Origin of the sequence: Bdellovibrio bacteriovorus, assembly GCF_001592755.1 — a bacterium.
GTDB lineage: Bacteria > Bdellovibrionota > Bdellovibrionia > Bdellovibrionales > Bdellovibrionaceae > Bdellovibrio > Bdellovibrio bacteriovorus_E.
In genome coordinates this window covers 115,344-169,566 of the sequence record NZ_LUKF01000003.1, presented here as the reverse complement: position 1 = coordinate 169,566, position 54,223 = coordinate 115,344, and the positions used below count along the sequence as shown (strand labels likewise).

The 54,223-nt window shown below is 45.7% G+C and carries 67 protein-coding genes and 1 tRNA gene (2 of these 68 only partly in view); 28 read left to right on the top strand and 40 right to left on the bottom strand.

Annotation, left to right across the window (positions count from 1 at the left end):
* The 7 genes from AZI85_RS04720 to AZI85_RS04695 all read right to left on the bottom strand — a co-directional run.
* Window positions 1–2,439 carry the 5' portion of a DUF3857 domain-containing protein gene (locus AZI85_RS04720; protein ID WP_063242998.1) on the bottom strand. Its footprint begins 567 nt before the window's first position, so 2,439 of the gene's 3,006 nt are visible here — the first part of the coding sequence; the start codon lies at window positions 2,437–2,439; its stop codon lies beyond the left edge, outside the window.
* A gap of 457 nt (window positions 2,440–2,896) precedes the next feature.
* The gene (locus tag AZI85_RS17835) at window positions 2,897–3,502 is read right to left on the bottom strand and encodes a hypothetical protein (RefSeq protein WP_253720843.1); all 606 of its coding nucleotides are present in this window, start codon (window positions 3,500–3,502) and stop codon (window positions 2,897–2,899) included.
* 16 nt (window positions 3,503–3,518) lie between these two features.
* A complete protein-coding gene (locus tag AZI85_RS17830; protein ID WP_253720842.1) occupies window positions 3,519–3,854 on the bottom strand; it encodes a hypothetical protein in 336 nt (111 codons plus the stop codon).
* Entirely contained in the window at window positions 3,851–5,134 is a 1,284-nt protein-coding gene (locus tag AZI85_RS04710; RefSeq protein WP_063242997.1) for a ferritin-like domain-containing protein, read from the bottom strand. The genes AZI85_RS17830 and AZI85_RS04710 overlap by 4 nt, the downstream gene beginning before the upstream one ends.
* A gap of 91 nt (window positions 5,135–5,225) precedes the next feature.
* Window positions 5,226–5,849, bottom strand: a complete 624-nt coding sequence (locus AZI85_RS04705) for a DUF1989 domain-containing protein (RefSeq protein WP_253720841.1) — start codon at window positions 5,847–5,849, stop codon at window positions 5,226–5,228.
* A complete protein-coding gene (gene gntA, locus AZI85_RS04700) occupies window positions 5,842–6,531 on the bottom strand; it encodes a guanitoxin biosynthesis heme-dependent pre-guanitoxin N-hydroxylase GntA (protein ID WP_063242996.1) in 690 nt (229 codons plus the stop codon). The genes AZI85_RS04705 and gntA overlap by 8 nt, the downstream gene beginning before the upstream one ends.
* A gap of 168 nt (window positions 6,532–6,699) precedes the next feature.
* Window positions 6,700–6,912 (bottom strand): hypothetical protein, encoded by a 213-nt coding sequence (locus AZI85_RS04695; protein ID WP_063242995.1) that lies wholly within the window; start codon window positions 6,910–6,912, stop codon window positions 6,700–6,702.
* 368 nt (window positions 6,913–7,280) lie between these two features.
* On the opposite strand from AZI85_RS04695, the gene dnaK reads away from it, so the two are divergent.
* Entirely contained in the window at window positions 7,281–9,194 is a 1,914-nt protein-coding gene (gene dnaK / locus AZI85_RS04690; protein WP_063242994.1) for a molecular chaperone DnaK, read from the top strand.
* Between the two features lie 85 nt (window positions 9,195–9,279).
* Here dnaK and AZI85_RS04685 read toward each other — a convergent pair whose 3' ends face one another.
* Complete coding sequence (locus tag AZI85_RS04685; protein WP_063242993.1) at window positions 9,280–10,143, bottom strand: MBL fold metallo-hydrolase; 864 nt, start codon at window positions 10,141–10,143, stop codon at window positions 9,280–9,282.
* 91 nt (window positions 10,144–10,234) lie between these two features.
* On the opposite strand from AZI85_RS04685, the gene AZI85_RS04680 reads away from it, so the two are divergent.
* From AZI85_RS04680 to AZI85_RS04655, 6 genes are all read left to right on the top strand, one after another.
* The gene (locus AZI85_RS04680; protein WP_063242992.1) at window positions 10,235–10,651 is read left to right on the top strand and encodes a YeeE/YedE family protein; all 417 of its coding nucleotides are present in this window, start codon (window positions 10,235–10,237) and stop codon (window positions 10,649–10,651) included.
* Entirely contained in the window at window positions 10,652–11,089 is a 438-nt protein-coding gene (locus AZI85_RS04675) for a YeeE/YedE family protein (RefSeq protein WP_063242991.1), read from the top strand.
* A 134-nt stretch (window positions 11,090–11,223) separates the two neighbouring features.
* Window positions 11,224–13,161, top strand: a complete 1,938-nt coding sequence (acs, locus tag AZI85_RS04670; protein ID WP_063242990.1) for an acetate--CoA ligase — start codon at window positions 11,224–11,226, stop codon at window positions 13,159–13,161.
* A 33-nt stretch (window positions 13,162–13,194) separates the two neighbouring features.
* Window positions 13,195–13,716 (top strand): DUF6580 family putative transport protein, encoded by a 522-nt coding sequence (locus tag AZI85_RS04665; protein WP_063242989.1) that lies wholly within the window; start codon window positions 13,195–13,197, stop codon window positions 13,714–13,716.
* Between the two features lie 141 nt (window positions 13,717–13,857).
* A complete protein-coding gene (locus tag AZI85_RS04660; protein ID WP_155723927.1) occupies window positions 13,858–14,340 on the top strand; it encodes a hypothetical protein in 483 nt (160 codons plus the stop codon).
* 48 nt (window positions 14,341–14,388) lie between these two features.
* Complete coding sequence (locus AZI85_RS04655; RefSeq protein ID WP_063242987.1) at window positions 14,389–15,477, top strand: tRNA-dihydrouridine synthase family protein; 1,089 nt, start codon at window positions 14,389–14,391, stop codon at window positions 15,475–15,477.
* 10 nt (window positions 15,478–15,487) lie between these two features.
* Here AZI85_RS04655 and AZI85_RS04650 read toward each other — a convergent pair whose 3' ends face one another.
* Window positions 15,488–15,745: a glutaredoxin domain-containing protein gene (locus AZI85_RS04650; protein ID WP_253720840.1), complete on the bottom strand. Its 258-nt coding sequence runs from the start codon at window positions 15,743–15,745 to the stop codon at window positions 15,488–15,490.
* A 48-nt stretch (window positions 15,746–15,793) separates the two neighbouring features.
* Here AZI85_RS04650 and AZI85_RS04645 point away from each other — a divergent pair, with 48 nt between their 5' ends.
* Window positions 15,794–16,450: a class I SAM-dependent methyltransferase gene (locus tag AZI85_RS04645; protein WP_063242985.1), complete on the top strand. Its 657-nt coding sequence runs from the start codon at window positions 15,794–15,796 to the stop codon at window positions 16,448–16,450.
* Between the two features lie 65 nt (window positions 16,451–16,515).
* Here the strand turns inward: AZI85_RS04645 and AZI85_RS04640 are convergent, their stop codons facing one another.
* The 3 genes from AZI85_RS04640 to AZI85_RS04630 are packed head-to-tail and all read right to left on the bottom strand — an operon-like array spanning window position 16,516 to window position 18,344.
* On the bottom strand, window positions 16,516–17,472 hold the full coding sequence (locus AZI85_RS04640; RefSeq protein WP_063242984.1) for a tRNA dihydrouridine synthase: 957 nt from the start codon (window positions 17,470–17,472) through the stop codon (window positions 16,516–16,518).
* Between the two features lie 3 nt (window positions 17,473–17,475).
* A complete protein-coding gene (locus tag AZI85_RS04635) occupies window positions 17,476–17,934 on the bottom strand; it encodes an EVE domain-containing protein (RefSeq protein ID WP_063242983.1) in 459 nt (152 codons plus the stop codon).
* Entirely contained in the window at window positions 17,931–18,344 is a 414-nt protein-coding gene (locus AZI85_RS04630) for a YchJ family protein (protein ID WP_253720839.1), read from the bottom strand. The genes AZI85_RS04635 and AZI85_RS04630 overlap by 4 nt, the downstream gene beginning before the upstream one ends.
* Before the next feature lie 93 nt (window positions 18,345–18,437).
* Here AZI85_RS04630 and AZI85_RS04625 point away from each other — a divergent pair, with 93 nt between their 5' ends.
* From AZI85_RS04625 to AZI85_RS04600, 6 genes are all read left to right on the top strand, one after another.
* Window positions 18,438–19,202, top strand: coding sequence for an SDR family NAD(P)-dependent oxidoreductase (locus tag AZI85_RS04625; RefSeq protein WP_063242981.1), 765 nt, complete (start codon window positions 18,438–18,440; stop codon window positions 19,200–19,202).
* Window positions 19,203–19,238: 36 nt separating this feature from the next.
* Entirely contained in the window at window positions 19,239–20,615 is a 1,377-nt protein-coding gene (gene fumC, locus AZI85_RS04620; protein WP_063243076.1) for a class II fumarate hydratase, read from the top strand.
* Window positions 20,616–20,676: 61 nt separating this feature from the next.
* Entirely contained in the window at window positions 20,677–21,609 is a 933-nt protein-coding gene (locus tag AZI85_RS04615; protein ID WP_063243075.1) for a hypothetical protein, read from the top strand.
* A gap of 12 nt (window positions 21,610–21,621) precedes the next feature.
* Window positions 21,622–22,062 (top strand): hypothetical protein, encoded by a 441-nt coding sequence (locus tag AZI85_RS04610; protein WP_063209279.1) that lies wholly within the window; start codon window positions 21,622–21,624, stop codon window positions 22,060–22,062.
* 50 nt (window positions 22,063–22,112) lie between these two features.
* Window positions 22,113–24,137, top strand: a complete 2,025-nt coding sequence (locus tag AZI85_RS04605) for an ATP-dependent helicase (RefSeq protein ID WP_063242980.1) — start codon at window positions 22,113–22,115, stop codon at window positions 24,135–24,137.
* A gap of 84 nt (window positions 24,138–24,221) precedes the next feature.
* The gene (locus AZI85_RS04600; RefSeq protein ID WP_063242979.1) at window positions 24,222–25,103 is read left to right on the top strand and encodes a hypothetical protein; all 882 of its coding nucleotides are present in this window, start codon (window positions 24,222–24,224) and stop codon (window positions 25,101–25,103) included.
* 10 nt (window positions 25,104–25,113) lie between these two features.
* On the opposite strand, the gene AZI85_RS04595 is transcribed toward AZI85_RS04600, so the two are convergent.
* The gene (locus tag AZI85_RS04595; protein ID WP_063242978.1) at window positions 25,114–25,785 is read right to left on the bottom strand and encodes an RluA family pseudouridine synthase; all 672 of its coding nucleotides are present in this window, start codon (window positions 25,783–25,785) and stop codon (window positions 25,114–25,116) included.
* Window positions 25,782–26,195 carry a hypothetical protein gene (locus AZI85_RS04590; RefSeq protein ID WP_063242977.1) on the bottom strand — a complete coding sequence of 138 codons (414 nt, stop codon included), beginning with the start codon at window positions 26,193–26,195 and terminating at the stop codon, window positions 25,782–25,784. Before AZI85_RS04590 ends, AZI85_RS04595 begins: the two co-directional genes overlap by 4 nt.
* 116 nt (window positions 26,196–26,311) lie before the next feature.
* On the opposite strand from AZI85_RS04590, the gene AZI85_RS04585 reads away from it, so the two are divergent.
* The 4 genes from AZI85_RS04585 (at window position 26,312) to AZI85_RS04570 (ending at window position 28,548) form a co-directional block, all read left to right on the top strand.
* A complete protein-coding gene (locus AZI85_RS04585; RefSeq protein WP_063242976.1) occupies window positions 26,312–26,578 on the top strand; it encodes a hypothetical protein in 267 nt (88 codons plus the stop codon).
* 73 nt (window positions 26,579–26,651) lie between these two features.
* Window positions 26,652–27,581 carry a ParA family protein gene (locus AZI85_RS04580; RefSeq protein WP_063242975.1) on the top strand — a complete coding sequence of 310 codons (930 nt, stop codon included), beginning with the start codon at window positions 26,652–26,654 and terminating at the stop codon, window positions 27,579–27,581.
* A 10-nt stretch (window positions 27,582–27,591) separates the two neighbouring features.
* Entirely contained in the window at window positions 27,592–28,209 is a 618-nt protein-coding gene (locus tag AZI85_RS04575) for a hypothetical protein (protein ID WP_063242974.1), read from the top strand.
* A 9-nt stretch (window positions 28,210–28,218) separates the two neighbouring features.
* Complete coding sequence (locus AZI85_RS04570) at window positions 28,219–28,548, top strand: BolA family protein (RefSeq protein ID WP_063242973.1); 330 nt, start codon at window positions 28,219–28,221, stop codon at window positions 28,546–28,548.
* 1 nt (window position 28,549) lies between these two features.
* On the opposite strand, the gene AZI85_RS04565 is transcribed toward AZI85_RS04570, so the two are convergent.
* Complete coding sequence (locus AZI85_RS04565; protein ID WP_063242972.1) at window positions 28,550–28,810, bottom strand: hypothetical protein; 261 nt, start codon at window positions 28,808–28,810, stop codon at window positions 28,550–28,552.
* A 134-nt stretch (window positions 28,811–28,944) separates the two neighbouring features.
* On the opposite strand from AZI85_RS04565, the gene ettA reads away from it, so the two are divergent.
* Complete coding sequence (gene ettA, locus AZI85_RS04560; protein WP_063242971.1) at window positions 28,945–30,615, top strand: energy-dependent translational throttle protein EttA; 1,671 nt, start codon at window positions 28,945–28,947, stop codon at window positions 30,613–30,615.
* A gap of 59 nt (window positions 30,616–30,674) precedes the next feature.
* Here ettA and AZI85_RS04555 read toward each other — a convergent pair whose 3' ends face one another.
* Together AZI85_RS04555 and AZI85_RS04550 are read right to left on the bottom strand one after the other, a co-directional pair.
* Window positions 30,675–31,940, bottom strand: a complete 1,266-nt coding sequence (locus tag AZI85_RS04555) for a sensor histidine kinase (protein WP_063242970.1) — start codon at window positions 31,938–31,940, stop codon at window positions 30,675–30,677.
* A gap of 93 nt (window positions 31,941–32,033) precedes the next feature.
* Window positions 32,034–32,441, bottom strand: coding sequence for a J domain-containing protein (locus AZI85_RS04550; protein WP_063242969.1), 408 nt, complete (start codon window positions 32,439–32,441; stop codon window positions 32,034–32,036).
* Between the two features lie 270 nt (window positions 32,442–32,711).
* Between AZI85_RS04550 and AZI85_RS04540 the strand changes: the two genes are divergently transcribed.
* From AZI85_RS04540 to ahcY, 3 genes are all read left to right on the top strand, one after another.
* Entirely contained in the window at window positions 32,712–33,098 is a 387-nt protein-coding gene (locus AZI85_RS04540; RefSeq protein ID WP_063209303.1) for an SWIB/MDM2 domain-containing protein, read from the top strand.
* Between the two features lie 93 nt (window positions 33,099–33,191).
* Complete coding sequence (gene map / locus AZI85_RS04535; protein ID WP_253720838.1) at window positions 33,192–33,974, top strand: type I methionyl aminopeptidase; 783 nt, start codon at window positions 33,192–33,194, stop codon at window positions 33,972–33,974.
* A 141-nt stretch (window positions 33,975–34,115) separates the two neighbouring features.
* Entirely contained in the window at window positions 34,116–35,519 is a 1,404-nt protein-coding gene (ahcY, locus tag AZI85_RS04530) for an adenosylhomocysteinase (RefSeq protein WP_063209307.1), read from the top strand.
* A gap of 671 nt (window positions 35,520–36,190) precedes the next feature.
* On the opposite strand, the gene AZI85_RS04520 is transcribed toward ahcY, so the two are convergent.
* From AZI85_RS04520 to AZI85_RS04505, 4 genes are all read right to left on the bottom strand, one after another.
* Window positions 36,191–37,324 carry a DNA alkylation repair protein gene (locus AZI85_RS04520; RefSeq protein ID WP_063242965.1) on the bottom strand — a complete coding sequence of 378 codons (1,134 nt, stop codon included), beginning with the start codon at window positions 37,322–37,324 and terminating at the stop codon, window positions 36,191–36,193.
* Window positions 37,325–37,428: 104 nt separating this feature from the next.
* Window positions 37,429–37,956 carry an oligoribonuclease gene (gene orn, locus AZI85_RS04515; protein WP_063209313.1) on the bottom strand — a complete coding sequence of 176 codons (528 nt, stop codon included), beginning with the start codon at window positions 37,954–37,956 and terminating at the stop codon, window positions 37,429–37,431.
* Between the two features lie 78 nt (window positions 37,957–38,034).
* Window positions 38,035–38,439, bottom strand: a complete 405-nt coding sequence (locus AZI85_RS04510; protein ID WP_063242964.1) for a response regulator — start codon at window positions 38,437–38,439, stop codon at window positions 38,035–38,037.
* A gap of 111 nt (window positions 38,440–38,550) precedes the next feature.
* Window positions 38,551–38,826, bottom strand: a complete 276-nt coding sequence (locus AZI85_RS04505) for a heavy-metal-associated domain-containing protein (RefSeq protein WP_063242963.1) — start codon at window positions 38,824–38,826, stop codon at window positions 38,551–38,553.
* A 229-nt stretch (window positions 38,827–39,055) separates the two neighbouring features.
* Between AZI85_RS04505 and AZI85_RS04500 the strand changes: the two genes are divergently transcribed.
* Both AZI85_RS04500 and AZI85_RS04495 read left to right on the top strand, forming a co-directional pair.
* Window positions 39,056–39,132 (top strand) — tRNA-Asp (locus tag AZI85_RS04500).
* Window positions 39,133–39,328: 196 nt separating this feature from the next.
* Entirely contained in the window at window positions 39,329–41,038 is a 1,710-nt protein-coding gene (locus tag AZI85_RS04495; protein WP_063242962.1) for an AAA domain-containing protein, read from the top strand.
* 43 nt (window positions 41,039–41,081) lie between these two features.
* Here AZI85_RS04495 and AZI85_RS04490 read toward each other — a convergent pair whose 3' ends face one another.
* The gene (locus tag AZI85_RS04490; protein WP_063242961.1) at window positions 41,082–42,440 is read right to left on the bottom strand and encodes a BspA family leucine-rich repeat surface protein; all 1,359 of its coding nucleotides are present in this window, start codon (window positions 42,438–42,440) and stop codon (window positions 41,082–41,084) included.
* A gap of 273 nt (window positions 42,441–42,713) precedes the next feature.
* Between AZI85_RS04490 and AZI85_RS04480 the strand changes: the two genes are divergently transcribed.
* Both AZI85_RS04480 and AZI85_RS04475 read left to right on the top strand, forming a co-directional pair.
* Window positions 42,714–42,926, top strand: coding sequence for a hypothetical protein (locus AZI85_RS04480; protein ID WP_063242959.1), 213 nt, complete (start codon window positions 42,714–42,716; stop codon window positions 42,924–42,926).
* Window positions 42,927–42,933: 7 nt separating this feature from the next.
* Window positions 42,934–43,500 carry a tyrosine-type recombinase/integrase gene (locus AZI85_RS04475; RefSeq protein WP_063242958.1) on the top strand — a complete coding sequence of 189 codons (567 nt, stop codon included), beginning with the start codon at window positions 42,934–42,936 and terminating at the stop codon, window positions 43,498–43,500.
* Window positions 43,501–43,526: 26 nt separating this feature from the next.
* On the opposite strand, the gene AZI85_RS04470 is transcribed toward AZI85_RS04475, so the two are convergent.
* From AZI85_RS04470 to AZI85_RS17615, 17 genes are all read right to left on the bottom strand, one after another.
* On the bottom strand, window positions 43,527–43,958 hold the full coding sequence (locus tag AZI85_RS04470; protein ID WP_063242957.1) for a hypothetical protein: 432 nt from the start codon (window positions 43,956–43,958) through the stop codon (window positions 43,527–43,529).
* Window positions 43,955–44,173 (bottom strand): hypothetical protein, encoded by a 219-nt coding sequence (locus AZI85_RS04465; RefSeq protein WP_063242956.1) that lies wholly within the window; start codon window positions 44,171–44,173, stop codon window positions 43,955–43,957. The genes AZI85_RS04470 and AZI85_RS04465 overlap by 4 nt, the downstream gene beginning before the upstream one ends.
* Window positions 44,173–44,310: a hypothetical protein gene (locus tag AZI85_RS17625; protein WP_155723925.1), complete on the bottom strand. Its 138-nt coding sequence runs from the start codon at window positions 44,308–44,310 to the stop codon at window positions 44,173–44,175. Before AZI85_RS17625 ends, AZI85_RS04465 begins: the two co-directional genes overlap by 1 nt.
* Before the next feature lies 1 nt (window position 44,311).
* Window positions 44,312–44,881, bottom strand: coding sequence for a lytic transglycosylase domain-containing protein (locus AZI85_RS04460; RefSeq protein WP_063242955.1), 570 nt, complete (start codon window positions 44,879–44,881; stop codon window positions 44,312–44,314).
* A complete protein-coding gene (locus AZI85_RS04455; protein WP_155723924.1) occupies window positions 44,881–45,261 on the bottom strand; it encodes a hypothetical protein in 381 nt (126 codons plus the stop codon). Before AZI85_RS04455 ends, AZI85_RS04460 begins: the two co-directional genes overlap by 1 nt.
* A gap of 94 nt (window positions 45,262–45,355) precedes the next feature.
* A complete protein-coding gene (locus AZI85_RS04450) occupies window positions 45,356–45,832 on the bottom strand; it encodes a hypothetical protein (RefSeq protein WP_063242953.1) in 477 nt (158 codons plus the stop codon).
* 1 nt (window position 45,833) lies between these two features.
* Window positions 45,834–46,526 (bottom strand): hypothetical protein, encoded by a 693-nt coding sequence (locus AZI85_RS04445; protein ID WP_063242952.1) that lies wholly within the window; start codon window positions 46,524–46,526, stop codon window positions 45,834–45,836.
* A gap of 3 nt (window positions 46,527–46,529) precedes the next feature.
* Window positions 46,530–46,832, bottom strand: a complete 303-nt coding sequence (locus AZI85_RS04440; RefSeq protein ID WP_063242951.1) for a hypothetical protein — start codon at window positions 46,830–46,832, stop codon at window positions 46,530–46,532.
* 10 nt (window positions 46,833–46,842) lie between these two features.
* Complete coding sequence (locus AZI85_RS04435; RefSeq protein ID WP_063242950.1) at window positions 46,843–47,718, bottom strand: hypothetical protein; 876 nt, start codon at window positions 47,716–47,718, stop codon at window positions 46,843–46,845.
* A complete protein-coding gene (locus AZI85_RS04430; RefSeq protein ID WP_063242949.1) occupies window positions 47,711–48,049 on the bottom strand; it encodes a GNAT family N-acetyltransferase in 339 nt (112 codons plus the stop codon). Before AZI85_RS04430 ends, AZI85_RS04435 begins: the two co-directional genes overlap by 8 nt.
* A 63-nt stretch (window positions 48,050–48,112) precedes the next feature.
* The gene (locus tag AZI85_RS04425) at window positions 48,113–49,243 is read right to left on the bottom strand and encodes a hypothetical protein (protein ID WP_063242948.1); all 1,131 of its coding nucleotides are present in this window, start codon (window positions 49,241–49,243) and stop codon (window positions 48,113–48,115) included.
* A gap of 180 nt (window positions 49,244–49,423) precedes the next feature.
* Entirely contained in the window at window positions 49,424–50,074 is a 651-nt protein-coding gene (locus AZI85_RS04420) for an AAA family ATPase (protein WP_063242947.1), read from the bottom strand.
* Window position 50,075: 1 nt separating this feature from the next.
* Window positions 50,076–50,684 carry a hypothetical protein gene (locus tag AZI85_RS04415; protein ID WP_063242946.1) on the bottom strand — a complete coding sequence of 203 codons (609 nt, stop codon included), beginning with the start codon at window positions 50,682–50,684 and terminating at the stop codon, window positions 50,076–50,078.
* A complete protein-coding gene (locus AZI85_RS17620; RefSeq protein WP_155723923.1) occupies window positions 50,684–50,821 on the bottom strand; it encodes a hypothetical protein in 138 nt (45 codons plus the stop codon). Before AZI85_RS17620 ends, AZI85_RS04415 begins: the two co-directional genes overlap by 1 nt.
* Before the next feature lie 112 nt (window positions 50,822–50,933).
* Window positions 50,934–51,536 carry a hypothetical protein gene (locus tag AZI85_RS04410; RefSeq protein WP_155723922.1) on the bottom strand — a complete coding sequence of 201 codons (603 nt, stop codon included), beginning with the start codon at window positions 51,534–51,536 and terminating at the stop codon, window positions 50,934–50,936.
* 66 nt (window positions 51,537–51,602) lie between these two features.
* Window positions 51,603–51,920, bottom strand: a complete 318-nt coding sequence (locus AZI85_RS04405; protein ID WP_063242944.1) for a hypothetical protein — start codon at window positions 51,918–51,920, stop codon at window positions 51,603–51,605.
* Complete coding sequence (locus tag AZI85_RS17615; protein WP_155723921.1) at window positions 51,907–52,080, bottom strand: hypothetical protein; 174 nt, start codon at window positions 52,078–52,080, stop codon at window positions 51,907–51,909. The genes AZI85_RS04405 and AZI85_RS17615 overlap by 14 nt, the downstream gene beginning before the upstream one ends.
* A gap of 891 nt (window positions 52,081–52,971) precedes the next feature.
* On the opposite strand from AZI85_RS17615, the gene AZI85_RS04395 reads away from it, so the two are divergent.
* Together AZI85_RS04395 and AZI85_RS04390 are read left to right on the top strand one after the other, a co-directional pair.
* On the top strand, window positions 52,972–53,400 hold the full coding sequence (locus AZI85_RS04395) for a nuclear transport factor 2 family protein (RefSeq protein ID WP_063242942.1): 429 nt from the start codon (window positions 52,972–52,974) through the stop codon (window positions 53,398–53,400).
* A gap of 86 nt (window positions 53,401–53,486) precedes the next feature.
* Window positions 53,487–53,891, top strand: a complete 405-nt coding sequence (locus tag AZI85_RS04390; protein WP_063242941.1) for an STAS/SEC14 domain-containing protein — start codon at window positions 53,487–53,489, stop codon at window positions 53,889–53,891.
* A gap of 30 nt (window positions 53,892–53,921) precedes the next feature.
* On the opposite strand, the gene AZI85_RS04385 is transcribed toward AZI85_RS04390, so the two are convergent.
* On the bottom strand, window positions 53,922–54,223 hold the 3' portion of the coding sequence (locus AZI85_RS04385) for a hypothetical protein (protein ID WP_063242940.1). The gene runs 67 nt beyond the window's last position; only the last 302 of its 369 coding nucleotides appear in the window; the start codon falls outside the window, past its right edge; its stop codon occupies window positions 53,922–53,924.

Here is a 54,223-nt window from a genome sequence, read left to right as displayed (position 1 = left end):
ATCGATCTCGCCTTTGTTGATTAAAATACCCGCGATATCTACTGATGAAGATGCTTTCTGACGAGGATTCTCTGCCAGTTGAAATGCCTTAAGATAGGATCCTAGCGCAACCTCATTCCTTTTCATTTCTTCCGCGATGGCACCTCCTAGCGTGTAAAATTCGTAGTTTTTAGGTGCGAGTGGATAAAGTTTTTGAAAATGAATCGTCATGTCTACAGGGTTTTTCTGAAAATAGGCGCTCCACACGCGTTGAGTTAATACAGTCGTGTCATTGGGGTAATCTGCTAGGAGCACCTTTAAAATCGAGTCGGACGCTTGATAATATTCTTTGCTGTCGATGAGATTGCTTTTATAGCCCACTCTGCGTATGGCGCGAAGCTTTTGAATTAAAGCGTCTTTATCCTTCGGATTCTGCGACAATAAGTTTTCCGTAATGTGATAGGCGTGTCGAGCGCTTGTTATTGAAGTTGGGCCGGATACTTCCATCAGCTCTTTGGCTTTCTTGGCGCTATAATCTTTTAAGCGAGTACTTAAGCTTTGACCGGGTTGAAGCTTGACCACTTCAACGGTCTGAGTAGCTGCGCAATCATAAAAAATATCTGAAAGGTGGGTGCTGAACTTGTCACTATTAATATCTTCTGCTTTCAACTCCGCATCGAAGAATTTACTTTGATCTCGAACTTCAAAACCAGTTTGCGTTTTAATAAAGGCTCTTTCGACTGTGAACCATGGAGTTAAAATAGTACATCCTTCTTGAAATCCGACGAAGTCATACCCATCCACTTTCAGGACGGTATTATCTTCGCTGGCTCCCTCGGTGTACATATCAGTTATCCTTTTGGTTCTGTTAAATACCGTGAGTCCGTTGAGTGTGAATGATAGAGGAGCACTGAAGTATAGTTTGCTATCCTTCGCTTCTAGAACACGGTCACCACTGGCTTTTTCGACACCTTTCAATTCTGTTGAAATTCTTGAATTGAAGTTCACTCCCGTATAATTGCCTTGGGCATCTTTTGGATCCGTTCTATTAAACGCCATTAGTATCTTTTTACTCACCTCTTTATTTTGAGAGTGTGCTATTTCAAGCACGGCTTTAGCAAATACACCAGTGAATCTAAAACTTGATGTCGTATCAGCTGTGTTGTCTTCCCGGATGTTATAGTTTTTCACCACTCGTATCGAATTCTGGCCCATTGATGGATATGGGATTCTTTCAAGGCCCGTTGCATTTGTGGAGACTTCAAGGGCATACGAACCAGTAATATCGCTAAACGGCGTAGAGGCATTACTTACAATATTGGTTGGGTCCACCCAGTATATAGATTGTCCATTTTTCACTTTAACAATTGCGTGATTGAATGCGTCTTGAAGTACCAAATTGAGATCTAACGGATCAATCGTATACATTCCTAATTGCGCACTTGGGGATTTTCGGTGAGTCAGGGCGACTTCAGCGCTAATTCCTAAATTGCGCAAGATTGCTACCGTCGCGATTGAAAAATCCTTACAATCTCCAGTTTTTAGCTTTTCGACCTCATTCAAGGGACGTGGTACAAACATTTTTTCAAAGGTTGTCCAGTCTCCCGAGTAAGTCATTATAGAAGCTAACTCGGAGGTAACAATGTTTATTTTCTCTTCGACCGAGTTCGCACTTTTAGCAAGGTCGGCAATTTTCTGGTAAGATGCGGGAAGCTTTTTAACTTCGAGTATTTTCTCATACTTTCCAGCGAATGATTTTAGGTAGTCCCGCCAGTTGTTTATTGAACTGATTTGTATACGGGTTGCGTTTTCTTTTCGGATTATGGGGCCGAATTCAATAGGAAGTTTGTAGAGGGAGCTTTTTTGTTTCACTCGAAGCACAAACTTTTCGTTTTCTTTAATGTTTTGGATTTCAAGATTCTTCCATGGATCGCTCATAGCGAAGAATATTGGAATAGCAGATTTCACAGTGAGGTGACCTCCGGCTTCTGGAACGCTCATTCCATAATTGTATTCTACAGAAAAATGACCTGGAATAAGCTGTTTTGTTTTTTTCTCCACAAACCGGTAGGTAATCGTGGATCCTACTTTTAAATTTGTAAACGGGATTACGACGTCTTTGTATGCGGCCAGCCCGCCTTCCGGAGATTTGGCAGCCTCGATACGAACAGTCTTTAGGTCAACCATTGTCTCAACACCATCGGTTATACTTGAAGCTCTGATAACTGTGATTTTAGTGGATTCAGGTAAGAATGGAATTTTTTTTAAGACTAGTGTGTTGCGGCCTTGTTCGTTAAGAACGCGCATCGAAGCTTCACTGGTAATAGTGTAAAGACCTTTTTTATCAACGTCGATGGTATCAACCATCGAAAGTATTTCATACGGAGCTACTGATAGCGGAGCCCAGTCGGCGAGTGCCATGGACTGAATAAATAAAGATAAGACTATATATTTAATCATGTTTATCACATCGGTGGTATTGCGAAACTCTTAATGATATCAAGATTATTTGACTATCCAGTCTCAAGTGGAGACACGAACGTTGTGCGATCTATGTATTTAAAAATAGGGGAGGAGCTCTAGACCCTGGCGCATAAATGTATGGAATTTCTAGTTTTAGGAAGTATGGAGATGGAAAAAAGATCAATATTCCACTGCCACGATGGCAGTGGAATATAAATCGGATTCAGAATTGTCCGCACTTCCATCGTGGAAGTAAAACAACGAGGTTGAAAAACCTGCTCTATTGAGAGATCAACGACTTAAAACTGTTTATGAACCGTTATTTTGGAACCGTAATCTAACCTTCAGTGAGAATTATAGAGTTTTTATTTTGCGGAACAGATTTCGAAAGACTTCAGATGAAAGACTTTAGATTTCGATCTCAATTGCTCCGAAATTAGCCTGAAGAAATAATTCACATTAGCAGCTCTTCTCGATTCCTGAAAGAAACCGCGTTACCGCCAATGATACTTTCCGCTTCAATACACTCAGCGACCACCGGAATATCCCGCATCAACCCACTCAAACTCCGACACGGCCCAATATTCACAAACCTCGTAACACCGTCATTCCTACAAATCGCCTGCACGGCTTGGTTCCAGTGAATCGGTTTGCAAATACTCAAAAGGAACTCTTCACGAATCGCGACCGGATCAGAAATCGGAGTGGCGCTGAAGCTTGAATACATCGGAATCGAAGGGCGACGAACCGTCACAGACTTAAAATCTTCTTGCACGCATTCTACATAAGGCAAAATATAGCGCGAATGGGCGGGGTATTCTAAGATCTTCATTGTATTCCATGACCTCTCATTCGCGCGCGCTTCCACTTTTTCCAACTCTTGAAATCGGCCGCCGATGTTCAGGAATCGAGGAGTCAGGCAAGACACATCGACCGCAATATCCGAAAACCACTGATAGTCTTCGTCAGTAAAAACCTGGCCCTTCGGAGCAAGAACGCCAATATTCCGTCCGATCTTGTCAATGCCGTCAATTTTCTGGGTGAACTTGATATGATTCACCACTGCATCTTCAAAACTATAGGCCTTCGCGAACACCGCGCGAGCAAAGATCCCCTAAAGAGCATCCCATTACAAAATCAGGAGGTCCTTGAATTTCAGCCAACTCTTCAGCGACGGCTGTTTGAATACTGCAAATCGCGACGGCAGCGACACTGATATTTTGAACGGAATAAATATCTTCAACACGGCCTTCTAGGAAATCAGAAAAAGACATTCGATAACCAAAGTTGTCTGCAATGATCTCTTCCGCGCGACGTAAATACCACTGCACTCGAGGTCGGTGAAGATACCGAACCCGATCCGTACGTCGTAAAAGAGCATTCAAGCCAGGAAAGATAAACGCCTGCTTCATACAAGTTCCGCCGCGGATTCCTTCCAAGTACGGGTGCAAAACAAACCGCCTAGCACTTGCGAAGCTGCGCGCTCAAAACAAATTTCTTCCGTCTGTCGAATCCATTTCAAAATTTCTGGCTTAATATAGCCGCGGTCTCTTAAACGCAAATGCACCATTTGCGTGTGCTCGGCTTCATCTTTTAAAATCTCATCCAAAATAAATGCGACATCAATAGAATGTGTCGTTTCGCTTAAGTGCGCGTAGTGTTTAAAGACGCGCATCTCAAGTCCCAAAGCTCCGTACAAGTAAATCTCTTCCGGATCGGAAAACTTCTTCATCACGTGACTGAAGTAAGTAACAAGATATCTTTCCGTCGCCTTTCTCATACGCACTTCAAGAACTTTGTACTTTGGCTGTTGTAAGTATTTGCGGCGGCGAAGAAGCACCGTCTGGCGCAACAACTGCGCATGTCTTTTCTCGTCTTGCACATGCTCAACCATCTCTACGGGTAACGGAAGATGGCGTCGCCTAAAAATCTCTTGCATATGATTGGCCGCTAATTCTTCGCTGTCTCCTAAAGCGTAGATCCAAAGCGAAGTGGCGGCAGCGTCCGCACTCAACGCATGTCCTAGCTTTTCACTGGCCGATAAGGTGTCTCGTCGCTCTGTGTGATTTTCATATGCAGAAATAACGTCAGACATACGCAGAACCATTTTATGGCACATCTCTTTTTCAATTGTATGGAGCTGGGTCAGACAAAGCTTCTCTGTTTCTGGCAAAGTCTCCATCATCTTCTTGCCAAGCTGAATATGACTCTTTTCATCGGCAAGCACCGAAGTCAAAACGGAGCGAACGGATTCGGAATATGTCGCTTTGATAAAACAAGAATAAATCTGAAAAGGAAACTGCTCGATCGTCAAAGCTCCGTGCACATAAGCGTTAAAACGCGATTTAGCTTGAATCAAAATCGGATTGCCGAAATATCCGACTGTAAAGCTTTCAGCAATACCTTGAAGATCTCGTCGCAGTTCGAGCTCTCGCGCATCCTTCGCTTCAGCAAAAGGACGTACCGCCCACAAGGCATCACGATGTCTTAGTTCGTCTTCCGCATGCACGCGAATTTCCGAAAGAAACTGCGGGGGAGTTGAAGCCGACACATTTCCCAGGATCTGCTTTGCCGCTAAATCCTCCATGTGACCAAGCGCTGTTAAGAGCGCCGATTCCAAGCGAGGATCTTTGCAGACCTGAGACATTAATTTATTAATTGAATTGTAAAGTTGTTCAATAGATGTTCGCATGACGAGGCATACTTATACGCCCATACAGTTTGAACAATTCTAAAGAGTAAATCCTGTTAAAATACGTTCAAGAAATTACGGACGACAGAAACTAAATTTCTGACTTCGTTCCACCGCTTTCCTTGCGATACCAGATCGGTTTGCATGTTCCATGATTCGTACCTTCATGCGAACACGCGGTCAGTCCTACAACCAAATCCATTTCAGCGCGGAATAACACGAAGTCGCCGGTTTTTGCGAACGGCGTTTCAATTTTTACTCCACCTTTTTCATCCACAGTAACATTCATAAAAATATTGAACGTCGTTGAAATCTGATCTTCGTGAATTCCAAATTCTGCAAGATTCCTTGCCAAGTTTTCATGACAGCTCGGATGATAGTCCTCGTTGCCCGCGATCATTTGAAACATGCGCAGACTACAAGGAGTCATCAAAAAATCATGGCGACCACAGCTGTCTTCCAAGATAGTCAGCATCACATTGCTGCGATTCGAATAAAGATGATGTCCTGAAGTCAGATAAATCGTATCCGCCCAATCAATAGAGCGACCGGCCGAAAGACTTTCCCAAAGATTGCGAGCATTAAAACAAAAAAGATCCGACACCTGGTAATCGTGCGGAGTCATGACACGCAAAAGTTCCCCTTTACGTAAAAGAAAAGCCGCTCCCGTTTGCGCCGGCATCACACAGTAAGTTTGTTCTAAAGTATCAGACACGCGACAACGCCTTTTTCGCTAATCCCACTAGTCCTTTCGTGAAAGGACACTTCCAATCAGAAGAGTTCGCACGACCGGAGAACTGAATTGCTTCCCACACGTCATTATGAAGTTCTGCCATCGGATTGACCGAGCCTTGAAAGCGTTCATCGCGCTGACGGTTTAGCTTAATCATGGGCTGATACAGACCTTGCTCTTGGAGTTCATGAAACTGACTGTATAAGTTAAAGACCAAGGCGGGATAGGGCAGGCGGCGGGACAAGCGACTGCTTAGGGGATGCAATCCCACAACAAAATAAGCGCTGCCATCCAAGCTAAAACAGAAGTTCTTGTCTTCCGGATTATCACTGAATGTCGGATCCCAACTGCCGGCGATATCGGGATGATTCCACATCGCCGAAAGCTCATTCCAAAGCTTGGTTTCAAATTCTTCTTCGCTGTTGACTGAATCCTGCGGAAAAATCGCGAAGTAAGTGAGGTTCTGAATTTTTTGAGATCGCTGTTTTTCTTTAAATGCGATCAAGTTCGCCGCCAAGGTTCGAGCGCTCTCACCGCTGCCAAAGCTTGAGTACGTGTCGAAGATCAGTTCTTTTTTGAAAAGAGCTTGAACCGCAGCAATACAGGGATAATTTTTCTGAGAGATCAAATTATGAATGTCAGATTCAACCTGAGAAATGTCCATGGACTATGATTAGTCGAAAGGACTAGGTGCTTCAACGGCGGCACCTATGTGTTTTACCACTGATTGCGGACAGGAAATTTACTTCGCAAGATCAGCAATCTTAAACACCAACCTTCGACAATCTTAATTTTCAACTTCCGGTTATCCATTGTTTTCACAATGAAGTTATTATTCTTTTCGCGTTGAAGACTTCGCGCGAACTTTGCGAGAGTTGAACTCGGAATTCTTTGAAGAGCTTGAGTCGGAGGGGTCACTGCTGTCACTCAGCTGCTCATCTTGTTCGGCTTCGCGCTTTTCCGCGCGAATCTCGGCTTGGGCCAATCCAAACATAAGCAGCGATGAAACCAAAACCGCCGCCATCTTGAAACTGAAGTGTGTCATAAGCTGGGCCCTCATCATAAGAGTTTGATTGATCGATAGAAGTAGGGTAACCGAATGAGGTAAAAATCTTATGAATATGGCATTTAAATTCTTTAATCCGGGTGCTGCAAAATCAGGCAGAAATTGAGGCCCCGGCGTTGAAGGGTTTGCGCCGAGGCCTTGAGGGGCTTCGTTTCCTGTTTTTTAAGAGAGGAGCGAAGAGCCCATAATGCACGTCGCTGCTCCATAACACGAGTTAAATATCCGTAAGATATTGAAATTATTCGTTAAAAAAATGTCATAAAAAAGTAAGATGACGAGCTTGACGAATAGGAAGTCCGACCCACATTTAAAGAGCTATAAGCAGTTAATATTTAAGGAGAATTAGTATGGGTAAAATTATTGGTATCGACTTAGGAACGACGAACTCATGCGTCGCGATCATGGAGGGCGGCGAGCCTAAAGTGCTTGTGAATGAAGAGGGCGCTCGTACTACTCCTTCAGTTGTCGCTTACACTAAGGACGGCGATCGTTTGGTAGGTCAAATTGCTAAACGTCAAGCGGTGACGAATCCTGAAAACACAATCTATTCTGCAAAACGTTTTATCGGTCGCAGATTTGAAGAGATTCAAGAGGAAATCAAACTTGTGCCTTACACTGTCGTGGCTAAAGGCAATGACTGTGCTTTCAAAGTTCAAGGTAAACAAGTTTCTCCAGAAGAAATTGGTGCCGCAGTTCTAGCTAAATTGAAAAAAGTGGCTGAGGACTATCTTGGTGAACCGGTAACTGAAGCTGTAGTTACAGTTCCAGCTTACTTTAACGATGCGCAAAGACAGGCAACGAAAGATGCGGGTCGCATCGCGGGTCTTGAAATTAAACGTATCATCAACGAACCAACGGCCGCCGCTCTTGCGTACGGCATGGAAAGAAAGAAAGACGAAAAAATCGCTATCTACGACTTCGGTGGTGGTACATTCGATATTTCTATCTTGGAGGTTGGCGATGGAGTTGTGGAAGTTCGCGCTACTAATGGGGACACTCATTTGGGTGGCGATAACTTTGACACCGTAATCTTAGAATGGTTGATCTCTGAATTCAAAAAAGATCAGGCGATCGATCTTAAGAACGACAAAATGGCTTTGCAACGTTTGAAAGAAGCAGCCGAGAAAGCAAAAATCGAACTTTCTTCTGCACAGGAAACTGAAATCAATCTTCCGTTCATCACGGCAGACCAATCAGGTCCTAAACATTTGCAAACTCGTTTGACTCGCGCAAAATTCGATCAAATGACAGAAGATCTAGTAAAACGCTCTATGGAGCCTTGCCGTAAAGCTTTGGCTGATGCAGGCATGAAAGCTTCAGAGATCGACGAAGTTGTTTTGGTGGGTGGATCGACTCGTATCCCATCTATCCAAAAAGCTGTGAAAGAGTTCTTCGGTAAAGAACCAAACCGCACTGTGAACCCTGACGAAGTGGTTGCAGTAGGTGCTGCGGTACAAGGGGGCGTTCTTGCGGGTGACGTGAAAGACGTTCTTCTTCTAGACGTAACTCCACTAAGCCTTGGTATCGAGACTTTAGGTGGCGTTATGACGACACTTATCGAAAGAAACTCGGCGATCCCTACGAAGAAATCTCAGGTGTTCTCGACTGCTGCTGACAATCAGCCAGCCGTAGACATCCACGTTCTTCAAGGTGAGCGTAAGATGGCGACAGATAACAAAACTCTAGGCCGCTTCGAGCTAGTTGGTATTCCACCAGCTCCACGTGGTGTTCCTCAAGTCGAGGTGACTTTTGATATCGACGCCAATGGTATCTTGCACGTAAGTGCGAAAGATATGTCTTCTGGTAAGACTCAACAGATCAAGATCACAGCGCAATCAGGTCTTTCTGAAGAAGAGATCAAACGTGCAGTGAACGATGCTGAAGGTCATGCGGAAGAAGATAAACGTAAGGCAGAAGCAGCAACTCAAAGAAACAACTTGGACAACTTGGTTTACCAAACTGAGAAGTTGATCAAGGATTCTGGTTCTCAATTGCCTGAAAGCGAAGTGAAAGTGGCTAACGACGCGATCGCTGAAGCGAAAAAGGTTCTAGAGAACAAAGGTGCTGAAGTTACTGAGCTAAAAGAGCAGTTTGAAAAACTTCAAGCTGTGACTCACAAAATGACTTCTGAGCTTTACAAAAAGCAAGGAGCGCAACCAGGTGCTGACGGTTCTTCGGGTGATCAAGGCGGCGGCGAAGCCAAAGCTGAAGAGAAAAACGGCGACGACGTGATCGACGCTGACTACAAAGACGTCAACTAATCCTAGGCGTATCTAACATAAAAACTTGAAAAGGCCTGTTCGAAAGAGCAGGCCTTTTTTATTTTAAAATTCAAAACTTTTAAATCTACTGAGGAAGAAGCGGCGTTTTTACGTAGCTGACACCATTGGATTCCGCGGGGGGCAAGTGACCCGCACGAATGTTTACCTGAAGGCTTGGAATCAAAAGCTTCGGCGCTGCTAAAGTCGAATCTCTTTGAGTGCGGAACTGCACAAAGTCTTTTTCGCTGACATGGCCTGCAAGTTGAATGTTCTTTTCTTTTTGTTCTGCAACGCTGGTTTGAAAGCGTAATTCGCGGCCTTGGGGTTGATAATCATGGCCTACAAAAATTCGAGTCGAATCAGGCAACGTATAAATTTTCTGAGTGATGGAATTATATAAGTTATGAGCACTTCCATTCGGGAAATCACAGCGACCCGTCCCTGAATCCGGCATAAACATCGCATCACCCGAGAATAAAGCATCCTCAATCAAATAAGAAACGCACGCAGGCGTGTGACCCGGTGTCGCCAAAGTTTTTATTTTTAATGATCCGGCCTCAAAGACCTGTCCATCTTTAAGCAATAAATCAAAATCTTTCCCTTCGGTATTTACATCTGTCAGGTTGAAGAGTGTCTTAAAAGTTTTTTGCACTTCAGTGATTTTCTCACTGATAGCAACCTTGATTCCCGGAAAGAAATTTTTAAAAAGTTGAGAGCTTGAAAGATGATCCGCATGAGCATGCGTCTCTAACACAAAGTGCGGCTTTAAGTTTTTTTCCTTTAAAAACTTCACCACAGGTTCCATGGCTTTAGTGGTCAGTTTTCCCGAGGCCTGATCAAAATCCCATACAGGATCAATAACCACTGCATCCAAAGTCGTCGCATCAAATGCTACGTAGGAGAGCGTGAAAGTCCCTGGGTCAAAAAAATGTTGAATTTGCAAAGCCATGTGGTCCTCGATGTTTGTGCAAAAAGATATCTTTGCAAGAATATCCTTAGGATGATCTGATAGTGAAGAACTTTAAGTAGGGGATTCGACAATGACTGAAACTATCGCCTATGCCCTGGGTGGGGGCGCTTTGATTGGACTGGCCGTCTCTATCATGCTGGTCTTTAACGGTCGTGTGACCGGGATTAGCGGGATCACAAATAGTTTTTTGACCGCACAAGAAGGAAGACTGTGGCGAGGCGTCTTTATCATCGGGCTTTGGCTTGGCGGGTTCGTGATGGCAATGATCAATCCGACCTTTTTCGCAGTTCCCGATACGCCACTGCCTTCAGTGTTAATTGCGGGCTTTCTTGTGGGATTCGGTACTGTGATGGGAAGTGGCTGTACCAGTGGGCATGGCATCTGTGGACTTTCACGATTGTCGCTGCGTTCTTTAGTCGCGACGGTGACGTTTATGCTTGCAGGAATTCTTGTCGCTACGGGTTTAAAATATTTCGGGGGAGTTTAAATGAAGTACAAAAAATATCTTCAAGCCGTTGCTTCCTTCGTTGTTGGTTTTACTTTTGCTTTAGGTCTTTCCATCTCGGGAATGACTCAGCCTAGCAAGGTGTTGGGATTTTTGACCTGGGATGAAAACTGGGATCCGACTTTAATCTTCGTCATGCTGGGAGCCATTCCAGTACACGCTATTACTTATTATTTGGCTCGGAAAAGAAAGTCTCCACTACTGGATTCAGAGTGGCATGTGCCAACGACAACAAAGATCTCAAAAGAACTTGTTATTGGAAGCGCGCTCTTTGGTGTGGGGTGGGGCCTTGCCGGTTACTGTCCTGGTCCGGCGCTGACCTCTGTCGGTTCAGGATCCCTACAGGCTGTTTACTTTGTCGGAGCCATGATAGCAGGAATGTTTGCTCATCAGTTGTTTAAAAAGTCTTTCTCGAAATAGCATTGCACCGATGTAAATTTTGATTTGCGCGCCGAAGTTCTGAGTCCAAGAATTTTTGCGCAGCAACTTTTTGTAATTATAAATTTGACCTCACTGCTTGAAGGTTTACGATGATATATAAGCCTGAGGTGAGTATGCATAAAGATCTATATCCCGTCCCTCCAGAAACAGCGAAGAATGCCTGGATCAATGAAGCTAAGTACAAAGAGATGTACGAAAAATCCATCAAAGATCCTGAGGGTTTTTGGGCAAAAGAAGCCGAGCGCTTGGATTGGTTTAAAAAATGGGACAAGGTCAAAGAAACTAGCTTCAAAAAACCTGTCAGCATTAAGTGGTTTCAAGGCGGAAAACTCAACGTGTCGTACAACTGCATCGACCGCCATTTAAAGACCAAAGCCGACAAAGTCGCATTTATCTGGGAAGCAGACAATCCACAAACTCCCTCAAAAAAAATCACATACAAAGAACTTCATCAAGAGGTCTGCCGTTTTGCGAACATCTTAAAAAAGATGGGAGTAAAAAAAGGCGATGTCGTGACGATCTATCTTCCGATGATTCCCGAGGCGGCCTATGCGATGCTTGCGTGTACGCGTATTGGTGCTGTGCACTCGGTGATTTTCGCAGGCTTTGCGCCTGACTCTATCGCGGATCGTATTATCGATGGACAATCGAAATTTGTTGTCACGGCAGATGCGGGCTTCCGCGGCAGTAAGTCCATCGCGCTTAAAGAAAATATTGATAAGGCACTTGTCAGAGCACCTGTCGAGAAAGTTTTAGTCGTTAAATACGCACAGACGGACATTCAAATGCAGGCTGGCCGCGATATTTGGTATCACGACGAAGTGAAGTCGGCGAGCGATCAATGTCCTCCTGAACAAATGGATGCCGAAGATCCATTATTCATTCTTTATACTTCGGGATCTACGGGAAAACCAAAAGGCGTCTTACATACGACGGGGGGCTACTTGTTATGGGCAGGTATGACTCATCAGTATGTTTTTGATTATCATGACGGGGATATTTACTGGTGTTCTGCCGACATCGGTTGGGTGACAGGACACAGTTACATGATCTATGGCCCCTTGGCTAATGCGGCAACGTCGTTGATCTTCGAAGGTGTTCCAAATTACCCAACGCCTTCACGTTTCTGGGAAGTCGTCGACAAACATCAAGTCTCTATTTTCTATACGTCGCCAACGGCATTGCGATCTCTTATGCGGGAAGGAGAGACTTTCGTTAAATCCAGCTCTCGCAAGTCTTTAAGAATATTAGGCACTGTCGGAGAACCCATCAACCCCGAAGCGTGGGCATGGTACTTCGAAGTGGTCGGTGATGGTCGTTGTCCGATTGTGGATACGTGGTGGCAAACTGAAACGGGCGGACATATGATCACGCCATTGCCTGGTGCTATCGCGATGAAACCGGGTTCGGCGACACTGCCATTCTTCGGAGTTCAGCCAAAACTTTTAACTGTTGAAGGAAAAGAAATCACTGAGGTTGAAGGCGAAGGCGTGTTAGTGATCGCTGATTCTTGGCCTGGTCAGATGCGTTCGGTGTATCGCAATCATGACCGGTTTGAAGAGACGTATTTTTCAACCTATCCCGCATACTATTTTTCAGGAGATGGATGTCGTCGAGACAAAGACGGTTATTATTGGATCACCGGTCGTGTGGATGACGTGATCAATGTATCAGGTCACCGTATTGGGACGGCGGAAATCGAATCGGCCTTGGTTGCGAATCATCGCGTGGCAGAGGCTGCGGTCGTGGGCTATCCTCATGATATCAAAGGCCAAGGTATCTATGCCTTTGTGACTCTTAAAACCGGAGAAACGCCGAGTGAAGAGATTCGCAAAGAACTGATTCAAACTGTGCGGAAGGAAATCGGTCCGATTGCCACGCCAGATCTCATTCAGTGGGCTTTCCGTTTACCCAAGACTCGTTCAGGCAAGATTATGCGCAGAATCCTTCGTAAAATCGCAGAGAACCAGCCGGATCAATTGGGTGATACCAGCACTCTTTCCGACCCAAGTGTCGTCCAAGAACTGGTAGACAACCGTATGAATCGGTGATAGTTTTCTGCCCTGCATAAACGAGGATAATCTATGAAAACAACACAATGGATGACTTTGATTTTGATGGTTCTTGTTGCCGCTTTCAGCCGCTTGATTCCGCACCCTTGGAATTTCACGGCGATCGGCGCTATGGCTCTTTTCGGTGGAACTTACTTCCCTTCTAAAAAATTATCGATGGTGATTCCGTTGGCGGCTTTGTTCGTGAGTGACTTGGTTTTAGGTTTCCATGCGACAATGCTTTATGTTTACGCCGGTTTCTTAGCCGTTGTTTTATTGGGTTGGACTTTGCGCGAAGGTAAAACAGTGACTCGCGTAGGCACGATGTCTTTGGTAACAAGCGCGATTTTCTTCCTGGTTTCTAACTTCGGTGTGTGGATGATGGAAGGTCTTTATCCAAAGACAGCTCAAGGTCTTGTCGCATGTTACGTTGCAGGGATCCCTTTCTTCGGTAACCAGATCCTTGGCGATGTTTTCTTCACCGCAGTTCTTTTCGGTGGTTATGAAGCCATCAGAAAGTTTGCTCCGGATTTTGCGGTAAAAGCTACGGCTTAGTTTTTTAAGTGATCCACAAACTCACGGATCATGGCTGAGTTTGTGGATGATCCTGCATCAGTTTATTCAATTCTTTCTTAAATTTTTGGAAGCCTTCTTCATTTTCTTTGCTACACTCCGATGAGTAGAACGGCGGTGTTGATGAAGAATAAAGTTATTGTTGAGATTGAAGAACTGCCTTCTTATCTATTCATCGCCGTCAAAGGCACCTTGGATGAATATTCTGAGTTTCCTGAAGTTACTGTTACGCAAAATCGCGACGTTCTTTTTGACCTTCAAGGTTTTAAAAGCATCAACTCTACGGGCATACGTTTGTGGATGGAGTGGATTAAGAATTTAAACTTCCGTATTTTTTATTTTCGTCATTGTCCTAAAGTCTTTATCGATCAGTTGAACAATGTCGCAGGCTTTATTCCTGACAACTCTGTGATTGAGTCTTTTTACGTTCCTTATCACTCTCCCGTCACAGATGAAGAGGCCTCAATTTTGTTCCGTAAAGGCGATCATTTCGTGAAAGGACGAATCTTAGGGATGCCCGAAGTGCTGGATTCGAACTTTTCCCGCATGGAAATCGACATCCTTCCCGAAAAATATTTACGCTTTTTACCTCGTTTTTCCCGCTAATTTCATTCGGGCATTGCAACCGGACGGCATTTGCGGGTAAAAGTCCCTATGGCTTTTGACTCTCACGGATTCACGAAAAAACAACTCGGCTTGCATCGTCCTATCTTGGATGGCAAGGTGAACTTTCCGCTTTGCTTGGCGCCGATGGTGGGCCTTACGCACGTGGCTTTGCGTGAAGTGATTCGTGAATACATGCCGGCCGATGCTTTTACGATTTGGCCGACAGAGATGTTAAATTCTCGCCGCATTCCCAATGAAAATCTGGTGACGACGCCAGAGACCATGCGCGCCCCGCACGAGACGGGTCTTGTTCCACAAATATTAGGAAACGAAGAAGTTCCCATCATGGAAAGCGTGAAGCGCTTGATTGAGTGGGGAGCTGAAGCCATCGATATCAACATGGGTTGTCCCGTACAAAAAGCCTTGAAGCACAACTACGGTGTTGCATTAATGGGTGATCCCTCTTACGCCGCGGAAGTGGTACGTATGACCGTCAAAAATGCGACGGTTCCTGTCAGTGTGAAATTGCGCGCGGTGGGAAGCACTAAAGAATTTGATGAGCTTTTGACGTTCGTATCGGGGCTTCGTAATTCGGGAGCGGCATGGGTGTGCTTGCATCCGCGAACGGCCGCCCAAAAACGTCGCGGTTCTGCGGACTGGGAACAAATTAAACAACTTCATAAAGCTGTCGATTTTCCTGTGATCGGAAATGGTGACATTCAAACTTCTGATGATGCGAAAGCCATGCTTGAAGAAACGGGTTGCGATATGGCGATGGCCGGCCGTGGTTTAGCAGCTCGTCCCTGGATGATGTGGCAGCTGGGTGAAGACTTGGGTTTTGCATCTCCCGCCGGTAAAGAAGGAATGAAAGCTCCTCGCACTTCGGAAGAAGAAGGGGCTGAATATGGAAAATGTCTTTTGAAGTTGATTCATCTGAGCCGTCAGTATTTTGGCGATGACTTAGCAATGCGTAAAGTGCGTTTCTTTGTTCGTACGACCAGTGTGTGGTTGCTCTTTGGAAATGCGCTCGTCGGTGTGTGTGCGAAAGCTCGCAACGTCGATGAGATGATCGAAGGCGTGCAGAAATTCTTCGAAGGCCCGGTTGAGATGAGCCCTCGCACAGAATTGCGCCAGTAATTTCCGGTTCTTATTTTCCTTCTAGCATGGAATCAAGTTTACCTTCTTCATCCAAGGCTTTGAGATCCGTGTAACCACCGACCAATTTGCCGTCGATAAGAATGATAGGAACTGTTCTCCATCCGGTTTCATTTTTAATGCGATCGATTTCTTCTTGTTTGCCCGTTAGATCCACAACATCATAATCGATGCCTTTGCCATTCAAAAAATTGATAGCGCGGTCACAATAAGGGCAGGGGTCTTTTTTATAAATAACTACTTTAGCCATAATTCTTTTTGACATAGGGGTGCGGGGGAGACAAGGATTCTTCCTGTCATGCAGTGCTTACTTTGTCAGTCACCAAACTCAAATGCTTTTAAAGTGGTTAAGAAGCCTGAACGCAGTTACTTTCATTGCGAAGATTGTGATTTTATTTTCATGAATCCCGCAGAGCGTCTGACTTTCGAAGAAGAAAAGCAGCGCTACGATCTTCATCAAAACGAGGAAAGTGCGGGCTACTTGGCTTTCTTCGATCCACTTATCAAAGGTGTTACGGATCACTTCAAGGCCGCCGGTGTAGAGAGTTTGTCGCTCACAAGTTTAGATTATGGATGTGGACCCACGGCGACTTTGAGTAAACTTCTAAACGCACACGGGTTTGAAACTTCGAACTACGATGCATTTTACTTTACGGACACCGAGATTCTTAAGCGCACCTATCATTTAATTACAAGCACTGAAGTGTGGGAACATCTTCACAATCCCAAAATGGAAATTGAGCGCATGTTAAGCCTGCTCAAACCTGGGGGGATATTAGCAATCATGACATCCGCTCACAAAGGCGAAGCGGCCTTCCATGACTGGCATTATCGACGTGATCTTACTCACGTTGGATTTTTCTCAGAAAGAAGCATGAATTGGATCGCAGAGCGATTCCGTCTGCATGTTGTGAAGATGAAAAGTCCTTACTTCATTTTTCAAAAAATGTTCTGAAGCGAACAAAAACATCGGATCGCATAGCTCGCTGATTTGTCGTCAGATTGTATCCACGCTGTTCATTAAGTCGCGGAACAAATGCGTTCTAGGTTTGCGCGAAATTCCACCGGCTTTTTTAAAATCTTGATTTCGTCAAAAACCTGTTTCGCCTCGGCATTCTTCAGAGAAAGCGCTTTAAGCCATTGCTTCGTGCGAGAAACAGCAAAGTAGTCGTTAATGTAGAGCGTGCTTGCTTCAAAAAACTGCGGCAAAAGTGGCTTCGCTCTTTGCCAGTTCATTTCTTCCACGGATTCATGGGAAAGGCTTTGTTTGATCTGACGGAAGATAAAGGGATTGCTCATCACTCCACGGCCGATCATATAGTCTTCACACTGGGTCACTTCCACGCAGCGTTTGAAGTCAGCGACATTCCAGATTTCACCATTGGCGATGATTTTTAATTTTGTCGCTTCTTTGATTTTTGGAATCCACTCCCAATAAGCGGGTGGTTTATAGCCATCCGTTTTCGTGCGACAGTGCACCGTCAACCAAGTGGCGTTCGCCGCTTCGACAGCTTGGGCGATTTCCAGGCATTTTGTCGGATCGTCAAAACCCAGACGGATTTTTGCCGTGACAGGGATGTGAGCAGGAACAGCCTTACGAACCGTATCCACAATGGTGTGAACACGGTCACAAGATTTTAAAAGACTTGCGCCACCATCATGACGGTTCACGGTTTTAGCTGGGCAGCCAAAGTTCAAGTCAATACCGAGGGCGCCAAGTTTGACGGCTCTTTGCGCGTTGAGCGCCAAAGGTTCGGCATGACCGCCAAGAAGTTGAACAAAGACAGGTGTCCCCCAGCGAGTGCGCGAATTGGTTTTTAGCTCAGGACAGTTTTTGTAAAAGACACTTTCAGGGTGCAGACGATCCGTGACGCGAAGAAATTCGGTCACGCACTGATCCACACCACCAATTTGTGTCAAAGTGTCGCGCATCACCCAGTCAACGACACCTTCCATCGGAGCCAAAAAAAGTTTCATGCTTTAAACGCCACCCATTTTTTTGACGATATCAAAGTGCTTTTTATCAACAGGCTGAACCGAAAGGCGAGAGCCTTTTTGTAACACGACCATGTCGGCAAGTTTTTCGTTTTCGCGCAAATCCGAAAGACTGACGAGGTTTTTAAATTTCGCTACAAATTCAACTTCAACGCAAAACCAATTTGGTTTTTCCTTCGTGGCTTTAGCATCAAAGTATTCAGATTTTTTATCGAACTGAGTTTTATCCGCAGCCGCCGCTTTTGAAACTTTAGCGATTCCCGCAACACCGGGAGGTTCGGCGTTAGAGTGATAGAACAAAACAAGATCACCCACGGACATCTCTTTCGACATGAAGTTGCGGGCTTGGTAGTTTCGAACACCTTCCCACCAGGTCGTTCCGTCTTTTTTAAGAGTATCAATGGAATAAACGTCAGGTTCTGATTTCATCAGCCAGTATTTCATTTTGTTTTCTCCGATTTGATTTTTCCGGATTTAAAAAACCATTCGCCGGCTTGTTTGCGGAAGGTGCTGACTTCGTGATGAACGTATTCTTCGTCGTCCACTGTGTAGAAAGCTTTAAACTCCACCGTGCCTTTGGTTCCTTTTTCTTCGGCTTTTACGATTTCAAGCTTTAGGAATTTAGCGCGCTCGGCCCATTCTTTATTGGCGTCATCATCAATCAGATCCAAAGTTTGAGGATCCGTCGTATCACGCAAGTACTCCATTTGATTTTTCGCAAACGCTGAATAGCGTGAACGCATCAAAGCTTCGGCCGTCGGAGCCAAGGCTTTGCCAGAATGATAAGGACCACAACACTCACTATAGTTTTTCTCAGAGCCACAAGGACATTTCATAGTCCGCGAACCTAACACAACGCCGTCCTCGCACCTACGCCCATCGCATTGCGTCGCGCAAAAGGTACCTGCTTCCTTTTCTCTACAATGGGAAGCAGGTACCTTTAAAGGATGGAAAAGAAATGGGCATTTATTACTGGGGCGACTTCGGGGATTGGCTGGGCGACGGCTTTGGCATTAGCGGGGCAAGGGTACTCTATTTTTGCGACGGGACGTCGTCGCGATAAGCTGAATGAGCTCGAGACCGCATTAAAGGCGGCTCACCCGAATACTCAAGTGAAGACCGCGCATTTCGATATCAGTGACCGCGATGATGTGACTCAGTTTATGAAGGCTCACTATGCGGAGATGGCTCATATCGATGTTCTAATTAACAACGCCGGCCTTGCTAAAGGCGTTGATAAAATGCAAGACGCGAAACTGGAAGACTGGGACACGATGATTGATACGAATGTGAAAGGTCTTTTGTACGTCACTCGCGGGATTGTTGAACACATGGTTCGCAGAAACTCGGGTCACATCGTCAATCTGGGGTCTGTTGCGGGTCGCTGGACTTATCCAGGTGGAGGCGTTTATTGCGCGACGAAGTTTGCGGTGCGCGCCTTGAGCGAAGGTCTGCGCATGGATCTTTTAGGCAGTAAAGTGCGTGTGACCAATATTGAGCCAGGCATGGTCCACACTGAATTTTCGTACGTACGTTTAGGCGATCAAAGCAAGGCCGATAAAGTTTACGAAGGAATGACGCCGCTTTCGGCGCAAGACATCGCTGAAACTATTGCCTGGTGTGTCGCTCGTCCCGCACACGTAAACATCCAAGAGCTTGTTATTTATCCGACCGATCAAGCTCACGTAGGCCAAGTAGCAAGAAAGAATTAAACTCAGATCTTTTTAAGGAGTTTGCAAATGGCAGATATGCGTATTGAAAAAGACACCATGGGTGAAGTGCAAGTCCCCGCGGATAAGTTCTGGGGAGCACAAACGCAAAGATCCACTCAAAACTTCCGCATAGGCGGCGATCGTTTTCCTCGAGAAATGATTCGCGCGTTGGGGATTTTAAAAAAATGTGCCGCGCAGACAAATCAAAAACTGAATCTTTTAGACGCTAAGAAAACCGATGTTATCGTGAAAGCCGCGGACGAAGTGATCGCAGGCAAATTAGATGCGCACTTTCCTTTGGTGGTGTGGCAGACGGGATCTGGCACGCAGACAAATATGAACGCGAACGAAGTCATCGCCAATCGTGCGATGGATATGATGGGCATTAAGCTTCCTAGCAAAGAAATTCATCCCAACGACGACGTCAATAAAGGTCAATCCTCAAATGACACCTTTCCGACGGCGATGCATATCGCGGTCGCCGAACAAGTTTATCATCGTCTGATTCCCATGATGGAAAAGCTGCACAAAGCTTTAGAGAAAAAACAAAACGAGTTTAAAGACATCGTGAAAATCGGTCGCACGCATTTGATGGATGCAACACCGCTGACTCTGGGGCAGGAATTTTCTGGCTATGTCACACAAATGAAACATTCGATTCAAAGAGTGAAAAACACTCTTCCGCATTTGCATGAACTGGCACTCGGAGGCACGGCGGTAGGAACGGGATTAAATACTCATCCTCAGTTTGCCGTGGAAGCGGCAAAAGCTATTGCGGCTGAAACTAAAATTCCTTTTGTTTCCGCAGAGAACAAATTTGAAGCTTTGGCTTCGCACGACGCTTTGGTGGAAGTGAGTGGAGCTTTAAACTCCGTCGCCGTTTCTTTGATGAAGATTGCTAACGACATTCGTCTTTTGGGTTCCGGCCCTCGCTGCGGTATCGGTGAGCTTCACTTGCCTGAAAATGAACCGGGAAGTTCGATCATGCCAGGAAAAGTGAATCCAACTCAAAGCGAAGCCATGACTATGGTCTGTGCTCAGGTGATGGGGAACCATGTGGCTGTTTCTATTGGAGGAGCTACCGGTCATTTCGAACTGAATGTCTTTAAGCCCTTGATCGTCTTTAACGTTTTAAACTCTGTTCGCTTACTTGCAGACGCATGTGAGTCCTTTACTGACCATTGTGTTGTCGGAATCGAAGCCAATACCAAACAGATTCAGAAGCATCTAGAGCATTCCTTAATGCTCGTAACCGCTTTGAATCCTCACATTGGCTACGACAATGCTGCCAAAATTGCCAAAACTGCCCACAAAAATGGCACTACGCTGCGCGAAGAAGCCATCAATCTTGGACTCCTTTCTGGCGAAGAATTTGATAAGATAGTACAACCTAAAGACATGGTCGGGCGGTAGCCCGCAGAGCGCAGGCCTCATGGCCGGAGCTGAAGCAGCGCAGAACTTGGAGCAGCATTCGATGAATTCACTATTGGCAAAAGCGGACTGGATGGAGCGCGATGATATTCGCCCTTATGTTTTCGTACGTCCAGAAAACCAAATCGCTCAGCCAGGGTCTCTTCATCGCTTAGACTGGTTCACCAAACAACCTGTGTTCAAAGATCCTTTGGATTTAAGTGAACTGGCTTTTGCCGATCGCATCTATTCGATTGAAGAACGTGCTTTCGGTCCTTCTAACATGGCGATGCCTCGTTGGGTGTTTTATGACTGCGCCGTGATGCCAGGTTTTGTTGCGGGTTTTGCCTGTAAACCATCAGCACTTACGAAAAGCATGCGTGAGGCTTTAGATCCTAAAAAATTCCCAGCGACGAATTCTCCGATCAAAACTTCCAGCGTTTTAAAAGAAGTGACATCTTTAGACGAGATGGATTGGATTCCGCTTTCACTCTTCATTATCATTCCGACGATGCACAAAGGGGAATGGGTGGCGCACAATTTATGCTCCATCAATTCTTTGCTTCCGCAAGGTGAAGGTCTCTATGGCTTAGGATTTTTATCTAAGGCCTTTGGTCTTTGGTACGCCAACGTCGATCAATGTTCGGGCATGACTCAGTGGGGAAGTCCGGCATTGAAGTTACACTCTCACTACGGTCACTTGGAAGTGATCGGTGCTTATGCTCCGGTTCACTCTCATGCAAAAACCATCACCTACCGTGCGAAAGTGAATACGAACAATTGGGAAAAGTTTTTTAATAAAGAAGAGGACTATGCCTTTTTGGAAAACTATGGACCGACAAACTCCATGATTGATCCAAAAAGCGAACAAAGCATGTTGGAATTCCAACACCGCATTGAAAGCGGTAGTGGGCCTTACTTCTTAAGTGCGAGTGAAATTGCGCAAAAGAAGCTCGATGAAAAATTAATGATTTATAGTTTGAAACAACAATACTAGATAGGAAGAACAATGACGATGAATACACTGCCCCCCGTCGCGAAATCTTTTTTTGCTTTCTGCAAAAAATGTGATGCTGATAGATACCACGTGGTCCTAGCGCACACATCGGCGACGTCGGCAAAAATCAAATGTGAGATTTGCGGATCTCAAAAAACATACTCTCTTCCTAAAACTCAAACTAAGACGGGCAAGCCTTTGACGGGTGCTGCGGCTAAGAAGCGTGAGCAAACAATGAATTCACGCCGCTCAAGCCACCGCAATGAGTATGAAATGTTGATGGCGACTGAAAACGCACCGACAGCTTCTTACAACATGAAGGGCAAGTTCGAAAAGAACACGAAACTTCAACATCCAAAATTCGGGATGGGTTTCATTAAAGACGCGATGTCTGATAAAATCGAAGTCGTCTTTGAAGACGAAGTTCGTACATTGATCCACAATAGAGTTTAATTTGTATCTGTAAGGCCGAAGTCCATTCGGCCCTTGAAGTAGTGAGTATTATGGAATGGCTTAAGGGGCTGAACCCCGAGCAGCAGAAGGCCGTAAAGCATAATTACGGCCCTTTGCTTATTTTGGCAGGGGCGGGTTCAGGAAAAACGACAGTTCTTGTTTCAAGAACGGGGCGCTTGGTTTCAGAGCGTGTGGCGCAAGCACAAGAAATTTGCGTATTAACGTTCACAAACAAAGCTGCGCGCGAACTTAAGCACCGGGTCGGGGTGAAGCTGGGTAACACGGGGAAAAATCTCTGGGCAGGGACTTTTCACTCGTTTGGCTTGCAGATCCTTCGCCGTTTCCATAAACACGCAGCCCTTTCGCCTTACTTCGGTATCGTCGATCAAAGTGATTGCAACGCGATTCTTAAAGACCTGATGAAGGATATTAAGAATTCGGGCAAAGATAAGTTCGATGTCGATAAAATTCTGACCATGATCAACGACAAGCGCACGGGCCTGGCTCCGCAAACGGAGGCTTTCGACGAATACCACGAGATGGTGGAAGTCCTCACGCCGAAGTTTGCAAAGCGCTTAGAACACTTGGGTGTAGTTGATTTCGAAGGTCTTCTGATTAAGCCTTTGCAGCTTTTCAGGGAACATCCAGACATTCTTGAAAAAGTTCAAGGCATGTTCAGCCAAGTGATGGTGGATGAATTTCAAGACACCAATCGCCTGCAAATGGATTTGATTCATCAAATCGTGAAGTCTCATAACAACCTGACCGTCGTCGGCGATGACGATCAGTCGATTTATGGCTGGCGTGGGGCGGAAGTAAAAAATATTTTGAACTTCCCGCAAGAATTTAAAAACTGCGAAGTGATTAAACTTGAGCGCAATTATCGCTCGTCCGCAGAAATTTTAGCTGTCGCCAACGCGGCGATTTCTAAAAACAAGAACCGTCACGGTAAAATTTTACGAGCCGAAATCGCGCAAAGCACGGGTGTGCTGCCTGAAATGTTTTTGTTGGAACGCGAAGAAGATGAATGCGAATTCGTCGTCAGCGAAATTCAGCACTTTATGCGCCAAGGCCACTCGTACAAAGACTTTGCAGTGCTTTATCGTTCGAACACGCAAGGTGGCTTGATTGAGTCCTCTTTACGTCGAGCCAATGTGCCGTATCATATCTCGGGCGGCACTTCGATCTTTGACCGTCGAGAGATCAAAGATTTGATGGCTTACTTAAAACAGTCTCTGGCTCCGAATGAAGTTTCTTTACGTCGTATTATCAATGTTCCGTCTCGCGGTATTGGTGACACGACGATTGAAAAACTCAGTGAGTTTGCGCTTAAAAAACGTATCAACTTCGTGGATGCCTGCCGTTTCTGGCGTGAAGCCGAAGTGCAGGAAAAAGCGGGTCTTGCGATCGATGACCTGATGAAGTTTATCGAGGATCTTCCAAAGAATATCCTCGATTTCAATGTAGGATCATCTCCGGGCGCAAAGATGGTGCAAATCTTTGCCGACATTGGATATCGCGAATACGTCTATGGAACGGCGGCAGACCCCACAAGCGCCGAAAAAAAATGGACGGTTGTGGAAATTCTAGGTCGTATCTTAGATGCGTACTTAGGACGTCGTTCGTATGATGTGGAAAGCATAAAGTCTTTTATCGACTCGATGCTTTTGCGCGACGATATGTCGGGAGAAGAAGAAGAGCCAAATAAAGTGCAATTGATGACTCTTCATGCTTCTAAAGGTTTGGAATTCCCGATCGTGATTTTAGCGGGCATTGAAGAAGATTTGTTGCCGCATAAAAATTTAGGTTCGGATATCGATGAAGAGCGTCGTTTGTTCTATGTGGGTGTCACGAGGGCGAAGAAACGTCTGGTGATGTCACGTTGTCAGCAAAGAAAAAAGAACGGAGTGGTTCGTCCTTCAGCTCCTTCAAGATTCCTATTAGAGATTCCTAAAGAGCTTTATACCGAGTTTCCGTTAGGAGCGCGCCCTGTATCTGGGCAAGAGCGCGAAGATTTAGTGTCGAGCTTCTTGGCGAAGTTAGACAGTAAACTGACTCCTCCGCCAAAGAAATAATACTAGAACATTTAGAACTGCCCCCTTTTTCTGTGCAAAGTTAGTTCGAGCTTCTTGGCGTGGCACTTGCCATTGCTGAGACTCATGAAGTTCAAATGCCCTTACTGCCACACACAAAGAAATCCAAGTTCTGCTTCTCGGACAATTCGCAAGCTTGGATCTTATTATCGTAAGTCCGATGGCCAGCATCTCTCCAGATTCTGGTGCTTTTCTTGTCGCAAAAGCTTTTCTGCAGCCACGTCGAGTCCTTTAAAAGGTCAGAAGAAAAGACATTTAAATAAGACTGTCTGTGACTTATTAACGGGCGGTGTTAGTCAGCGGGAAGCGGCAAGAATATTAAAAATCAATCACAAAACCGTAGTGCGGAAGTTCCGATTCTCTATTGCGACAGCTAAAGAAGAACTCAAAGAGTGGAATAAAAAGTTTCCGCTTTGTACTGAAGTGGAATTTGATGATCTTGAAACCTTTGAACATACTAAGTGCAAGCCTCTTTCGGTGACTTTGATGGTAGAGTACTCAACTCGAAGGATTTTAGGTTTTGAAGTAGCGCAAATGCCAGCGAAGGGAAGAATTGCAGCTTTTGCTAGAAAAAAATACGGACCTCGGGCAGATCACAGGTCTCAAGCTCGTAAAAAGTTGTTTTCAGAGATGCAAAACTTTGTTTCGCCAATAGCTTTAATCCGATCTGACTCAAATCCTTATTATCCAAAAGATGTTAAGAGATATTTTCCGAAAGCTCGCTATGAAACCATTTTAGGTGGTAGAGGGGCGATTGTCGGACAAGGGGAATTAAAGAAGCTGAAGTGGGATCCGATTTTCAGTTTGAATCACACTTGCGCGATGTTAAGAGCCCACATCAATAGGCTCTTTAGAAAAACCTGGTGTACGACTAAGAGAGCTGATCAATTAGCGGGGCACATTGCTCTCTATGCTCTGCTTCATAACCGCCGCCTCGCCACAGGCTGAGGGGGCAGTTTTAGAACATTTTTTGGAAATCAGGTGGCAATGGCGTTTCAAAAGTTTGAATGCGGCCACCGATAGGCATGCTCAATCGGAAAGCGTGCAAGAACATGCGATCGTTTTTATAGATCCCGGCCATCTTGCTGTTATAAGCCTCGTCGCCATAGCGAGTATCACCGACGATAGCATGCTTTGCCAAAGCCGCATGCTTGCGAATTTGATGCTGGCGGCCCGTTAAAAGACGCAATTCCACCAACGAAAAATACTTATTGGATTTAAGAACTTTAAACAGAGTTTTAGCTTCAACACGATCTTTCAAAAGACCTTGAGGATTTTTACGGCCTTCGGCTTTGTCAGAAATAGGGAAGTTCCATTCTTGCCACTCGTCAGAAACATCCATGCTGCCGCGAAGAACCGCGTAGTACATTTTTTCGGCTTTATGAGTTTGGAATTGCTCCGAGAGGGCCGCCGCTGTTTCTTGTTCTGTCGCGACAACCAAAAGACCACTAGTTTCTTTATCCAAACGGTGAACAGGGTAGATGTCGTGGAAAGTTCCCGGATGAAGTTGTTTTTTTAAAACACTGCGAACGTCGCCCGCTTCATTGTGCACGGAAATGCCCGTCGGCTTATTAATGATCAGCCAGTGTTTTGATTTTTCAATAACAGGCAGTTTGTTCACGGGTTTCATGTCGGGGACTCCTTCAGAATCTCTTGCACTTGCTCGACAAGAAGATCCTGTTCGGTCAAAGCACTGGAAAATAGAAACCTTTCTTTACGGGAGACCGCCAAAGAATGCACGGAAATTAAGACGAGCAGGTTAAAGAAGAACCCCAGCCAGCTTAAAAATAGGAAAAAACTACCCATCAAGAGCAGATTTTTTTCGTAGGCTTTCAGATCCAGCTCTTCTTTTCCCTCTTGAAAGGGCTCAAGATCCGAGCGCGACTCACGCCAAAGAAGCCCGGCTTTACGCAAGTTCTGTTGCAGTTTTCGGTAAGTGGGATGCTGAACTTTCTTGCGATGAAGCCAGATTTGCAAGCCCGTGACTCCTGCGGAAGGAATCCACCCGATGACATAAGCTGCTGCCAATTCCGGAGCCATACATGTCCTTTCTGTAAGTTTAAGGATAGTCCTGGAGGCTGATTCTTAGCAAGAGACGGATGTATACCCAGGAGGGAGACATAAGAAAATGCAACAATGGGTGGCAGGGGGTGATTATGAATCCTGCCGTCGAAGAGTTTATGCATTTTTTAGACAACTATCATGAAGACGACCTGGATTACGGAGACTTTAAGCGCGAAGTGGATCTGCATTTGCGTCGTATGATTGAAGGTCTTCATCCTTTGACCCCAGAACAAATCTGGCAATTGCGTAAAATGCGCGAACAGCTTCTTTGGTCTTATCGCTTCGATGTCGAGGAAGTGCGTTCGCTTCTGATGGAAGAGTCAAAACACCTTGAGGATTTTGCGCCACCCGAAATCTAACAGAATAACTCTGTGCGCCGCTCTTGCGCTAAAGAAATCCTCTGGGTAGGCTTGATTCACCAGGAGGTTTCTGATGTCAGCATTGGCGCAACAGGAGTTTTGCATCACACTCAGTGATTTGGCCTCTTTCATGGAAATAGCCCCTTCCGAAGTAAAGCTGAAGGCGGAAAAACATCTTCATAAAAAAATCAAATCACCGTGGCTTATGCCCGAAGAGGTCCGCACACTTTTACTGGCGGAGGGTTTTAAATACCCGCACAAAGTGATCTCCGTGCAAATGCTGAAAGGCGGGGTGGCTAAGACCACTTCTGTTTTAAACATGGGCTTGCGTGCGGCGATGTATGGTGCGCGCGTTCTGTTCGTCGATTTGGATCAACAAGCCAACTTGAGCTTTGCTTTAGGCGTAGAAGACGAAAGCCTTCCGGTCTGGGTTGATATCGCGGAAAAACGCAAAAGCATCGAAGAATGTGTGCGTTTTGTTGAGCCTCACGTGGATTTAATTCCGTCTTCATTGAACAACTCGGTTTTAGAAAGAGTTCTGATGAATTCCAACCGCAATTGGGCCCAAATGGTGAAAGCGCCGCTAGAAAAGATCAAGCACCGCTATGATTTGATCTTGATCGATACAGCCCCGGCTTTAAGTGCGGTGAATACGGCGGTGACCGTGGCTTCCGATGAGGTCATTTTGCCTGTGAATCCGGATAAATTTGCATTCTTGGGTTTACAGAAGAATTTGAGCGAATTAGAGGATATTAAGCAGGACTTCGACCTGGAATTTACGAAAAAAATTCTGTTCACGAAGTTCGATGGTCGTGAAAACACCAGTCATGAACTTTTACAGAAATGCATCGAATCTTTTGAGGATTGTCTGATGAAGGGGTATATTAGAACTTCATCAGAGGTGAAAAACACCGTGCGTTCCGGCAAGGGATTGTTTGCTGGAAAGTCCCCAGCCAAAGCGGATTATGATTTTGTCACTCGAGAAATGTTAGGATTTGTCTAAGAGGTGTCACATGCCAGAAATTAAGCACTACGACGGTAAAAAGAAACATTCTTCTAAAGGCGGGCACAAAAAAGCTCACCATGGTGATAAGCACGCGCCGAAGCGTCGCCCTCGTCACGAGATGGAAGCTGATGAAGCTCTTCACGATGAAGAACACATTGAGATGGAAACGGCTGCGATTATGAACGACGCCGGTGTCATCGTTGATGAGGCTGAAGTCACCATCGAGGAAGCCGATTCGATCAACACGGAAGCGCAAAATGAAGGTGTTCGTCCTGAAGAAATCACGGTGGAAGCTCACCGCGTTTCTGAAGAAGATACTTCTCACGAAGATATGATGTCTTCTAATGGCGAAGGCCCGCAAAAAGTTCACTTAGAATTCTACGGCAGCGAATTGATCCGCATGAAAGCTCCTAAGGTGATGGAGTTGGCTGACACCGTGGCTGAAGAATGGGTGCACGACGGTCAGTTTGAAGGTCTTCCGGTCGGACATCCTTTGGCGCAAATGGCAGCAGCAAAAGCTTTACGTACTGCCAAAGATGTGGAAAAGAAGCTCGAAGAAAAAGGCGTTTTCGTCATGGCGAAAATGGGCTTGGATTACGTAAAATCCAAGATTGATAAAAAATAAAAAGGTTTCATGTCCACACGTGCTACTCGTTTGAATGATATTTTAAGCAAAGCTCTCGTTCCGATCCATATGGAAATCGAAAACGAGAGCTTTATGCATTCTGTTCCCCCTGGCAGCGAGACTCATTTCAAAGTTTTGGTGGTCTCTGAGAAGTTTACGGGGAAGTCCCGCATCGATCGTCAAAGAATGATCAATGAGCTGTTAAAAGAAGAACTGCAAAGCGGTCTTCATGCCTTGACGCAGAAAACGCTGACGCCCGAAGAATGGGAAAAGCAAAAAGCGGCCTTGAATTTCGAATCCCCCGAATGTCTTGGGGGCAGCAAGCACGACAGAAAGTAAATTAATCGGCGAATTCGTTCAGTTTGGATTTGAGTTCGCCCAGAAGTCTTTTGACTTCACGAAGCTGCTCTTCTTCAGGAGAGATGCGATTGGACATCTGTTCTGTCAGAGTGTCCCAGCTATTCAGAGCTTCGGTTAGATCCTTATTCAGGTTTCCAAACAGCGATTTGCGCGAAGAAGAGGGCTTTTCGGAGGTTTCCGAACGTTCCGCCGCGGCTTCTAGAAGCGTATTCGATTGTTTCTCTAAGACGTCGTCACTCATTATGCTAATTACAATCTGCTTATTTTGTTTGCCGAAAGTGCTTCATGCACAGGGGCGACAGTTTCATAAATGGAACTCCATTTGACAAGTATTTTTAGCCTGGTAAAGATACTCTCTTTTAGGAGTGTGACATCATGTCTCAAGAGATTATCTACACAATGAAGGGCGTAAGTAAAGTATATCCTCCACAAAGATACGTGTTGAAGGATATTTACCTTTCTTACTTCTATGGCGCAAAGATCGGTGTTCTTGGTTTGAACGGTTCTGGTAAGTCGACTTTGCTTAGAATTATGGCAGGTGTGGATAAGGACTTCCTCGGTGAAGCTTTTCCATCCAAAACAATGAAAGTCGGTTACTTCGAGCAAGAACCGCACTTGGATCCCGCACTAACGGTGAAAGAAAATATCTTCGCCGGTATGGGTGAATTGCCGAAATTGATGGGCGAATACAACGCGATCAACGACAAATTCTCTGATCCGGATTTGGATCCAGACGAAATGAATAAGCTGATTGAAAAACAAGGCGCAATCCAAGAAAAATTGGAAGCTTTGGGAGCTTGGGACGTTGATCAAAAAATCGAAATCGTGATGGATGCTCTTCGCTGTCCAGATGGCGATCTTCCTGTGACAAACCTTTCAGGTGGTGAGAAGCGCCGTGTGGCTTTGGCAAGATTGATCATGTCTGAACCCGACATCTTATTGCTGGATGAGCCGACGAATCACTTGGACGCAGAATCTGTCGCATGGCTTGAACAATATCTTTCGAAGTTCCCAGGAACTGTGATCGCAGTTACGCATGACCGTTATTTCCTGGATAACGTTGCAGGCTGGATCTTAGAACTTGATCGTGGTGAAGGCATTCCTTGGAAAGGAAACTACACATCTTGGCTAGAACAAAAAGACAAGCGTCAAGCCAACGAAGCCAAAGACCAAGCTCGCAAAGCCAAGACTTTAGAGCGCGAGTTGGATTGGATCCGTCAAGGTGCGAAAGCTCGTCAGGCGAAATCAAAAGCGCGTATTTCTAACTACGAAAATCTATTGAAAGAAGCCTCGCCAGAGAAAATCCAAGAGATGTCTATCTACATTCCGCCAGGACCTCGTTTGGGTGATATCGTCGTTGAGGCGAAAAACATCACAAAAGCTTACGATCACAAAGTTCTTTTGGACGACGTCAGCTTCACCATTCCTCGTGGTGCGATCGTGGGCGTTATCGGGCCGAACGGTGTGGGTAAATCGACATTGTTCCGTATGATCACAGGTAAAGAAAATCCAGATTCTGGTACTTTCAAAGTCGGAGAGACGGTGAAAATCGCTTACGTTGATCAAACGCGTGAAACTTTGGATCCGAATAAAACGATCTTTGAAGAGCTTTCAGGCGGTCAAGACGTGATCCAATTGGGAACTCGTGAGATCAATGCTCGTCAGTACGTTTCGTGGTTTAACTTCTCTGGAACCGACCAACAAAAGAAAGTCGGTCAGTTGTCGGGTGGTGAAAGAAACCGTGTCAATATGGCGAAGATCCTTAAGCAAGGGGCGAACTTATTGCTTCTGGATGAGCCGACGAATGACTTGGACGTCAATACCATGCGTGCTCTTGAGGAAGCTTTGTTAGAGTTCGGTGGATCTGCTGTGGTGATCTCGCATGATCGTTGGTTCTTAGACCGCGTTTGTACACATATCATGGCGTTTGAAGGCGACTCGAAGATTGAATTCTTCCCCGGAAACTTCTCGGAATACGAAGAAGACCGTAAAAAACGTTTGGGCGAAAATGCCGCTCCAAAGCGCATCCGCTTCAAAATGGTTTAAGACTGAATATCAGATACTTTCAAGAAAGAGGCTCTCAAAACGGGAGCCTTTTTTTTGCCTTACGTAGCTAAAGGCAGGGTCAAGACGACCTTGGTGCCGCGAGGTTGGCTGTGTGAAGGGGCTTCTTGCGAAAAGATCTCGATGGTGCCGTCCATCATCTGTAAATACTCTTTAACTAGCGGCATTCCGTAACCAGTCCCTTTTTCCCCTTGGGTGCCGGCACGTGTAGTCTGGGCATTGATGTTAAAGATCTGAGGCAGGATCGAAGCCGGGATGCCGATGCCATAATCTTGGATCTCAATCACCACCTGTGAATCCGTGGCGTAAGCTTTGAGCTCGATGCGATCTCCGGGATGAGAAAATTTAATGGCGTTATTAAGTAGGTTTAAAAGCACCACGTTGCTTAGGATGGTTTTTTCGCCATTGATCAGCATGCGGTCTCGGGAAATATCCAAAGACAGCTTGATTCCTTTTTTCTGAGCTAAATCCAAAGTGCTTTCGTAGACCTCATGAAGAACCAAGGTCAAAGAGATAGGCTTTAAAGGCAGAGCAGCTTTTCCGTCCTTCACCGATTTCAAATGTCGAACTTGAGCAAGCAGGCTGTTGATGTCGTCGACAGCTTTTTCAATCTTTTCAAACTCCAGGGAACTTAAGTTTTCTCGATCCTCTTTGGCTTTAACCAGATTGTAAGTCATCGAAGACAAAGTGTTTGCGATATCGTGGATCAGGACTCTCAAGAGGTTTTCAATATCGAGGTTCTTTTCCATCAAACGCTTCATGAAACGTTCTTCGCCCATAATATATTGATGGGTGGTGAAGCATGAGAAGATCAGGAAGGTGACCAGGTTAAAAAGTTTCTCTTTACCGTAATCGCCGTATTCTTCAATGACATTGGGCCCAAGGCCTTTTGCCTTTAAATACCAATAAAACAGGATGATCCCGGAAACGATAAAGTATCCCGTCACAGCTCCTGGGAGCCCCATCAGAATACCCATCACCAAGGGAATCGCCGCTAACCAGAAGACCCCCGGGGCGTCTCCTCCGCCAGCGGTATATAATAAGTAAGCGACGATCGAAGCAGAACAAAGGCTCAGGGTCAGGGCTGAGAGCAGATAATTCTTTGAGGTCTTCAGTACAAGGGGAGGCAATAAAGCATAGATCAGCCACATTGGGATTAAGACAGAGTTGTATTCGCTGGTTTTGTATTCGAAGTTGAACTTAACGAGGTAGACGAACGAGACAGCAATACCAATGAAGTAGATCACCTTGAAATAGGTGATCCTCTTATTATATGCATCTTCTGACGTAAACTCTAAGTCATACATGGTGCCGTACTTCCGTTTTGTCTCATTTTGCTTTTCGGGTATAAACAAAAACGGCTTAAGCTATTTCAGAATTGTAATAAAAATTTGACCGACCTAGGGTGAGACGAGTTCGCGCAAGGTCTGGTAATGCGCTTTGAGCTCTAAGAATTGCTGCGTATTTCCACCATGATCCGGGTGAAGAGCAAGGGCCGCTTGGCGAAAGGCCTTCTTAAGTTCGGTAGCAGTAAATCCCTCGTGCAAGTCATGCACCCAGGTCTTCATGAACTCATAAGCAAGTTTTTGCGAAGGTGTGAAGTTGTGCGCCTTTCTTTGTGGACGAACTTTCGGTTGCGGGTAGTGTCCTCGGCGCGTTTGAAATTCTAAACGGTTGATTTGACCAAGCAAAAAAGCCATGTGAGCCGGGTCGGAGTTCAGGGGAGAAGCTTCTTTTTCAGGGGAGAAATGGGTGTTTTCACCCATTTTGTCTCGAAGAATTTGTTTGAAGCTTGCCTGAAAACTCATGCGTTTCTTATCGGGACACCCCCGAAAAATCGCAGTCCAGAAGCGGTTTTCCATCGAGAAATCGACCTTTTTCCTAGGGAATCAGGCGTTTTCTCTAGGGGAAAACCGCATTTCCCGAGGGGAAAAGTGCCTTTTCAGAGGGGTTTCCGCAGCAGATGCGCAAAAAAAAATGAAAAGCCTGCATTTTTTTTTGGACAAACCCCTCGACTTAGATACACACTAAGCTCATTCGTATAAACGAGACTAAAAACCTAACGGAGGAATTTAGAAATGGCGAAAGCTAAGAAAGCTACTACTAAGAAAGCTGCAGCTAAAAAAGCTGCTCCAAAAAAAGCTGCAAAAAAAGCTGCTCCTAAAAAAGCCGCTGCTGCGAAAAAAGCTGCTCCTAAAAAAGCTGCTACAAAACGTAAACCAAACGCTGCATTCATGAAAGCGTTGACTCCATCTGCAGCTTTGGCAGCAGTTGTTGGTGCTTCTCCACTTCCACGTACTGAAGTTGTTAAAAAACTTTGGGCTTACATCAAAAAGAACGGTCTTCAAGACTCTAAAAACAAAAGAAACATCAATGCTGACGCTAAATTGAAAGAAGTTTTCGGCGGCAAAACGACTGTTTCTATGTTCGATATGACTAAATTGGTTTCTAAGCACCTTAAATAGGTCTTAGAGTCAGTTTAAACTGAACTAGATTCAAAAAGCCTAGGTAACCCCTAGGCTTTTCTCTTTTTACGGCCTATCCAAGGGCCGGCCTCTGTGCTATATATCCCCTCTATGGGAATTAAGCCTTTATCTTTAGAAGAAATCAAAAAAATGACCCGTGCCTGCCGTATCGCTGCCGATACTTTGACGTATCTGGATAAGTACGTAAAAGCGGGGATCACGACGAATGAAATCGATCTGCTTGCCAATGATTTCATGCTCACAAAAGGCGCTAAGTCTGCGTGTCTGGGTTATCACGGCTATCCTAAGTACACTTGTACCTCTGTGAACGAAGTTGTTTGTCACGGGGTTCCCGACGATAAGACCATCCTTAAAGAAGGCGATATCATCAACGTCGATGTCACAGCTTGGATTGATGGTTTCTTCGGTGATACATCAAAGATGTATGCCATCGGAAACGTCTCAGAAGATGCCAAGGACCTGATTGAAACTGCCCGCATGGCTCGCGATATTGGTATTGAAACAATCAGACCTGGCGGCTTTACCGGCGATATCGGCTTTGAAACTCACAAGTACGTGACTCGCAAGGGCTACACAACCGTGAAAGAGATTGGCGGTCACGGTGTCGGCCGTACCTTCCACGACGAACCCTTCGTTCCGTCTTACGGTAAAAAAGGCAAAGGCGAGCGCCTTGTTCCTTTCCACTGCATCACTGTCGAGCCCATGGTAAACCAAGGTACAGATGAAATCGTGGAGTTTGATATTACCGGCTCTTCGATCAAATATTATCATACCGCAGATGGTCTATTATCCGCACAGTTTGAACATACCGTTCTTGTGACGGATACTGGTTACGAAATTTTGACTTTACCGTAACGGCGGCAGCCGGCAGAGCTGGGCGACAGAAGTCGCGGAAGCTGAAGCAGCTTCTTCGGCGTTAGCCGGTAGAGCCGAAGCGCCTGGTCGCGTAGGCTGAAGCAACTTTTGATTTTTTATAAACTAACAAGAGGAAACTCAATGTCACTAACGACAACAAACGGGAAATCCGCAATGAAAAAAAATGCTAAAGCAGCAGCTAAACCAGCTGCAAAAACTATCTCTGGCGACTTTAAAGTTTGCAAAGAGGCGATGGAAAATCCAGAAGTCTTCGAAAAGTTGGCTAAATGGGGCCGCGAAGAAATCAAGATCGCTGAAACTGAAATGCCAGGTTTGATGGCCGTTCGTAAAGAATTTAAAAAACAACAACCATTGAAAGGCGCGCGCATTTCTGGTTGCCTTCACATGACAATCCAAACAGCGGTTCTTATCGAAACTCTTGTAGAGTTGGGTGCGGAAGTTCGTTGGTCTTCTTGCAATATCTTCTCGACACAAGATCACGCGGCAGTTGCGATCGCAGCAGCCGGCATCCCTGTGTTTGCATGGAAAGGTTTGACTGAAGAAGAGTTCAACTGGTGTATCGAACAAACTATCGTAGGTTGGGGCAAGGAAGGCTTCAACATGATTCTTGATGACGGTGGTGACCTTACAAACATGATGCACGAGCCACGTTTCGCAAAAGAGATGAAGAAAATCATCGGTATCTCAGAAGAAACAACAACAGGCGTGCACAACCTTGAAGTTCTTCTTAAGAACGGCAAGTTGAAAGTTCCTGCGATCAACATCAATGACTCTGTCACTAAATCTAAATTCGACAATCTTTACGGTTGCCGTGAGTCTTTGGCGGACGGTATCAAACGTGCGACGGACGTGATGGTTGCTGGTAAAATCTGCGTAGTTGCTGGTTACGGCGACGTCGGTAAAGGTTCTGCACACTCTCTTCGTGGATTGGGTGCTCGCGTTCTTATCACTGAAATCGATCCTATCTGTGCATTGCAAGCGGCAATGGAAGGTTTCGAAGTGACGACGATGGAAGAAGCAGCGAAAATCGCTGACATCTTCGTAACAGCAACTGGTTGCTGCGACATCATCACTGACAAACACTTCAACATGATGAAAAACAACGCGATCGTGTGCAACATCGGTCACTTCGATATCGAAATCGATATGGCTTGGTTGAACAAGAACTCAAAAGTTCGTGAAGTGAAACCACAAGTGGACATCCACACTTTGAAAAACGGTCGTCAAGTGATCGTTCTTGCAAAAGGTCGCTTGGTGAACTTGGGCTGTGCAACAGGTCACCCAAGCTTCGTAATGAGTAACTCATTCACGAACCAAGTGTTGGCTCAAATGGAGCTTTTCACGAACCGTGATAAGTACCAAGAGATCTCTGTTTACCGCTTGCCTAAGCACCTTGATGAAAAAGTGGCGGCGCTTCACCTAGACAAACTAGGAGTGAAGTTGACTAAGCTTTCTTCTAAACAGGCTAAGTATCTTCATACTTCTCCTAATGGGCCTTTCAAGCCGGAACACTATCGTTACTAATCGACCCGCCTTGCTGGCGAGGTAGGAGGATGGCGAGCGGCGAACGCTCGGACAGTCCTCGCGCTAAGGGAGTCTCTTGTAGACTCCCTTTTCTTTTTTCTTTTGTCTTCTGATTGCTGGGTTGGAGTGTCGGGCGCTGCGGAACTCGGTTCTGCCGCTCGCCATCCTCCTACCTCGTCAGCAAGGCTGGAGATTGTGCCGTTAGTTTCGGTGATGGTATTAGGGAAACGACTTCTTCTTTGCTGTTGAAAGCTTTTTTGGTCATTTTTTGTTTTGGGATCTGGCGGCTTTGCGCCGCTTTTTTTTGAGATGGTGCTTTCGCTAGAGTCTTCGTTCCTTGAAAAGGCTTTGTCTCGTGGATTTTTAGTCCCGACCTTGGTCCTTCAGTCACTGTTTGTACAGTTGGTGGAGCTTCAAAGGGACTCTTTAAATTACTTTTAGCTTTGCTAGGATTGTCAGGATTAGCAGAATTATCACTAGCATTGCTTTAGTTATTGCTAGAATCTGCCGAAGAATACGTAACTTGTGTTTACGCATATCGGACTCCTTTGTTTGGTTACGGACAAAGGGGTTCAATTACGAGGATCTAGCGAAAGCGATGGTCCTCGTTGCATTTTGTGTGCTGGTGATTTTTTTGAATTGAAAAAGGGAGCTTTACTGGCTCCCTTTTTTTATTTTTTTAGAGTGAAGGGGATCTTCGCTAGAAGTTTTCCGTTCACCATGATTTCTAGGTAGTGGGTTCCTGGATAGTACACTCTTGTTGTGATTGGTTTGAAAGAGTGTTTCTTTTTTATCGCTATCACTTCTTTGTGTTTCATTGTTTTCGTTGTCAGTTTGAAAACTTTGGGGCTGGTTCCGCCGTTGGCTTTTTTGTGGTGGATTAAGTAATCGACCATGATTTGGGCGGCTTCGGTGCTGGCTACGTCGAATGAGAATTCTAGGTGGCTGCCGATTTTTACGTTATCACTTACCAAGAGTAAATTTTTGATTTGGACTTTGCCTTTGTTTTCATAGCCTAGAAGCTTTAAGGCGTCGGCGTTTCCTTTTTTTAGCAAAGTTCTAAGGGCGTGGCGTACGATCCATTCGATTTTTTCTTTGTGCTTGGCGGGTGCCTCTTTCAACCATCGGGCTGCCACTTTGACAGCGATGTCTGGATGATCTTTAGAGATGTCATTAAGATGATTAGCGACGGATTTGCGGACGTAAAGTTCGTCGTCGTATTTTAACTTATCCAAAAGTTCGATGGTGGGCGTTGGATCTTTGATAAAACTTTTTAGTTGCTCGCCCCAAGGTAAGCGTGGGCGAGAGCCCTCTGAGACCAAACGACGGACGTGGTGGTTTTTGTCTTTGCTCCACTTGTGCAAAACTTTGAGCGTTCTTTTTTCTTCGTGGATCAGGAACGGGCGAATCGCGAATTCGGCGGTGAAAAGTTCGGTGAAGGTGTGCAGCGCCTTCATGGATTCTTCGAAGTCTTTAAGGCCGTAACGATGCACGTATTCCGTGAAGGCCCAAAGATCAAAACCTTTCATTGCGGTTACACCGGGGGCCGGCTTCGTCGTTGCCTTTAACAAGATTGCCAAAGCTTTATTATAGTCTTCGGGAAGATGAGTTTTTAAAAAGTCGCAGATCAAACGCATGCGCGGCTTTAACTCGAGATTGGGCAGTTTGTGACTGAGTTTGATAAAAGCTTTTTCGTCGAACGCAGGGTAATGATGAGAGATGTGCTTCGCCATGCGTTTGACTAAAGCTTCATTGATCCAGTTTTTAAAAGCGGTGTCGTTAGATTCTTCGTTTTTCTGAGGCATGATTTATATAAGGTGTTGGCCTTTTATTTGTCACGGTGAAACTCCGTGCAAAGTCAGGCTTTGAAAATGAAAAAAGCCTCTGGGATGCAGAGGCCTTTAAGAATCTATTTATTGAAAGTCATTTTATCGCAATAAGCGCGCAGCTCTTGGATGCTCTCGCGGATATCATCAAGGGCGCGATGCTTGTTCGCCTTTTGATAAACGTAGTTGAACTTGTTATTGATGATCACTTTCCAAGACGACACATCCACCATGCGATAGTGCAGGCGAGGCGCAAGATCTTTCATGTATTTGTCGATGAAAAGACGATCTTGCATGATCGAATTTCCCGCAAGGATCGGGCGGTCTTTGGGATCGGGGAAATGCTTTTTCACCATATCGACAAGTTTGGCTTCGACTTGATCTGGCTCCATACCGAATGGAACTTTCGCCGTCAGGCCGGACTTCTTGTGGTGCTCGGTATTCCAAGCGTCCATATTGTCCAAATATTTTTGCGGTTGTTTAACGACAGTTTCAAATGTGTCTAGCTCTTTGAAATTAAGGTCTGTCACGATGGCTGCAACTTCGATGATCACTTCTTTTTCGACATCGAGACCTGTCATCTCCATATCGAGCCAAAAAAGTTTATTCATGAGGAAATCCTGTTCTAGGGTCATTGACCCGGAAAGACTTCCATTTTGATCGAGGAGGGGAACTAAAACAAGAACTAGCTACTTCTGTTGCTCCATGCCGGAGCGAAGAGCCTCTTCCACGGTGCGGATCAGCTTACGCTCATCCCAAGGTTTATCGATAAAGGCATATACGCCTAAGCGTTGCGCCTCGACAACCATCTCTTTTTGGCCATAGCCGGTGTGAATAATGAATGGGATCTTAAGATTGTTTTCGCGCATCCATTTAAGGACTTCCAGGCCTGATTTCTTGGGCATCTTTTCGTCAGAAAGGACGGCATCGAATTGATGAGTTTTTAAAAGATCAATGCCTTCAAGGCCGTTTGCGGCTTGAGTGATTTCTCCCACGGATTCTTCTAGCAGAGCCATCAGAACTTCGCGTAATTCCGACTCATCATCGATGATGAGAAGACGACCTTTTTTTCCAAGAGTATCAAGAGTAGCCATAAGATAATTATGGCAAAAGTCATCGCCGTCGTCATCGACAGAGCGTCGGTGAGACAGTCAATTTATCGTGCAAGACTAAATGCAGATTTGTTTTCTTCTGTTAAGAAGTTTTTATTTCGCTTTCGAAGAGCCCGTGATTTTGTACTCACCCGCCTTAGAAATTGCGGCTTGGATTTGATCTTGGGAAATGTTCACACCGGTTTTTGACGACAACACAACTTTTCCAACGCTCACTTCGCACTTTTCCAGTCCGTCCATTTTGCAAACTTGAGCTTGGATGGCTTTTGCGCAAGAACCGCAGTGCATGCCTTCCACGTTGTAAGTCACTGTTTCAGCCAAAGCGGCTTGGGACAACAAAAGGGTCGCAAAGATAAGGGCCTTTTTCATGGTATCTCCTATTAGACAAGAGCCCTCACAGTATACCCGAAATCGGGGTTTTCCAAGCCGTCCTGATGTTGCAGTCCGTAGTTTGGGCGGTAAGGACGGGGAGCTGAAACTGGGTAATGCTCAAAAAGAGGGCATTGCTACCCCTTGTTAAGCTCTTTTTAAACGTTTATTAAAAAATTGATTGAATTGCGCGACCACTGTGGCTATAAAAGGTTCTCCAAATCGATGTGGGGTGGTAGTTAAGTTGGTTATAACGTCCGCCTGTCACGCGGAAGGCCGCGGGTTCGAGTCCCGTCCACCCCGCCATTTCAATCTAAAAGAAGTGGCCGACCCTACAAACGATGGAAATAGAAAGGAAGCCTTGAGCTTCCTTTTTTTATTTGTGGGTTCGTTAGTGTCAGATCTGTTCTATTCTGTACTCATCGTTCTTCGAAAGCCTAAGTCCTTCCATAAATAGACCTTTGTTAAGTTTCCTGGAAAAACTCCGAAATGTTTATCCAAGATGAAGCCTACTACTAAAATTGAATTAGAAGCCGTTATCAGAATGATACATTCCGAAGAACGAGCCGAATATGCTAGGCATAGGTTCGAGATCGATTCGCCGTTGAGTCATATTTGTGAAAGCGCTGATGCGTTGGGGCCGTTAGTTTTCAAGGAAAAGTGTGGGCTTTTAAGTTGGAAGCTTTGCGGGGATGCTTTTTACTCTCGATTCAGGCCTGGGGACCGAGTAGATATTCGAACCAAGGTATTCAATGCAGATGCTTCGGTTAAATTTTCAAACGGATGGAAAGTGGATGCAGTTGCCTATCCGTCTCCGGGAAAGATTGAAGTTACAATTTCGGGAGCTCATCTCATAGATGCAGGTGACATTGGAGAGGTTTTTCTTTTTAAAAGTTCTTCATCCATCTTTAAACACATTCTGATAAGAAAACTCAGAGAGATGCCTAGGTCTGGCTCTCCTATATTGCTCAACACAGGTGAATATAAAATCTCGGCTGATAACCCGAAGTTCAAGGAGCTTTACAACGATCTTAACGATTCTCAAAAGATCGCCGTCCATAGTTTGATTGAAAACAACTTAAGCGGTGCTATTCAAGGGCCTCCAGGAACGGGAAAAACGCATCTTCTTCGAGCTGTCATAGCATTGGCTTTGAATTCTAATATGAAAGTTTGTGTTACCTCATTTACTCATGCGGCAGTTGATAATTTGTTAGCAAAAGTTGTTCAAGACGGTTGCGCTGAAGACTGGGTGAGAGTGGGGAACTCTGATAAAATTCGTAAAGAACATTATAGAAGAAATCTTGATCAAGAGGATTTCATCGCTCCTGGCTTTAGTGAGGACTTAAACGAGAATAATTTGTTTGGTTGCACTCTTCACCAGCTGGCATTCAGTAGCAGAACGGCTCCGAAATTTGATTTGATGGTTATTGATGAGGCTGGACAAGTACCGCTTTACTTCTGGCCTTTTATTCAGCGGGCTGCCAAACGGCTGGTATTGGTAGGAGATCAGTTTCAACTGCCCCCTGTTCTGTCTTCGAGCCATGATCGTTTACCTTTTGATGACGTATTTTCTTTATTCACGACTCAAGACATGCCAATGCTTGAAACCCAATATCGTATGAGACGTGAAATTCAGAGCTGGTCGTCGGAAAAGTTTTATCGCGGAAAATTACTTCCCCATGTCTCGGTTGCAAATCGAGATTATTTTTCTGATAGCACGGCATTTGTATCTGACGGTTTCGTCGTACCTAAGAAATTTAAGCCTAGTACCTCCGATAGGTATTCACAGCAGGAAGCTAACTTTATTGTAGATAAAATTGAAAGACTGCTAAGGGTGAAGGAAAACCCCAAAAATGTTGGCGTCATTTGTCCTTATCGAGTTCAGGCAGGCGTCGTAAATGCATCCTTGCAAAGTCGATTTGGAGTGGCAGTAGCGTCTCAGGTTCTTGTAGATACTGTTGAAAGATTTCAGGGCCAAGAAAGAGAAGCGATATTTCTATCCCTTGGAAGTTCCGGAAACTCGAAAGAAGATTTGCGATTTCTTTCTGACCCACGACGATTAAACGTTTCTGTTACAAGAGCGAAGTCTAGATTCTTCTGTCTGTTTGATGAAAGAATGTTAGCACGATCTACTTCCGCGCAATCAGGAGATCTGAATGAATTCCTGCGCTGGGTTACCTATGGACGCGCTAAAATCAAAAGGGCGGCTTAACTATATCTAATAGTTCTGAGCGGTTTAAAGTTAGAGGTGGAAGTTATGGGAACGTTGGCTTTCCAAGAACCCAACTTGCAGCTCCAGTGTCAAATAAGTTGTGACTAACACCCACAGGAAGAACCCAAGTACTTAAATTCTGATTGAACGAATCGGCGTTTAAGAACATTTGATCCATGTTCGTCATGCTTCCGGTGAAAACCCAATTTCCGATATCTTGGTTAAAGGCATCGGCGTCTTCGAACATTCCTGCCATGGAAACTACCTTTGATGTGTCCCAAGAGCTTCCTGATTTTGCAAGCGGGCTGTTGAATGCGCTTGCTTCAAAAAACATAAATGCCATGTCGGTGACATTGGATGTGTTCCATGAGCTGATATTCTGGTTGAACGCGACGGCTCCGCCGAACATCGCGCTCATATCTGTGACGTTAGAAACATCCCAATTGCCAAGAGGCTTGTTAAAGGCCGCTGCTCCGGCAAACATATCCCTCATGTCGGTGACGGCTGTTGTTGTCCAGTGATTGATGTCACTATTGAAATTAGTCGCACCTTGGAAGAGTCCGCGGAATCCACTTGCGAGCGATGTTAAGACTGGGGCGTCTGTTGCGGAAATCTGCACGTTCTTACAGTTTGCGAACATGAACTCCATCTTCCACCAGGCATTGGGGCCCCATTGCTTGACGTCGACGATTTTTAGTTTGTCAGTGCCGCTACAGAATTGCAGCCACGGAAGATTGCTGCCTTTCATTTTAACTTCATAAGTACCTGGGGCACCGTACGTGTGTGTGATCACGCGGCCTGCGCTGGAAGGGCTATTCACCGTTTGAGTTGAAGAATCACCCCAAGAAATTTCGAAATCGTAGCCGATCCAATCGACCAAAGGGAAAGTGGCAACCGTGTTTGCTGATGATCCACCCTCGGTATTATTTGTATTAAAGATAACGATGAAAGAGTTTTTAACGTTGGCGTTGGAAGAGGGGCCGTAAGCCGGTGCTTGGTTGCCGTCAGCGTCTTGCGCTGTGTTTGCGGCTATAGAAATATTCGCGGTTCCGTCGCCCGTACAGCCTGACACAGTGACGGTAGCAACCGCCGTAGTCCCGTTTGTCACAACAGCATTGCAGCCTGCGAAGTCAGTTCCGCCTAAAATGATATCTGCATTGGTAAGATTGATCGTCGTCGCATCGGTGTAGGTCACCGTGTACACGAAAGAGGTCGCGCTGCTGCCAGAAGAAATTGCGGGTCCGGTAATGACGAGGGAAGGAGCTGGGAGAGGTAGTGGAGTGACAGAAGATAAATCTGTTTTCCAGCTATTGGCCGTTATGTTCCCGATGCATCCCGTAAGCCCCAAAAAGCAAAACAAGACCATCACGAACTCTGAAGAGTTACGTCCCCGAACATTCATGAGATATACTTCGGATTGCTAAGACCATGACTTGAATTACCAGTCACACATGCGATGTACCCTTGCATTACCGCCTCAAAGTGACACACCAAGAGGTCGGTAATCATTGGGGTTTTCGGCCTTGTAGTTTTTACAATTTTAAGACCTTCAACAACCCTGAAAAAACACCCTATTTTGTTTAGAAACATTACCTCTTAGGATTGCGAGCGCAGCTTAATTGCACGACTGAAATGTCGCGCTTTCAAATAAAAATGCGCTGCGGAAAGAGGAAAAATGCCGGAAAAACTTAAAGCATCACTTGAACATTCAAGCAAAATGTCCCGCTTAAGTGACATCATCATCGAAATTTCGGACTTGAGTCGCCTTCGGAGACAAATGGAAAAAAACAGCCAAAAGGAAACTGCGACCTTTGAAGCGTTAAGCGCAAAGCTTCGATCGCTTTGCAAAGAAGGAGACGCCCTTATCGCGGAGCTAAAAGGAAAGTAGGCCCGTGATGGTAGTTGAAACTGAAAAAACACCACGAAAACAAAAGCCGTGGGCTATCACAAAGGAAAAATTCTTATCCGCATCGGAATATGGAAAACTGCGGGCCCATGTTCGCCGTCGCAAGTCTCGTTACGCAATTCTTTTGAAGTTGTTCATGTTCACGGCTGCGCGTGCAAATGAAGGTCTTGCCGTGCGCCTGAAAGACCTCGACGCCGATCATAAGACTGTTTTGATATACGGCCTTAAAGGTTCCAATGACCGTGAGATTCCCTTGCCTCCGTGGTACTTCTTTGAACTTTACAGCTATGCAAAAAAGGCCTGCAAAAGCCCCGAGGACCGGATCTTTCCTTTCTGCTATACAATCTTAAATAGAATCTGGCGACTATATCGCCCGGTAAAAAAACGCTTCCATGCCCTCAGACACACGCTTGCAATTCGAGTTTTCGAATCCACAAGAGACATCAAGCTAGTGCAGATTTTGCTCGGGCATCGGAGTATCAAAAACACTATGGTCTATTTGGATTACGTTTATTCACGCAAAGAGATGCGCAGAATTTTAAAGGTCAAATACTAAAGCCCGCTCGCGCGGGCTTTGCCTTTTTAAGAGATAACTTGCGGTGTCTGTGGCGTTTGTGGCGCCGATACTTGCGGAGTCTGAGTCTTTTTGATCAACCCACCCTTCGCATCGAACTCGTGCCCCTGTGCTTGCATTTCAGCAATAGTGCGAACCTCACCCGCAGAGTTCATCACTGCACGACGAGCTTTCACGCGTTCGCCCGCTTCTTCATCGGGAATGATATTCCCCGTTACTTTGCAAAGTTTGTGGACTCGCGCATCGCGTGGAATAGGAGCTGTGCAGTGCTTTTTTGCGCAACCCATCTCTTCAGAGCGGTCAACCCACTGGCCCGCGCCGTTTTTGACGAGACTCACAAGGTGCGAGCCGTCCGCGCCGAAAACATCAAGAGAGTTTTCTGTCGCGTTTACTGTGCAACCCGGAAACTTATTTTTATAGTGAACAATCCAAGACTTCATTTTTCTTCTCCTTCTTTGTCGGCCAAAGCCTTTTTTAGTAAACGAATTTCAACCCAAGCTGTGTCAATATCCCTTCGCATTTTGCGAATCTTGCGAAAGTGCGAGACCACGCCGCTTGCGATAAGTCCCGCGTTTGAAAGAACCAAAGAGCCCACCACAAGCCAAAAAGCATTTTGCATATTTTGATCGCCGATGACCGCTCTTATCTCTTCCATTATTCTGCCTCAATAGGTGCCGTTCCAAGAGCTGCGTCTCGCAAGTCTTGTTCACTCACGCCAAGATAACCCGCTGCCGCTGCAAGAGCGATTGCGATTATCATGCCCACAACTTTCAGTTTTATTTTTTTGAACATCTTATCCCTCCTCGACACGTTGTCGGTTTCGCTGAAATCTTGCCCAATACTCTCCAGCATATCCCTTGGACGTTCCGGCACGTTCTTTTTGGGAGTTTCCCGGCCCTTGATTATACGACTTAATAATCCACTGAATATCAGTGGCCAACTCACCGGGAAAAAGCTTGCGGAGATAAGCAAGATAACGAGCAGCAAGATCAATGGAATATATTGGGTCATTGAGTTTCGCCTCCGTTGCAGAGCTGTCAAGCCACTGCGCAGTTGTTAAGGTCACTTGCATTATTCCCCATGACTTTCCATCGTAGGACTTTGATGCCTCAATATCGTTGGGATATTGCAAGCCGTGCTTTACTGATTTTGCTTCGCCAAGACTCGACTCATTCATGCAGATAGCTTTCAAGTCCTTCCAAGCGTTCGGCCAAAGCTTCCATTTTGCGGCGGCGGCTTTAAAATCAGCATCCCACCTTGTCCAAGAGCCGTTTGTTTTTTGCATGACGGTTTTGATCTCCTCTTTCTGCGAAAAACCTAAAAAAACCACGCCGATCAGTCCGGCCAACAAATAAAAGGGCATCACTTCACCTTATTGAAGATAAAAAAGCCCAATGCGCCCACCACAAAAAGCGGCAACACTGTGCCAACACTCTTGAGTGTGTCCAAGGTAACATTGCCAACCTCCGCAAAACCGTCGGCGACTTTTTCGGCAACCTCACCGCCGACTGTCATCACAAGATTATCCCATTTAATATCTTGCGCCTGATCGCTGAGTGCTTTGATAAAAGTATTCCAGTTTTCCGGGATACGACCTTGCGAAAGTTTCGCAAGTTTTATCATTGCGTCTTCGCAGTCTTCGTCATCCATTGGGATTGCGTTTGCAGCCATGCCGAGGCCCTCAAGGAAAAACCTTGCGCCTTTTTTTGCTTCGATAGTGCGAATCAGCGTTTCAAAATCCAACTTATATACGTTCGGAAAGTGCTTTACGTTATAGTTGTGAAAGTGATTTAGAATCATTCGCCCGCGTTGTTCGTCAACTTGCTGAGAGTTCATTCTAAAGCTCCATTGCGTATAGAACGCAGTTATCAAAGCGGTAGCGGTCCGATGCGTTCCCGCTTCCGGTTCTGTTGGCATCGAGGTAATAGTTGTTTGTTCCCGCTGGCGGGTTTTCATCTATAAACCAGAATGAAGAAGGCTGCTGAAAGAAGGTCCCAGTCCCAAGACTGATCTGCAAAGATGGGTTTGCAATAACAGATGCGTTTCTAATCAAGCGCATACTGCCATTGATAGCTGTGGATATAGCTTCTTGTGAGAACTTCGCGTTAAAGCCACCAATCCAAAGTAGAACAGGACGCCCGCCGGAACATTTTAGGCTAATTTGTGAGTCGCCAATCACGGTATTGGAAACAGTGTTCACATACCAAGGATTTGCAAATGTGCTTGAACCAAAGATTTTGCTTTTAACAATCTCTCCGATGTTCCCAGCGGCCTCGACAACTTTGCGAGTAGGGTTCGCAAGCAAAATATCCATTTTACTCCTCCTCTATGCGCGTGACTTTGCCGCCCGGCACTGAGAATCCCCAAAGAGCCGCCGAGTTTTTCCAAAAAATCTTGGAACCTGGCGGGATCTTGATGCCCTCGTTTGTTGTCGCGTTGACCGTGTTATCACCGCCGACAAAAAGGTCTGCACCTGTTTTGTTTTCAATCGTTGCGACTTTGCGATTAAAATTCGCCGGAGCAATCTGCGCGGCTGTATTCGCAACAAGCACGACGTGTGTCGGTCCAACAATGCTCGCACCCTCTGACAGCGAAATCCCGCCCGCGTTGAGTGACAATAGCTTTCCGGTTTTGAATTTTGAATTGACCGAAAGCTTGAGCACCATTTTAGCACCCGGCTGTCGCGGCCAATGCAAGTATGCTTTCGCAACCGCAGGCTCAAACTCTACCGAGGAGTTCACTTCAAACTTAAATGGCCGTTGATAAGTTTCTGGTGCGTTTGGTTTTAAGAAGAAGTGATTCGTCGTAGAGGTCGCCTCTTCGACAAAAAGATTTTTAAAAGGTGTGTGAATAACAAGAGGGTTGGTTTCGGGACGCTCTTCGTCCAAGTTCAAAACGATCTCTTGGATGTCATGCGGCTTGTCTGTGGCACCCTCATAAATCCCGGCCTGATCGACCTCTCTGATTCTTTCTAAAAGTGCATAGACCTGTTCACGCGTGAACGTCATGGCTTATCTCCTTTTAAAAATGAAAAATGCGCCGACGCCGACCGCAGCCAAAAGCATCCAAGGGGCAACACGCGTTCCAAAGAACGAGGCCGACGGCGTAGGGTCTGTGTTGTTCGGAGGTGCAACCGTTGGTGGCGCGGGCGTCTTTCCGGCCTCGATCTGCGCCACGGTGAGGTTAGCCCCCATGTCTTGTGCAATTTTTACAAACGGGGCACTTACTTGATTCGCGAGGTAAACCGAAATGTCGGCCCCTGCTTTTTTTGCGCCCTCTTCGGCAACTTTTTTTAGGTCATCAAACAAACTCATTTAAAAGCTCCTATCGTCGTTTCTTAAGCATGAAAATTAGACCTACCCCAAGGGCTGCCCCGATCAAAATAATTGGACTGAGAGCCGTTCCAGAGCTTTGGGCGCTATTGGGGTAGGGAATAACTATTGGACTTGTCGCCGGAGCACTCACTTTGGGTTGCCCGGAGTTCAAGTTATTTTGAATGTCCTTAAACGCGTCGGTCCATTCCTGAGGCAAGGAAGGAAACTGTGGAAGTTCCAAGTTCGGCCATTCGATACCGTCAAACATCCCGGTCCCGGCCAAGCCGCTGGCGACCTGAGCCATGTTCCCGCGCTGCAAGCCTGAATAAACTTGAGAGCCCGCAACCGTGGCCGTCATCGGATTAGCCGCAACCCAAGAGCCTGCGGATGACGCGGCACTGGCCGCGTAAGGCGCAGCCGCAACCGCGCCCGCAATAGCTGCCTGCTTGACCGTCATATTTACCAGAGAGTTTTTTTCTGCGTCGGTGAGTGCCTCACCACGCTGCAAGGTTCTATATGCGTCCGCTGACTCGGCGAAGGAACTAAAAAAGTGATCGCGTTTGAGACCGTCTTCGACAAAGTCAAAAGCATTAGAGGCTTGCGCTACCGGATTAAAGACCTCTCCCGCAGCGCCAATGAGTCGCCGTCCGGCCATCGTAAATCCTCGGTCAATATGTCCGGTGCCCACGCCGCGCACAACGTCCCCAGTCGCTTCGACTGTCGCAGTGATCGGCCTAAGCCCGGTGCTCACGACACGGCCAACGTCACTGCGTTCAAAGCTTTCACGTCCCGTGTTCCAAGCCTGATCGACGGCTTTCACTGCGCCGCCTACGGCATTACTTACGGTGTTCGTCGCGTTTTTGACTTCTCTTTCAACGTCACCCATCCGCGAGGTCCTTTTTCAAAATGATGATATTGTTTTGTGCGTGAACCACGCGGTAGCCCCAATTTAAAAGCCCCGGCAAAGCCGCGCCGTTCGTACCGTCCTCAAGGTCCACTGAGCCTTTGAGATATTTACACCCGGCTTCTTTTGCTATTTCGGCGATTTTGTTGCCAAGGTTGGTTGCATGATGCTTGTGCCGCTCTTCGGGAGTGACGTAAACATCGACGATATAGCACTCGTCGCCGTTAATCTCATAGGTTGCAAAAGCAATATCAGGAATCAAAACCATATTGCGGTTGCGACGTTCTTTAAGATATTCGGCATACAGTTTCATTTAAAATCTCCAAAAAGGTGCGCGGTTTTAAGGAGAAGGCCCGCGCAAACTCCAATGGATATTTTAACGAGGCAGGATCAGCTCTTGAGTCTCGATCGTGATTGACGCTGATTTACCAGTATCAAACAAATTCGGAACGTCACCGTTACCGTGTAGAGACAAGACAAGCTGTACGTTATCTACGAGCGGCTGCATTACTTCAAGGGCACTCGAAATATCGCCATCTTGAAGGAAGTCAAGATAAGCTACCCCATCAAGTCGTGAGACGCCGCCCGCAAATTTTGCATCAACACCGAAACGAGAGCGGTTGTCCGCTTGCAGATCAAGGAAACGTGATTTTTTGATGGTCGTTTGACCATTCAAAACAAGAGCCACGTCTTTGATCAAAAGATTGCTTGCCAACTTATTGTTAGAGCCATCTTTCGCAAAGAGCATGATACCTTGCAAACGGTTCCCTTTGTTAATGTCGATGGCATAGTCTGTCACCGGACCGCTGAAAGTAACTTCACGAGTGGTTTGCTTCCAAATTGTGAAATTGAAGTTCGCCGGAACGTCTTGTGCCTCAACCGTTTGAATGTGAACTTTAAAAGTATGGTTCGCGGGACCATAGGTGACTGCAACGGAGCTTGTCGCTTCATTTTGCAAACTTTTAAAGTTTCCACAGCTCAACTCGACAGTTGCACTCGAAACTTGCTTTAGGTTTAACCAAGTGCTCTCAGGCCCAAACTGAGTGTGATTGTAGCGTTTTGCGTAGACGTTTTGGAAAGACACCAAAACAGTTTCAGCAACCTCTGTGAATTGTCCGGTCGTACCGTAAACAAAACCGCCCTCGGTTGTTGGGTTTGGTATGATACCCGCCGCTGCCTTCGCCTGCGCTTTTCTCTCTGCCTGAATAAGTGTTGAGAAGAGCTGCTGAACGTGCATCAAGTGAGGACGCACAGACTTTACCGTCGTCCCGCCGTTGATTTTCACGTCAATTCGGCTAATGATACTGTCGAAAGTGCTCTCCGCATTGGCAATAGGAGTGCCGGATGCGTAGGTTGTTTGAACTGCACCGCTCAAGCGCAAGATTAGGTGCTTCAGCACCGTATCTTTAGGAAGGTCACGAGAGAGAACTTGTCCCTCTTTAAAGTCAATGTGTTCTAGAATCCTCTGCCTTTCAGCACGAGGAACTTGCGTCATAACTCCTGCCATGATCGCACCTCTTACGCGCCGCCAAGGGCGCGTTTAACTGCGGGCACCTTGTTATAGATCAACATGAAAGCCGCTGCTAGAGCGAGACCTGTGATAATTGCCTTTTTGCTTGGCATTGTGTACTCCTTGGCCCGTAGTTATCGGGCAAAAAAAGTTTGTTGTTGTTTTGAACCTCTGACCTTAAGGGTCGGAAGTGTCTTCTTTTAATTCAAGTCCTGTTTTTAAATCATTGTCCATCAAAAGCAGAGTTTCTCTGTCCGGCGAAAAATAAATGAACATCCTTTTTTTCATAGTTTTTAGGTTATTTGCAAAAACCCCTAAAAATGATTTTTGATAATCAATATCGTTTTTCTCAAAAGCCCGCCCGCAAAAAACGTGTTGGCATTGAGAGAGGATTGTTTTGTTAATTTCGCCCGGTCTTTGTGATGTGAAAACCATTGAAAGATTTTGATGTCTCCCAATAAGGACGCAGTTTTCAAGCCATTGAGGGAGCTTGTGCGGTGACGAGTACATGTGTATCTCTTCGATCACAATACAGAGATTGCCGCACTTAAAGAGTATTCTTAAAAGGTTATCAAAAATAACCGCCTTATTTTTTGTTTCAGGCGAAAACTTAAAAATTAACCGAAAAACCTTTTTTCGATTTTTCTTAAACTCTAAGAGAGTTTCGCAAAAACTATCAAAATCACTAAAAACAAGGCCGTCGTGATACTCGTTCATGGTATCAATGACTACGACTTTTGGGAAAAAACTTTGAACCTTCCTTGAAAGGTAAGTCTTGCCGCTTCCTTTAATGCCCATCGCAAGGGTAAAGTCGGTCACTTTAAACATATCAATTCGCCTGAATAACCTCGAAAGGACTCTGTGGGGCTCTCACTGGCTGGGGCGTTGGAGGTTGCGGCTGCGCTTGCTCAAGCTGTTTTTTTAGCTTCGCATCCTCTTCTGCTTTCCAATCTGAATACACCTGGAACTTGGCATATCCCAATAGACTCGCCGATGAAATAAGAGTGAAAGCCGCAACAAGTTTCGGGTCGGCTTGATTCAAGTCCGGCATATAAAAACGCAAAAACTGATCGAGTGCTTGCACAGTGGGTTTTGCTTCTTCTTCGGTAACTCGAAGTTTTTCGCAACCCGTGCGTGAGGCCGCAATATCGAACGGAAACTTGATAACTCCTTCGAGCATCGGCATAATCATTTCAGCCGTCGGCGCTAAATCTTGGCCCTGATCTACGGAAGGAGAAGGGTTAAGGTTGCTTTGAACCTCAACTTGCCCCTTCTTTTTTCGCGGTTGTTTGTCGGTTGAGCCTTTCGGACGCCCACCTTTGCGCTCTTTTTTGTCAATCGCCTGAGTCACCTCTGCAATTTCTTGCTTCGCTTCGCCAATCGACTGAATTAGTTCGGAAACTTCCGTTGACGGTTGTTCAATAACTTCCGTTTCCATTATTCTTCATCCTCAGACTTTTTTGATTTTTTGGGAGGGGCTTTGGATGTTTTTGTTTCGTTTTCTTCGGTGTTTTCGTCGCCAAAAAGTCCGGCGGCTAAAAAACCTGCGACAAGGGCGGCAATTAAATAAGGCATTTTTAGCTCCTTTAAAAGTCGCCCAGAGAGGGCTTGGGGGCCCCTCCGAGCTGGTCAAAAAGACCTCTTTAAGAAGAAAAAATGTCTGAATTTAGCGCAAGGATTTTTTTATTTATTCAATAAAATAAGGCGTGCCCCAGTAAAACTCGGAAAAACCAAGACGAGGCTGCGAATCAAACCAGTAGGTGTTATTGCCGCTTTGAAACTGCCAATAGCGCCAATTTGGATTCATGAAGCTTTCGGGCATACCTGCATACATAGTGAGGTCATCCTCTCTATTTAAGAAGCACTTGCCAAAGTGATATCCTAAAGACGCTGTCTTATCCCAGTCGCCCAAGTAACTGTCGCCATAACTATCCCAGATATGTTTTTGCAATATAATTCTCGGAGTTTTATTCTCTTCTTTGATGCAAATACCCGGAACTGCCGTGTTCACGACTGCGCCATCATAGTCAATGACCTCAATGATTAGATCAGTGACGATAACGTTTTTTCCCATATCTAAGAATTTTTGATAAATACTCTGTGCTTTCGGGTCTATATAAACGACTTTTTGATGCTCTTGCACTTCTTTTACTGGCTCTTGGGGCTCATTTGAGGGCGTTTCTGTGGGGGTTTTTGAGTCAATTTTTAAAGCCGTTTCGCCGCCGCCGGAACAGTTTTGAAAAAACAAAACCATTATTGAAAAAAGGGCCAAAAATATGATCGGTTTCATGCTCATATTTTCGGCCTTAAACTGAAAAACGGTTAGGTAAATTTTCTTGACCGTCTCATCGTGAGACTAGAAATGTTTTTTCTCCCAAGCTTCCGGCGCGGAGGGCTTTTTATTTCCTTTAAACATTTCGTCGCCAAAATTTTTGATAAAGCTGCATGGCCGCCCGGACTTGGTTTTCACAGTGTAGTATTGGTGCGGGAGGTAGCAAAAGCCGTCTGGCTTGCAGAGGACTTTTTGCGGTCCCGGCTGCAAGTTCATTTTTAGGCGTCGGCGGGCGTGATCTTCCATTCTCTCAAAAATCAGCTCCTCTTCCATTGGGTTGTAAATTTCGCAATGAACGTCATTCGGACAGATCGCCGCGCGCGGCCTTTTAGTTACTTCCATAGGTGTTTTGCTCCCTTCCGATAGGCAATGTGTTTATTTCGCTTGTGGAGGCCGTGGCGCGGTTTTTCTTTTTTCCGTCCCAGCCCTTTGGGTTGAGTCTTTTATGCGCCGCTATCGCTGGTTTAAGAGCGAGTTTTGGCCGACCGACTTTATTTTTCATATTTTTGCCTCCCGCAGAATTTCGCGGCGACGTTTTCGCAAGGCCGCGAGACACTCTTTCACCTGTTTCTGGTATTGGAAAAATTCGACGGCGGTCATGCAAAGACCTTCTTTTTTAAAGTCGAATTTTCGTTTTGATTCGCGCTGAAAGATTTTAATAAATCTGTCCAGCTCTTCGATTGAAAAAACGAGCTGCGAGAGAGACTTTGCAAAGTCTTCGGCCCACGTTTTCGGGTAGCGCATAGTTTCGTCCTCCGTTCGACAACCGCAGTGCGGTTAAGTTGTGTCTTGGATTTTGAAACTCGTTTCGAGAGAGGGAAGGGCCGAAATTCCCGGCCAGTTCCATCAGATCGGATGCCGCAAGGCGCAGTGAGCCCTATAGGTCCACAAAAAAATTGCTTCCCTATAGTTAATCCCACCCAGCTCCACCGAGTCGTTAGCACGCTTCGGCGCATCCCCCTTTTACCCTCTTACGAGGCCCTGCACGCGTTGGGGGAACTTGGCTTTTAACTTGTATGCCCTGTGATTCTTTTCGCTCTCACAGGCTTGTGAGAGCGTTTAATAGACTGTTTTTCATTCCTATTGCGCCCCCACCGCAAGACGAGTTATCGGCCAAGCATGAGAACGCACTCTACCATGTGCTTGCACGCTTGAACGAGTTTCCCAGATGGGCCGCGCCGCTGGCTACGCGACTCCGCCCACCTGTGGCACTCGCAAAACGTGCATATTTTTCAGGCATTTCCCTCTGGAAATGTACCTTGCAAAACTTTCACTGTCTCACTTTTGTCTCAATGTGAGACTCACGTTATTCGGCATCTGTTGCGTCGCTGCACTTTTTTATGGTGATCCCGAAGGCATTCTCGATCATCATAAAAGAACTAACGAGGTTGCCATGTCGACACACCCAAGTTCAATGCAGACGCCCGAGGTTGAAACTGTCAGAGCCTTTTATGAAGCACTCAACAGCAATGATATATCTGCAGCTATGAAACTCTTTGATCCGAATATTGAGCGCGTCGAATTCGAAGATTTGCCAACGGGTGGAACTTATCGTGGACTTGACGAAATGAGGGCGCATATTACCTCGGGCCGTTCAACCTGGGCCGAGGGTAGCTGTCAGCCCGAGCGTTATCTCGTCTCGGGCAACAAGGTCGTTGTATTTGTGCATGTTCGCGTAAGGTTGAAAAATAAAACAGAATGGATCGACGGGCGCGTTGCCGATGTTTTCGTTTTCCGAGACGACAAGATCGTTAAAATGCGTTCTTACTTAAAAAACGAACAGGCCTTAGAGTGGGCTGGGGTCAAAGACGCTTCGAATTAGTTCCACTAGCGTAAAACACAATCTGCCTCATTGAGTCTGCACGAGTATTCTCTACACTCAACATCACATCTTTGATGGGAGTTATCATGGTAGAGCTACTCGAAAATTTTCCGTCCTATGTCGTCGCTTATAAAGCCTCTGGAATTGTCGATGCGGATGAATACAAAAAAATCGTGATGAAGAGGGTGGACGAGGTGGCTCAGAAGTATGATGCCATCAATCTGATTGTACGCTTAGAAACAGGAATGCAGAACTACACTCTGAATGCTCTGCTGGATTATCTAAAAATCAGCTTCAAACATATTCGTCGCTGGAATCGTATGGCGATTGTTTCTGACCAAAAGACGGTGCGCCTTTTCTACGATGCCTTAAGTCCTTTGGTGCCAGGAAAAGTGCAGGGCTTTACCTTAGATGATTACGATAAAGCGGCCGCATGGGTTTCAGAGCCATTCCTTACGGACGAAAATAGAATGAACAGCCCTAAACCATAATTTCACTGCCACGGTAGCAGTGAAATTATATTAAGTTTTCTTTTTCATCACTTCTTCTAAATTCAAACACTCGATGATTTCAACGCCATCTCCGGGAAAGATAGTGAAGTGCGGATGATTTAAGAACATCTTTGCAGCTTCTTCAGCATTGGGTGCTTCGACAATCACATAGCCCGTAAGATTATTGCGAGTGTCAGAGATACCGCTTGAGTCCACGCGTTTTGTTTTTCCAAGCGGAGTTCCGTTGTCTTTAATCGCCAGCTGATGTTTTTTGCCCCAATTCATCCAGGCTTCAACACCTTGTTTTTCGCGTTCGTGTCTTTCCTTTTCGT

Coding starts and splice junctions, on each gene's coding strand:
- AZI85_RS04475 (WP_063242958.1), top strand. CDS start 42,934: ATGGTAGTTGAAACTGAAAAAACACCACGAAAACAAAAGCCGTGGGCT.
- AZI85_RS04575 (WP_063242974.1), top strand. CDS start 27,592: ATGCCAGAAATTAAGCACTACGACGGTAAAAAGAAACATTCTTCTAAA.
- AZI85_RS04390 (WP_063242941.1), top strand. CDS start 53,487: ATGGTAGAGCTACTCGAAAATTTTCCGTCCTATGTCGTCGCTTATAAA.
- AZI85_RS04510 (WP_063242964.1), bottom strand. CDS start 38,439: ATGGCTACTCTTGATACTCTTGGAAAAAAAGGTCGTCTTCTCATCATC.
- dnaK (WP_063242994.1), top strand. CDS start 7,281: ATGGGTAAAATTATTGGTATCGACTTAGGAACGACGAACTCATGCGTC.
- AZI85_RS04605 (WP_063242980.1), top strand. CDS start 22,113: ATGGAATGGCTTAAGGGGCTGAACCCCGAGCAGCAGAAGGCCGTAAAG.
- AZI85_RS17830 (WP_253720842.1), bottom strand. CDS start 3,854: ATGAAGCAGGCGTTTATCTTTCCTGGCTTGAATGCTCTTTTACGACGT.
- AZI85_RS04505 (WP_063242963.1), bottom strand. CDS start 38,826: ATGAAAAAGGCCCTTATCTTTGCGACCCTTTTGTTGTCCCAAGCCGCT.
- AZI85_RS04415 (WP_063242946.1), bottom strand. CDS start 50,684: ATGGAAACGGAAGTTATTGAACAACCGTCAACGGAAGTTTCCGAACTA.
- AZI85_RS04625 (WP_063242981.1), top strand. CDS start 18,438: ATGGAAAAGAAATGGGCATTTATTACTGGGGCGACTTCGGGGATTGGC.
- AZI85_RS04410 (WP_155723922.1), bottom strand. CDS start 51,536: ATGAAACCGATCATATTTTTGGCCCTTTTTTCAATAATGGTTTTGTTT.
- AZI85_RS04615 (WP_063243075.1), top strand. CDS start 20,677: ATGAATTCACTATTGGCAAAAGCGGACTGGATGGAGCGCGATGATATT.
- AZI85_RS04680 (WP_063242992.1), top strand. CDS start 10,235: ATGACTGAAACTATCGCCTATGCCCTGGGTGGGGGCGCTTTGATTGGA.
- AZI85_RS04460 (WP_063242955.1), bottom strand. CDS start 44,881: ATGCCCTTTTATTTGTTGGCCGGACTGATCGGCGTGGTTTTTTTAGGT.
- AZI85_RS04520 (WP_063242965.1), bottom strand. CDS start 37,324: ATGCCTCAGAAAAACGAAGAATCTAACGACACCGCTTTTAAAAACTGG.
- AZI85_RS04710 (WP_063242997.1), bottom strand. CDS start 5,134: ATGCGAACATCTATTGAACAACTTTACAATTCAATTAATAAATTAATG.
- AZI85_RS17615 (WP_155723921.1), bottom strand. CDS start 52,080: ATGAAAAATAAAGTCGGTCGGCCAAAACTCGCTCTTAAACCAGCGATA.
- AZI85_RS04405 (WP_063242944.1), bottom strand. CDS start 51,920: ATGGAAGTAACTAAAAGGCCGCGCGCGGCGATCTGTCCGAATGACGTT.
- AZI85_RS17625 (WP_155723925.1), bottom strand. CDS start 44,310: ATGTTCAAAAAAATAAAACTGAAAGTTGTGGGCATGATAATCGCAATC.
- AZI85_RS04580 (WP_063242975.1), top strand. CDS start 26,652: ATGTCAGCATTGGCGCAACAGGAGTTTTGCATCACACTCAGTGATTTG.
- AZI85_RS04425 (WP_063242948.1), bottom strand. CDS start 49,243: ATGGCAGGAGTTATGACGCAAGTTCCTCGTGCTGAAAGGCAGAGGATT.
- AZI85_RS04675 (WP_063242991.1), top strand. CDS start 10,652: ATGAAGTACAAAAAATATCTTCAAGCCGTTGCTTCCTTCGTTGTTGGT.
- AZI85_RS04665 (WP_063242989.1), top strand. CDS start 13,195: ATGAAAACAACACAATGGATGACTTTGATTTTGATGGTTCTTGTTGCC.
- AZI85_RS04540 (WP_063209303.1), top strand. CDS start 32,712: ATGGCGAAAGCTAAGAAAGCTACTACTAAGAAAGCTGCAGCTAAAAAA.
- AZI85_RS04550 (WP_063242969.1), bottom strand. CDS start 32,441: ATGAGTTTTCAGGCAAGCTTCAAACAAATTCTTCGAGACAAAATGGGT.
- AZI85_RS04635 (WP_063242983.1), bottom strand. CDS start 17,934: ATGAAATACTGGCTGATGAAATCAGAACCTGACGTTTATTCCATTGAT.
- AZI85_RS04570 (WP_063242973.1), top strand. CDS start 28,219: ATGTCCACACGTGCTACTCGTTTGAATGATATTTTAAGCAAAGCTCTC.
- AZI85_RS04430 (WP_063242949.1), bottom strand. CDS start 48,049: ATGAAACTGTATGCCGAATATCTTAAAGAACGTCGCAACCGCAATATG.
- AZI85_RS04555 (WP_063242970.1), bottom strand. CDS start 31,940: ATGTATGACTTAGAGTTTACGTCAGAAGATGCATATAATAAGAGGATC.
- AZI85_RS04395 (WP_063242942.1), top strand. CDS start 52,972: ATGTCGACACACCCAAGTTCAATGCAGACGCCCGAGGTTGAAACTGTC.
- AZI85_RS04600 (WP_063242979.1), top strand. CDS start 24,222: ATGAAGTTCAAATGCCCTTACTGCCACACACAAAGAAATCCAAGTTCT.
- AZI85_RS04435 (WP_063242950.1), bottom strand. CDS start 47,718: ATGGGTGACGTTGAAAGAGAAGTCAAAAACGCGACGAACACCGTAAGT.
- AZI85_RS04595 (WP_063242978.1), bottom strand. CDS start 25,785: ATGAAACCCGTGAACAAACTGCCTGTTATTGAAAAATCAAAACACTGG.
- AZI85_RS04645 (WP_063242985.1), top strand. CDS start 15,794: ATGCAGTGCTTACTTTGTCAGTCACCAAACTCAAATGCTTTTAAAGTG.
- AZI85_RS04590 (WP_063242977.1), bottom strand. CDS start 26,195: ATGGCTCCGGAATTGGCAGCAGCTTATGTCATCGGGTGGATTCCTTCC.
- AZI85_RS17620 (WP_155723923.1), bottom strand. CDS start 50,821: ATGCCTTATTTAATTGCCGCCCTTGTCGCAGGTTTTTTAGCCGCCGGA.
- AZI85_RS04440 (WP_063242951.1), bottom strand. CDS start 46,832: ATGAGTTTGTTTGATGACCTAAAAAAAGTTGCCGAAGAGGGCGCAAAA.
- AZI85_RS04480 (WP_063242959.1), top strand. CDS start 42,714: ATGCCGGAAAAACTTAAAGCATCACTTGAACATTCAAGCAAAATGTCC.
- gntA (WP_063242996.1), bottom strand. CDS start 6,531: ATGGACATTTCTCAGGTTGAATCTGACATTCATAATTTGATCTCTCAG.
- AZI85_RS04565 (WP_063242972.1), bottom strand. CDS start 28,810: ATGAGTGACGACGTCTTAGAGAAACAATCGAATACGCTTCTAGAAGCC.
- AZI85_RS04420 (WP_063242947.1), bottom strand. CDS start 50,074: ATGTTTAAAGTGACCGACTTTACCCTTGCGATGGGCATTAAAGGAAGC.
- AZI85_RS04610 (WP_063209279.1), top strand. CDS start 21,622: ATGACGATGAATACACTGCCCCCCGTCGCGAAATCTTTTTTTGCTTTC.
- fumC (WP_063243076.1), top strand. CDS start 19,239: ATGCGTATTGAAAAAGACACCATGGGTGAAGTGCAAGTCCCCGCGGAT.
- AZI85_RS04650 (WP_253720840.1), bottom strand. CDS start 15,745: ATGGCTAAAGTAGTTATTTATAAAAAAGACCCCTGCCCTTATTGTGAC.
- AZI85_RS04685 (WP_063242993.1), bottom strand. CDS start 10,143: ATGGCTTTGCAAATTCAACATTTTTTTGACCCAGGGACTTTCACGCTC.
- ahcY (WP_063209307.1), top strand. CDS start 34,116: ATGTCACTAACGACAACAAACGGGAAATCCGCAATGAAAAAAAATGCT.
- AZI85_RS04585 (WP_063242976.1), top strand. CDS start 26,312: ATGAATCCTGCCGTCGAAGAGTTTATGCATTTTTTAGACAACTATCAT.
- AZI85_RS04490 (WP_063242961.1), bottom strand. CDS start 42,440: ATGAATGTTCGGGGACGTAACTCTTCAGAGTTCGTGATGGTCTTGTTT.
- AZI85_RS04450 (WP_063242953.1), bottom strand. CDS start 45,832: ATGGATATTTTGCTTGCGAACCCTACTCGCAAAGTTGTCGAGGCCGCT.
- AZI85_RS04465 (WP_063242956.1), bottom strand. CDS start 44,173: ATGGAAGAGATAAGAGCGGTCATCGGCGATCAAAATATGCAAAATGCT.
- AZI85_RS04495 (WP_063242962.1), top strand. CDS start 39,329: ATGAAGCCTACTACTAAAATTGAATTAGAAGCCGTTATCAGAATGATA.
- AZI85_RS04660 (WP_155723927.1), top strand. CDS start 13,858: ATGAAGAATAAAGTTATTGTTGAGATTGAAGAACTGCCTTCTTATCTA.
- acs (WP_063242990.1), top strand. CDS start 11,224: ATGCATAAAGATCTATATCCCGTCCCTCCAGAAACAGCGAAGAATGCC.
- ettA (WP_063242971.1), top strand. CDS start 28,945: ATGTCTCAAGAGATTATCTACACAATGAAGGGCGTAAGTAAAGTATAT.
- AZI85_RS04470 (WP_063242957.1), bottom strand. CDS start 43,958: ATGAAGTCTTGGATTGTTCACTATAAAAATAAGTTTCCGGGTTGCACA.
- AZI85_RS04655 (WP_063242987.1), top strand. CDS start 14,389: ATGGCTTTTGACTCTCACGGATTCACGAAAAAACAACTCGGCTTGCAT.
- AZI85_RS04640 (WP_063242984.1), bottom strand. CDS start 17,472: ATGAAACTTTTTTTGGCTCCGATGGAAGGTGTCGTTGACTGGGTGATG.
- orn (WP_063209313.1), bottom strand. CDS start 37,956: ATGAATAAACTTTTTTGGCTCGATATGGAGATGACAGGTCTCGATGTC.
- AZI85_RS04695 (WP_063242995.1), bottom strand. CDS start 6,912: ATGACACACTTCAGTTTCAAGATGGCGGCGGTTTTGGTTTCATCGCTG.
- AZI85_RS04445 (WP_063242952.1), bottom strand. CDS start 46,526: ATGACGTTCACGCGTGAACAGGTCTATGCACTTTTAGAAAGAATCAGA.